Raw genomic sequence first — 55003 nt, 5'->3', positions numbered from 1 at the left:
ACCTCTTCGACATGTACGAGCGGATCACCGCGGAGAACCCGTACGAGGTGCCGATGCGGATCTACCCCGCCGTGCACTACACGATGGGCGGGCTGTGGGTGGACTACGACCTCCAGACCACGGTGCCGGGCCTGTTCGCCATCGGCGAGGCCAACTTCTCCGACCACGGCGCCAACCGGCTGGGCGCCTCCGCGCTGATGCAGGGCCTGGCCGACGGCTACTTCGTGCTGCCGTCCACCATCAACGACTACCTCGCCCGCGCCCCGCGCACGGAGCCCGTCACGGACGCGCATCCGGCGGTACGGGAGGCGGTCGCCGAGACCGAGGACCGGCTCGCCCGGCTTCTGGCGGTCGACGGGGACCGCACGCCCGACTCCTTCCACCGCGAGGTGGGTGAGCTGATGTGGGAGTTCTGCGGCATGGCCCGCACGGCGGAGGGGTTGCGCAAGGCCCTCGACCGGATCCCGCGGATCCGCGAGGAGTTCTGGCGCCGGATCAAGGTGCCGGGCACGGGGGAGGAGTTCAACCAGTCGCTGGAGAAGGCCAACCGCGTCGTCGACTATCTGGAGCTGGCCGAGCTGATGTGCCTCGACGCCCTGCACCGCTCCGAGTCGTGCGGCGGCCACTTCCGCGAGGAGTCCCAGACCCCGGACGGCGAGGCGGCCCGGCGGGACGAGGAGTTCTCGTACGCGGCCGCCTGGGAGTTCACCGGTCAGGCGCCCGTCCTGCACAAGGAAGACCTCGTCTTCGAGTACGTCCACCCCACCCAGCGGAGCTACGCATGAGGCTCACCCTGCGCGTCTGGCGCCAGAAGAACGCCGACGCCCCCGGCGCCATGGCCACCTACGAGGTGGACGGCATATCCCGGGACATGTCCTTCCTCGAGATGCTCGACACCCTCAACGAGGAGCTCATCCTCCGGGGCGAGGACCCGGTCGCCTTCGACCACGACTGCCGTGAGGGCATCTGTGGCGCCTGCTCGCTCGTCATCAACGGCGACGCCCACGGCCCGGAGCGCACCACGAGCTGCCAACTGCACATGCGGGCGTTCGAGGACGGCGACACCATCGACATCGAGCCCTGGCGCGCGGCCGCCTTCCCGGTGGTCAAGGACCTGGTCGTGGACCGGTCGGCGTTCGACCGGATCATCCAGGCCGGCGGCTACGTCAGCGTCCCCACCGGCTCCGCGCCGGAGGCGCACGCCACGCCCGTACCGAAGGCGGACGCCGACTTCGCCTTCGAGCACGCCGAGTGCATCGGCTGCGGCGCGTGCGTGGCGGCCTGCCCGAACGGTTCGGCGATGCTGTTCACCTCGGCGAAGGTCAACCACCTCAACGTCCTTCCGCAGGGCGCGCCGGAACGCGAGACGCGGGTCCTGGACATGGTCCGGGCGATGGACGAGGAGGGCTTCGGCGGCTGCACGCTGACCGGTGAGTGCGCCACCGCCTGCCCCAAGGGGATCCCGCTGCCGTCGATCGCGGCCATGAACAAGGAATGGCTGCGGGCCCAGCGCAAGGCGCCGCGCCGCGGCTGATTCCGGCCAGTCTCCGTGCGTGAGCCCCACCACTCCCCGGGCCCCGGAACGAAAGAATGTTCATGAGATTGTCATCATCTCCGCAATTCTTTCGGTCCGGGGCTGTCCGGTATCCACGGACAGCAAGATCAACTTGGTTAAATTCTGCACTATAGGTGGTGAGTTGTCCGTATCGCGGCCAACCGACCCCCGCGGAATTCCGCAGTCCGAAAACCCCCGATAGGCATGGACGTTGCCGGGGGCACATGACCACACCCCCGGCGGTACCGACCACCGCACCACACCAGGGGGTAACCCATGTCCACCATCACGCGCCGCCGCGCCCTCGGCGTCGCGGCCTCGGCCGCCACCGGCCTCGTCGCCGCCCGCGCCCTCACCACACCCGCCCAGGCAGCCCCCGCCCGCCGGGCCTCCGGACCGGAGACGTTCGACGAGATCTACCAGGGCCGGCGCATACAGGGAGGGCCCACCGGTGGTGGCCACCACGGCGGCGGCCACCACGGGGGACACGGCGACGGCTACGCCGTACACATCGACGGCCAGGAGCTGCACGTCATGCGGAACGCCGACGGCACCTGGATCAGCGTGATCAACCACTACGAGCCGCTCGCCACGCCCCGCGCCGTGGCCCGCGCCGCCGTCCGGGAACTCCAGGGCGCCCCGCTCGTCCCGCTCACCCTCGTCTGATCACACTCCGGAGCCGCACCACCATGACCGTTCGCAAGAACCAGGCCCAGCTCACCGCCGCCGAGAAGCGGAGCTTCGTCAACGCCGTGCTGGAGCTCAAGCGCACCGGCCGTTACGACACCTTCGTCACCACGCACAACGCCTTCATCATGAGCGACACCGACAACGGCGACCGCGTCGGCCACCGCTCCCCGTCCTTCCTGCCCTGGCACCGGCGGTTCCTCCTCCAGTTCGAGCAGGCGCTCCAGGCCGTCGACCCGTCCGTCGCCCTGCCCTACTGGGACTGGACCGTGGACCGCACCCCCCGCGCCTCCCTGTGGGCCCCCGACTTCCTCGGCGGCACCGGCCGTGCCCGCGACGGCCAGGTCATGGACGGCCCCTTCGCCCGCTCCACCAACCGCTGGACCGTGTCCGTACGCGTCGACGGCCGTGACTTCCTGCGCCGCGACCTCGGCGCGGGCGGCCGCCAACTGCCCACCCGGGCCGAGGTCGACGCCGTCCTCGCCATGGAGACGTACGACATGCCGCCCTGGAACAGCGCGTCCGACGGCTTCCGCAACCACCTAGAGGGCTGGCGCGGCGTCAACCTCCACAATCGCGTCCACGTGTGGGTCGGCGGCCAGATGGGCACCGGTGTGTCCCCCAACGACCCGGTCTTCTGGCTCCACCACGCCTTCATCGACAAGCTCTGGGCCGACTGGCAGGCCCGCCACCCGGGCTCCACCTACCTCCCGGCCGCCGGCACCCCCAACGTGGTCGACCTCAACGACACCATGCGCCCGTGGAACGACGTCACCCCGGCCGACATGCTCGACCACACCCGCCACTACACCTTCGACACGGCCGCCTAGCGGCACCGCCCCACCGGACGGGACGCCCCACCGGACCGGACGCGGCACCGGACCGGGCAGCCGATGTCCGGCGGCCCGGCCCCGGTCCGGTGGGGCACCGGCGCCTACCCCCGCCCCCGCAGGGCCGCCGCGAGGTACGGGGCGGTACGGCCGGCCGACGAGGCGGCCACCTCGGCGGGCGTACCGGCGGCGACGATCCGGCCGCCCTCGTCCCCGCCGCCCGGGCCGAGGTCGACCACCCAGTCCGCGCCCGCCACCACGTCCATGTCGTGCTCGACCACCACGACCGAGTGGCCGGCCTCCACCAGGCCGTGCAACTGCCGCATCAACACCTCCACATCCGCCGGGTGCAGACCGGTCGTCGGCTCGTCCAGCACGTAGAGGGTGTGCCCCCGGCGCGGCCTCTGGAGCTCGGCGGCCAGCTTGACGCGCTGCGCCTCACCGCCCGACAGCTCCGTGGCGGGCTGCCCCAGCCGCAGGTACCCCAGCCCCACGTCCAGCAGGGCGCCCAGGCTGCGCACGGCGGCGGGGACGTCCGCGAGGAACTCCGCGGCCGCCTCCACCGTCAGGTCCAGCACCTCGGCGACGTTCCGGCCCCGGTACCGCACCTCCAGCGTCTCCGGCTCGTACCGGGCGCCACCGCAGTCCGGGCACGGGGTGTACGTGCTGGGCAGGAACAGCAGCTCCACCGAGACGAAGCCCTCGCCCTGGCACGTCCCGCACCGGCCGCCCGCCACGTTGAACGAGAACCGCCCCGCCCGGTAGCCCCGCGCCCGCGCCTCCTCCGTCCCGGCGAACAGCTTGCGGACCACGTCGAACAGACCCGTGTACGTCGCCAGGTTGGAACGTGGGGTACGACCGATCGGCCGCTGGTCCACCGTCACCAGCCGCCGCGCCCCCGGCATGTCCGCCGACAGCTCGCCCACCAGCGTCGACTTGCCCGAACCGGACACCCCCGTCACCGCCGTGAGGGCGCCCAGCGGCAGCTCCGCCTCCAGCGCCCGCAGGTTGTGCCGGGTGACCGGACCGACCCGCAGCCACCCCGACGGCTCCCGCACCGCCCTCGCCGGCGGCGCGCCCCGGTCGAACAGGAACCGCCGCGTCGCCGACCCGGCGACCTCGCGCAGCCCCTCGGGCGGGCCGCTGTGCAGCACCCTGCCGCCGTGCACACCCGCGTGCGGCCCCACGTCCACCAGCCAGTCGGCGTGCCGCACCACATCCAGGTGGTGCTCCACCACGAACACCGAGTTGCCGGCCGCCTTCAGCCGGTCCAGCACCACCAGCAGCGCCTCCGTGTCGGCCGGGTGCAGCCCCGCGGACGGCTCGTCCAGCACGTACACGACCCCGAACAGCCCGGCACGCAACTGCGTCGCCAGCCGCAGCCGTTGCAGCTCGCCGCCGGACAGCGTCGGGGTGGCACGGTCCAGGCTCAGATAGCCCAGACCCAGCTCCGTCACGGTCGCGATCCGCTCCCGCAGACCGGCGGTGAGCACCCGCGCGGTCTCCCCGCCCGCGGCCCCGTCCCCGCCCGCCTCCCGGGCCAGGACCCCGGCCAGCTCGGTCAGCGGCAGCGCCGCCAGCTCCGCGATGGTCCGCCCCGCGAACGTCACCGCCAGCGCCTCCGGCCGCAGCCGGCCCCCGCCGCACACCCGGCAGGGCGCGCTCGTCAGGAAACGTTCCGCCTTCGCCCGCAGCGCCGGGCTCTTCGAGTCCGCGAAGGTGTGCAGCACGTACCGCCGCGCACTCATGTACGTGCCCTGGTACGGGCGCTGGATACGGTCCGCCTCCCGCACCGGGTGCACCGTGACCACCGGCTGCTCGTCGGTGAACAGGATCCACTCCCGGTCCGCCGGCGCCAGCTCCCGCCACGGCCGGTCGACGTCGTACCCCAGGGCGTCCAGGATGTCCCGCAGGTTCTTGCCCTGCCACGCCCCCGGCCAGGCCGCGATCGCCCCCTCGCGGACGGACAGGCCCGGGTCGGGGACCAGCAGCTCCTCGCTGGTGTCGTGCACCCTCCCCATGCCCTGGCAGCCCGGGCACGCCCCGGCTGCCGTGTTCGGCGAGAAGGCGTCCGAGTCCAGCCGCTCCGCCCCCGCCGGGTAGACGCCCGCCCGCGAGAACAGCATCCGCAGCGAGTTCGACAGTGTCGTCACCGTACCGACGGAGGACCGCGACCCGGGCGAGGACCGGCGCTGCTCCAGCGACACCGCGGGCGGCAGACCGGTGATCTCGCCCACCCGGGGCGCACCCACCTGGTGGATCAGCCGGCGCGCGTACGGCGCCACCGACTCGAAGTACCGCCGCTGCGCCTCCGCGTAGACCGTCCCGAACGCCAGCGACGACTTGCCCGAACCGGAGACGCCGGTGAACACGACGAGCGCGTCCCTGGGGAGGTCCACGTCCACGGAACGCAGGTTGTGCTCCCGGGCGCCTCGGACACGGATGTACGGATCGTGCTGCGCAGGGCCTGACATGACCGCCAGTCTAGGTGTTTACGCTGGTCAGGCCCGCGAGACGGGCGAGCCTCCGATACGAGTCCAGCAGCGCCGCCCGGTCGTGCGTACTGGTCGTGACCAGGATCTCGTCGGCCGCCGTCTCCTTCAGCACCCTCTCCAGCGCGTCCCACACCTGCTCCTCCGTGCCGTACACGTGGCCGCGCAGGCCGGACTCGTAGAACTCCCGCTGCCGGGCCGTCATGGGCAGGCCCTCCACCCGCTCCGGCGGCACCAGCGGCGGGAACACGCCCTCGGTGCGCGAGTACGCCAGCGCCCAGGCCTCCGGCACCAGCAGCCGGGCCGCCTCCTCCTCCGTCCCCGCGACCACCACGGTGCCGGCCACGACGACGTACGGCTCCTCCGACCACTCCGAGGGGCGGAAGTCCGCGCGATAGCGCTCGATCGCCGCCACCACCTTCGCCCGGCCCTTCAGGTCGCCGATCACCAGTGGCAGCCCCGCCGCGGCGGCGATCGCCGCGCCCCCTCCGGTGGCCAGCAGGTACGGGGGCACCCGCAGCCCCTCGGCGGGGTACGCGCGCACCCCGGGGTGCGCGGACCGGACACCGGTGAACCAGCCCAGCAGCTCGTCGAGCCGCCCGGCGAAGTCGTCGGCGTCCTTCTTGTCACGGCCCAGCGCCCGCCGGACCCCGTCGGTGAAGCCCACCGAGCGGCCGAGACCCATGTCGATCCGCCCCGGGAACAGGGACTCCAGCACCCCGAACTGCTCGGCCACCACCAGCGGCTGGTGGTTCGGCAGCATCACCCCGCCCGTGCCCACCCTGATGGTGCGCGTCGCGGCGGCGACGGCGGCCGCCAGGACGGTCGGCGCGGAACCGGCGACGCCCGGCACGCCGTGATGCTCCGAGACCCAGAAGCGGTGGTAACCCAGCCGCTCCACCTCCGCGGCGAGGGCCACGGTGCCCATGAGGGCCTCCCGGGCGTCCTCCCCCTCACGGGTGCGGGACCGGTCCAGTACCGACAGACGCGTCGCGGCGATCGAAGAACTCACGCCCTGCTACAACGCCCCTGCCCGGCGGAGATTCCCCGACGGAGGCTCCCCGAGGGCGTACGCCTCCCGTACGCGTCGCGTACGCGTTCCCCACGCGCTTGCGTCGCGTTCCCCACGCGCTTGCGTCGCGTTCCCCACGCGCTTGCGTACGCGTTCCCGCGCGACGTGTACGCGTTCCCTACGCTGGGGGCCGTGACACGGAACCGCAGGCCACTGGCCGTATTCGACCTGGACAACACCCTCTCCGACACCGCCCACCGGCAGCGTTTCCTGGAGCGCAAGCCGCGCGACTGGGACGCCTTCTTCGCGGCCGCCCCCCAGGACCCGCCGCTCGCCGAGGGCGTGCGGCTGTGCCGGGAGGCGGCCGGGGACTGCGACGTGGTGTACCTCACCGGGCGTCCCGAACGCTGCCGCGAGGACACCCGCGCCTGGCTGGCGGCACACGGCCTGCCCGAGGGCCCGGTCCACATGCGCCGCGACCATGACCGCCGCCCGGCGCGGGTCACGAAGCTGGAGGTCCTCCGCCGGCTCTCCGCCGCGCGCGAGGTCCGCATGCTCGTCGATGACGACGAACTCGTCTGCGACGCCGCCGAACGGGCCGGCTACCGGGTCCTACGCGCCCGCTGGGCGACGGACTCCACCGCGCTGGAGGAGGCCCAGGAGAAGGAGGGCCGCACCTGAGCGGGCCCGCCCGCCGGGCGGACCGTAGGAGGGGGTGCCGCCCGCGGCGGAAGGGCGGGGGAGGACGTGCGAGGGGGCGTCAGCCCGCGGTCTCGCCGTCCTCCAGCCGGAAGCCGACCTTGAGCCCGACCTGGTAGTGGGCGATGCGCCCGTCCTCGATGTGACCCCTGACCTGCGTCACCTCGAACCAGTCCAGGTTCCGCAGCGTCTCGGAGGCGCGCGCGATGCCGTTGCGCATCGCGTCGTCCACGCCCTCGTGCGAGGTGCCGACGATCTCGGTGACGCGGTAGGTGTGGTGCGACATGGAGGTCTCCTCGTTCGCCCGGTCGTCATGGTCCGGTTCCGGGGGGTCGTCGTCCGGCGGTCGTCGTCCGGCGCGTCCTTCCACGGTGCACCACCGCGCCCGGCTCCGCGCGGCGATGACCGGCCGGCGGGTGGCGGAGCGGTCGCCCGGCCCCCCTTGACCCACCACTTGGTCCATACCAAAATCCAGCCATCCGCCCGTGGCGAACCCGCTTCGTCTCCCCCCACGTCGGGTCCTCCGTTCCGCACACGCAAAAGGTGACCTACGTGAAGAAGCGCTTCCTGGCCCGCGCCTGCGCGCTCGTGTCCGCGGCCCTGCCCGTCCTGACCGGGTGCGGTGTCCTGCCCGGCGACGACGGGGCGGCCGGCTCCCGCACGGTGACGGTCTGGCTGATGAAGGGCAGCGTGTCCGACGACTTCCTGGAGCGGTTCACCACCGCGTACGAGAACGACCACCCCGGCATCGAGCTGGAGGTCACCTTCCAGGAGTGGACCGGCATAGGCCCCAAGGTCACCGCCGCGCTGGAGGGCGAGGACGCCCCCGACGTCATCGAGGTCGGCAACACCCAGGTCGCCCAGTACGCCGAGACCGAGCTGCTGCACGACCTGACCCTCGAATCGGTGCGGGACCTCGGCTACGAGGACTGGCTCCCCGGCCTCGCCGAACCAGGCAAGGTCCACGGCGCCCAGTACGGCATCCCGTGGTACGCCGCCAACCGGGTCGTCATCTACAACAAGGACCTGTTCGAACGGGCCGGGATCACGGCACCACCCAGGACCCGCGAGGAGTGGCTGGAGGACACCGAGAAGCTCGACGCCGGCCCGGGCGGCACCCAGGGCATCTACCTGGCCGGGCAGGACTGGTACACCCTGGCCGGGTTCGTGTGGGACGAGGGCGGCGAGCTGGCGGTGGAGACGAACGGCAAGTGGGCCGGCGCCCTGGACAGGCCCGCCGCCCTGCGCGGCATGGAGGTCTACAAGGAGCTCCAGGAGCTGGGCGACGGGCCCAAGGACGCCGACGAGGAGACCCCGCCCCAGGCGCAGGTCTTCGCCGGGGGCGACGTCGCCCAGATCATCGCGCCGCCGAGCGTCGCGGCCGCCATCGAGGAACGGAACCCCGCGCTCAGCGGCAAGCTGGGCTTCTTCCCGATCCCCGGGAAGACGGCGGGGAAGCCGTGCGCCGTCTTCACCGGCGGCTCCGACCTGATCATCCCGCTGCACTCGCGCGACCGGGGCGCGGCCATGGACGTCGTCGCCGCGCTGGCCGGCGAGAAGTGGCAGACCGACCTGGCCCGCACCATGAACTACGTCCCCAACAAGTCGTCCCTCGCCTCCGCCGTCGACGGCCAGGAAGCCACCGCGGCGATGGCCGTCGGCGCCACGCGCGGCCGGGCGACCCCCAACTCGCCCGAATGGGCGGCCGTCGAGGCGGCGAACCCGATCAAGCCCTACATGACGGCGGTTCTTCAGGGCGCCGCCCCCGAGCGCGCCGCCAGGACCGCCTCCACCAGGATCACCGCCCTGCTCACCACCGACCGCTGACGTCCCGGACGTCCCCGGACGTCCGGGACGCGGCCCGGGCCCGGGGCGGGCTGCCGGGCGGGGGCGGGCGCGGTGGGTTCCGCCTTGGGGGTGGCTGCCCGGGCGGGGGCGGGCGCGCTGGGTCCCGCCCCTGGGGTGGCCGTCGGGTGCCCGGGGGCGTACCGGGCATTCAGCCGTCGCACATCCGGGCTCCGCCGGGCGGTCACGCCGAATCCAGCCGGCCACGGGAGAAGTAGGGGGCCGGGCCGCCGCGGCCCGCCGTCCGGGTCCTCACCTCCGGCACAGGAGACCACCATGCCCGCACCCGTCCTGCCCCACACCGAGCTCGCCGCCCCGCACCCGCACCCCGCCCCGCACCCCCGGCCGGCCGCGCCGCAGCCGCGCTACACCGTCTCGCTCGCCCGGGAACAGCATGAGGTCCGGGCCGCCCAGCGGCTGCGCCACCAGGTGTTCGCCGGGGAGCTCGGCGCGCGCCTCGACGGCCCCGAACCCGGCCTGGACAGCGACGAGTTCGACGCCTACTGCGACCACCTCCTGGTACGGGAGGAGACCACCGGCGACATCGTCGGTACGTACCGGCTGCTGCCCCCCGACCGGGCCCGGATCGCCGGCCGCCTCTACTCCGAGGGCGAGTTCGACCTCACCCGGCTCGCCCCGATCCGCGACGACCTGGTCGAGGTGGGCCGTTCCTGTGTCCACCCCGCGCACCGCAGCGGCGCCGTCATCTCCCTCATCTGGGCCGGCATCGCCCACTACATGACCCGCACCGGTCACACCTGGCTCGCCGGCTGCTGCTCCGTCCCGCTCGCCGACGGCGGTGCCCTCGCCGCCGCCACCTGGGACACGGTCCGGGCCAAGCACCTGGCGCCCGAGGAGCACTGGGTCACCCCGCGCAGGCTGTGGTCCGCCGACGGCGTCGCCCGGCCCGGCGACCGCCGCGACCGCCCCGCGCTGCCGCCGCTGCTGCGCGGCTACCTGCGCCTGGGCGCCCGGGTCTGCGGGGCGCCCGCGCACGACACCGACTTCGGCGTCGCCGACCTGTTCGTCCTGCTGTCGCTGCGCCGCACCGACCCCCGCTACCTGCGGCACTTCCTGTCCCTCGCCCCGATCCGGTGAGCGCCTGGCTGCCCACCTCCCCCTGCACGCCCCGCCACTGCGCCCGTACGCCGGGACCGGCCGCGCCCCGCCTCCGGGGCGCGGCGCGGCTGGCGGCCGGTGTCCTGGCCGTGCTCGCCGGCGTGCTTTTGGCGCCCCTCACCGCGCCCCTGGGCCGCGCCGCCCGCGAACGGGCCACCAGGCTCTGGTGCCGGGCGGTGCTCCGCGCCTTCGGGGTACGCGTGCGCATCACGGGCCGCCCGGACGACGCCGGGCCGGTGCTCGTCGTCGCCAACCACGTCTCCTGGCTCGACGTACCGCTCGTCGCCGCCGTCCTGCCCGGCCGGATGCTCGCCAAGAGCGAGGTGCGGACCTGGCCGGTGCTCGGCCCGCTCGCCGCCCGGGGCGGCACGCTCTTCCTGGCACGCGACCGGCTGCGTGCCCTGCCGGGCACGGTCCGGGACATCACCGGGGCGCTCCGGAGCGGCTCCCGCGTCGTCGTCTTCCCCGAGGGCTCCACGTGGTGCGGCCGGTCCGGGGGAAGGTTCCGGCCCGCCGCCTTCCAGGCCGCGCTGGACGCGGGCGTCCCCGTACAGCCCGTACGCATCGCCTACCACCCGGCCGGCCCGGCGGCCTTCGTCGGGGACGACCCGCTCACCACCTCGCTGTGGCGGGTCGCGACGGCCCGCGCGCTGACCGCCGAGATCCGGATCCCGCCCCCGATCCCCGCCGGCCGCCACGCGGACCGCCGCGCCCTGGCCCGAGCGGCTCAGACCGCCGTCGCCAGCGACAGCGCGAACCGTCCCTCCTCGTCCGTCCACCAGTGCGCCAGCTCCAGTCCGGCGGCCGCCAGCTCGCCGCGCACGCCCTCCTGACGGAACTTCGCCGACACCTCCGTACGCATCTCCTCCCCGGCCTCGAAGGTGACCGCCAGGTCCAGCTCGGGGATCTTCACGGTCAGCGCCTCCCGTGCCCGCAGCCGCATCTCGATCCACTCCTTCTCGCGGTCCCACACCGCGACGTGGTCGAAGTCGGCCGGATCGGCGTCCGCGCCCAGCTCGCGCGCCAGCACCGACAGCACGTTCTTGTTGAACGCTGCCGTCACGCCCGCCGCGTCGTCGTACGCGGCGACCAGCGTCTCCTCGTCCTTCACCAGGTCGGTGCCCATCAGCAGCGCGTCCCCGGGCGCCAGCAGCGAACGCACCGACCGCAGGAACACCTTCCGCTCCTCGGGGAGCAGATTGCCGATCGTGCCGCCCAGGAAGGCGACCAGCCGCGGCCCCGGCGTGCCCGGCAGGGCCAGGCCACGGGTGAAGTCGGCGATCAGCGCGTGCACCTGGAGCCCGGGGTGCTCGGCGGTCAGCGACTCGGCCGCGCCGCGCAGCGCGCTCTCGCTGACGTCCACGGGCACGTAGCTCTCCAGCTCCGGCAGCAGCGCCCCGATCAGGTGCCGGGTCTTCTCCGAGGAGCCCGAACCGAGCTCCACCAGGGTGCGGGCCCCGGTGGCCGCGGCGATCTCCGCCGCCCGGGCGACCAGGATCTCCCGCTCCGCCCGCGTCGGGTAGTACTCGGGCAGCCGGGTGATCTCCTCGAACAGTTCACTGCCCCGCGCGTCGTAGAACCACTTGGGCGGCAGTTCCTTCGGCGTACGGGTCAGGCCGTGCAGGACGTCGGCGCGCAGGTCGGCGCCCGTGGCGTCCTCGGGCAGGGTGCGGGTCAGCAGGAACGGGCTCACGCGGACGGCTCCTTGAGCGGGGTGAGAAGGACATCGGTGGGGGTCGCGGCGAGCACGGTGCGGTCGGGGACCTCGCGCCAGCCCGGATCGTCGTCGTACGGCTCCGAGGCGACGACCGTGCGGGGACGGCCGGGCTCGGCCAGGTACCACAGGGTGTCGCCCCAGGCGGTGGCGCAGATCGTCTCGCCATCGGTGAGCAGCAGGTTCAGCCGCGAACCGGGGGCCGCGGCGGCGACCTCCAGCACGGTGTCGGCCAGCGCCCGGCCGGGCTCGTCGCCGTCCCGCAGCCGGTGCAGGACCAGCGCCCACACCAGGGCGGAGTCGTTGCGGGCCTCCAGGGACAGCAGCTCGTCGGCCGGCAGCCGCGCGGCGAGCGGCGCGAGGGAGCCGGGCCAGCCCTTGACCGCCCCGTTGTGGCTGAACAGCCACGGCCCGGCGGCGTACGGGGCGGCGGCGGCCTCCGCGTCGGCCCCGGACAGCGTGGCGTCCCGGACGGCGGCCAGCAGGCCCCCGGTGCGCACCACCCGGGCGAGGTCGGCGAAGGACAGGTCGGCCCAGATCGGCCCGGCGCGCCGGTAGCGGGCCGGGACGGGGTCGCCGTCCGCGTACCAGCCGACGCCGAACCCGTCCGCGTTCACCGTCCCGTACCGCTGCCTGCGGGGCTCCCAGGACTGCCGGTACAGGGCGTGCGCCGGCTCCACCAGCACCTCGCCGAGCGGCACCGGCGTTCCGAGACAGGCGATATGACGGCACATCAGCCGGCCTCCGCGTCCCGTGCGGTGCGGAACCCGGAGAAGATCTGGCGCCGCACCGGCAGGTCCCAGTTGCGGAACGTGCCCCGGCAGGCCACCGCGTCCACGGCGAACGAGCCGCCGCGCAGCACCTTGTGGCCCGGACCGAAGAAGACCTCGGAGTACTCCCGGTACGGGAAGGCGACGAAGCCCGGGTACGGCAGGAAGTCGCTGGACGTCCACTCCCACACGTCGCCGATCAGCTGCCGCACCCCGAGCGGCGACCGCCCGGCCGGATAGCTCCCCACGGGCGCGGGCCGCAGGTGGCGCTGGCCCAGGTTGGCGTGCCCGGGCGTGGGGTCGTCGTCGCCCCACGGGTAGCGCAGTGAGCGCCCCGACACCGGGTCGTGGCGGGCGGCCTTCTCCCACTCCTCCTCGGTCGGCAGCCGGCGGCCCGCCCAGCGGGCGTAGGCGTCGGCCTCGTACCAGCTCACGTGCAGCACCGGCTCGTCCTCGGGGACCGGTTCGACGACACCGAACCGGCGGCGCAGCCACTGTCCGCCGTCACGGCGCCAGAACAGCGGCGCGCCGATGCCGTGCTGCCGGATCTGCGCCCAGCCCTCCGGCGTCCACCAGCGCTCGTCCCGGTAGCCGCCGTCCTCGATGAACGCCAGGTACGCGCCGTTGCTCACGGGCACCGTGTCGATGAAGAACTCCGGCACCACGCGCGCGTGCGCCGGCCGTTCGTTGTCCAGCGCCCACGGCTCGGCCGAGGTGCCCATGGTGAACGGCCCGCCCGGCACCCGCACTTCGGTGGGCAGCCCGTCGCCGGAGCCGTCCCGGGGCGGTTCGGGGGCGTGCAGCGCGGCCGGGCCCCGTCGGAGCTGATGGGTAATCAGCATGGTCTCGTCGTGCTGCTGTTCGTGCTGGGCCACCATCCCGAACGCGAACGCCGCGTCGACCAGCGGCGGGCCGCCCTCCAGCGGGGTGCGTTCCAGGACGTCGAGGACCCGGCCGCGTACGTCCGAGGCGTACGCGCGGGCCTCGGCGGGCGCCAGCAGCGGCAGTGCGGGCCGGGTGGCCCGGGGATGCTCGAAGGCGTCGTAGAGGGAGTCGATCTCCGGGCGCAGCGCCTCCCGTCCCGCCACGGCCCGCCACAGCCACTGCTCCTCCTGGTTGGAGATGTGCGCGAGGTCCCACACCAGGGGCGACATCAGCGGTGAGTGCTGGGCGGTGAGGTCACCGTCGTCGACGCAGTCCGTGAGCAGGGCGGTGCGGGCCCGGGCGGTGGTCAGCGCCTCCAGCGCCCGCCGCCTGAGCTGCTCGGGGTCGGTCATGTGCGGACGTCCTTCCGGGGTGCCCGGGCCGTGGTCACGGGGGTCAACTGGTCGTCGGCGGGACATCGGCCCCGTAGGACATGGCGCTCGTGGAACGCGGCGACGGCGTCCAGGACGGCGGGGGAGGCGCCCCTCCGGGGCAGGGCCTCCAGCGCGAGCGCGAACAGGGCCACGGCGGCCCCGTGCAGCGCGGGCGCCGCCAGGCCGTCCCGCGCGGCACCGCGCCACAGCGGGTCACGCGGCGGCGGGGCACCGGCCGGCGCCGGTCCCGCGAGGGGCTCGACCACGCGGTACGCGGCCTCGGCCGCCTCCGGGTCGTCGAACAGGGCGGCCGTCACGGCGAGGGGCACGATCCAGCCGTCCTCGCCGGGCTGCGCGTCGATCATGCGCAGTTCCAGATGCCCGCGCGGCCGGACGGGCGGGAACAGGGTGGTGACGTGGTAGTCGAGGTCCGCGCGGGTGGCCGGTCTCGGCTCCCCGGAGCGCAGCCACTCCCGTAACGTCAGCGCCTCGGGCACCTCCCAGGGCCCCGCCCCGCCTCCGTCCCCGTCCTTGTCCCGGACGCACATCACGGGCGCGTCCAGTACGTGCGCCGCCCACGCGTCGCGCGGGTTCCGCCAGGTGTCGGGGGCCGTGCCCCGCACCGGGTCGAGATCGGCCCACAGGCCCTGCCGGGCGGACCGCGCACCGGCCGGCCTGCCGTGCAGGACGGGGGAGTTGGCGAACGCGGCCACCAGGACCGGGCCCAGCAGGTGGGCCAGCCGCCAGCGCCGCTCGAAGCCCAGCGGCCCGGGCTCCTCGTGACCGGCGTCGAGGCAGACCTGCACGGAGGCGGAGTCACGCATCATGGCGCGGCCGGCCGGACCCGTACGGTCCAGGTAGCTCTCCATGGCGTCGTAGCGCGGCGCGCGCAGCAGCCGCTCCCGGGGCGGGCACCAGGGATCGGTGCCGGAGCCCGTGAGGACGAGGCCGAAGGCGTCCAGGGCGGTCCGCACGGCCGCCAGATCGGCCGAAACGGTGGTGACGCACTCCATCAGGGACGCGGCGGGCGGCGAGCTGAGCTCAAGCTGCCCGCCGGGTTCGAAGGTCAGGGCCGATTCCAGCGGCAGGGTCCGCAGGGCCTCGAAGGCGGTACCGAGCCGGCCGGCGGCGACGGGGAGCCACGGGGTGTGCCGGTCGTGGACGAACCACTCCAGCTCCACCCCGACCGCGCGGGGCGGCCCGGTCTTGAAACAGATGCAGCGCAGCAGGTCCTCGGCCTCGTCCTCGGCGAGCGGACCGCCGCTGTCCGGCACGTCGCTCAGTGGCATGGGTTCCTCCTGGAGAAGGGGTTCCGTCCCACCTAAGCCACCGGCCGGTGATCGCACAAGAGTGCCCTCGGGGGCGGAAAACCAGTTGCCTGAAGCTTGATTGATTATCGAGCATGCCGGGTATGAGTGCACGTCTGCGAGAGATCGCCAAGCGGACCGAGGAGATTGTCGCGGAGGGCCGTTACCGGGCCCCCGACGGCCGGCCGGTCACCATCGGCCCCCAGGTCACCGCCGCCCTCGCCGGCACCGCGATGTACGGCCCCGACCCGGTCCCGGTGACCCCCGACACCGGCCGCGACACTCGCGTCGAGGTCACCGGGGAGTCCAGCCTGGAGGCGGCGCGGCGGCTGACCGGCACGGCACCCGGACCCGTCGCCGTCCTCAACTTCGCCTCCGCCCGCAACCCCGGCGGCGGCTACCTCAACGGGGCCCAGGCGCAGGAGGAGGCCCTGTGCCGCTCCTCCGCCCTGTACGCGACCCTGCTGCGGGTCCCGGAGTTCTACGACCACCACCGCGCCGACCGCAGCCCCTTCTACACCGACCGGGTCATCCACTCGCCGGGCGTGCCGGTGTTCCGCGACGACCGGGGCGGACTCCTCAACTCCCCTTTCAGCGTGGGATTTCTCACGTCGCCCGCGCCCAACGCCGGTGTGATCAGCAGCCGTTCGCCCCGCGAGGCCGGACGCATCCCGGCGGCGCTGGCGTCGCGGGCGGAGCGGGTGCTGGAGACGGCGGCGGAGTGCGGTTACCGGCGGCTCGTGCTGGGCGCCTGGGGGTGCGGTGTGTTCCGCAACGACCCGGTGCGGGTGGCGACCGCCTTCCGGACGCCGCTGACCGGGGAGGGCCGGTTCGCCGGCCACTTCGACGAGGTCGTCTTCGCCGTGCTGGACCGTACGCGCGGGGCCACCACCCTGGGCGCGTTCCGCGACGTGTTCGCGGCCGTCGCGCGGGGGTGACGACGCGAGCCGGTCCGCCCCGGGGCACCACCCCGGGCCCACCGTGCACGGCGCCGGCGCTCGCGAGCGGTCCGGGCGGCCCACCGCGCCTCCACCTGACGTGCGCGGCGGGCGGAACGTCTCTAGCGTCGCCTGCATGGACACACATCCGGAGCGCTTCGAGATCCTGCTGGTGCCCGAGCACGTGGAGGGGCGCGACGCGTCGGACCTCGCGGGCGACGCGGTCCGCTCGGCCGTCGTCGAGGCCACCGGCGAGACCGGTGCGTCCGGCTTCCCCCGGTACGCGGGCGACGGCGTCGAGGCCGACATCGACCCGGAGACCCGGGCCGTGGAGGCCCTCCTGGTGGACGGCGCGGAACTGGCCTACGGGCTCACGGCACGGGTGCGCTGAGCCCCCCGCCCGCGCGGCCCGAGGAGGCCGTTGACAGGCGGCGGACACGGACGGAGACTCGGGCGCGAGGCCGGGGACGAAGATTGCTTCGCCCGCCGAACGGACGAGGTCACCTGGGAGCACGCCCGATGAGCATCCGCGACGTCTACATCGTCGACGCCGTACGCACACCGATCGGCAAGTTCGGGGGAGCCCTCTCCGCCGTACGCCCCGACGACCTGGCCGCACACGTCGTCAAGGCGCTCCTGGACCGCACGCCCGCCCTCGACCCCGCCCGCCTCGACGACGTCTACTTCGGCGACGCCAACGGGGCCGGCGAGGACAACCGCGACGTGGCCCGCATGGCCGTGCTGCTCGCCGGGCTCCCCGTCTCCGTACCGGGCGTCACGGTGAACCGGCTGTGCGGTTCGGGCCTGGAGGCCGTCATCCAGGCCGCCCGCGCCATCGCGGTGGGGGACGCCTCGGTGGTCCTGGCGGGCGGCGTCGAGTCGATGTCCCGGGCGCCCTGGGTGCTCCAGAAGCCCGAACGGGCCTTCCCCGCCGGCCACCAGCAGCTCCACTCGACGACGCTCGGCTGGCGCATGACCAACCCGAGGATGCCCGCCGAGTGGACCGTCCCGCTCGGCGAGGGCGCCGAACTGGTCGCCGACAAGCACGCCATCACCCGTGAGCAGCAGGACGCCTTCGCCCTGGCGAGCCACCGCAAGGCCGCGGCCGCGTGGGCCGCGGGACTGTACGACGGCGAGGTCGTGCCGTACGGCGACACCGGCCTCACCCGCGACGAGTGCGTCCGGGACAACACGTCCATGGAGGCGCTGGCCAAGCTGAAGCCGTCCTTCCGTACCGATGGCACGGGGACCGTGACGGCCGGCAACGCCTCGCCCCTCAACGACGGTGCCGCCGCGCTGCTGCTGGTCGACGAGGAGGGCCTGAAGGCCTGCGGACGCGAGCCGCTCGCCCGGATCCGCGCGTCGGCCGTCACCGGCATCGAGCCGCAGCTGTTCGGCCTCGGACCGGTGGAAGCCGTCCAGCGCGCCCTCGCCAGGGCGGGCCGTACCTTCGCGGACCTCACCGCCTTCGAGCTCAACGAGGCCTTCGCCGCCCAGTCGCTGGGCTGCCTCGCCGAGTGGCCCGAGCTGGACCCGGCCGTGGTCAACCCGCGGGGCGGCGCCATCGCCATCGGCCACCCGCTGGGCGCCTCGGGGGCCCGCCTCGCCGGCTCCGTGGCCCACCAGCTCGCGGCCGCGGGCTCGGGCACGGGCCTCGCGGCCCTGTGCATCGGCGTCGGGCAGGGGCTGGCGCTCGTCCTGGAACGCTGAGCGACCGGCCGGCCGGGCGGGGTTCCCGGGCCCGCCCGGCGGACTCGTCAGGCCTCGGTCCCGCCCTGCTCGATGGCCTCGTCAGGCTTGTGTCCCGCCTGCTCGATGGACTTGCGCACCTCGTCCATGTCGAGCTTGCGGGCCTGTCCGATCAGGTCCTCCAGAGCCGCCTCGGGCAGGGCCCCGGGCTGGGCGAACACGGCGACGTTGTCCCGGACGATCATCAGCGTGGGGATCGACCGGATCTCGAAGGCCGCGGCCAGCTCCTGCTGCGCCTCCGTGTCCACCTTGGCGAACACCAGGTCCGGGTGGCGCTCGGACGCACTCTCGAACACCGGGGCGAACTGGCGGCACGGCCCGCACCAGGCAGCCCAGAAGTCGATCAGGATGAAGTCGTTCTCCGTGACCACCTGATCGAAGTTGTCCTTGGTGAGCTCTAGGGTGCTCATGCTGCCTACCTCTTCCCGGTATGTGGGGGACCGCCCCGGACAACGGTGCCCGGCACCGCGCTATTCCGGCTGCCCCTGTGGCCAGGGTGCACACGTACCACCAGACTGACCCCATGAGCGAAACGGTGGAGTACGACGTCGTCGTGGTGGGTGCCGGGCCCGTCGGCGAGAACGTGGCGGACCGGGCGGCCGCGGCCGGGCTGAGTGTCGCGGTGGTGGAGAGCGAACTGGTGGGCGGCGAGTGCTCCTACTGGGCCTGCATGCCCAGCAAGGCACTGCTGCGGCCGGCGATCGCCCGCGCCGACGCCCGCAAGGTCCCCGGGCTGCGCCGGGCCGTGCAGGGCCCCCTGGAGGCCTCGGAGGTGCTCGCCCACCGGGACGCCACGGTCACGCACTGGAAGGACGACGGGCAGGCCGGCTGGCTGGACTCGATCGGCGCCGTGCTCCACCGCGGCAGGGGCCGGGTCGACGGCACCCGGCGGGTCACCGTCGAGGGCCCCGGCGGGGAACGGCAGGTCCTGACCGCCCGGCACGCCGTCGCCCTCTGCACCGGGAGCCGCGCCGTCCTGCCCGACCTGCCGGGCCTCGCCGGCGCCCGCCCCTGGACCAGCCGCGAGGCGACCGGCTCCCCGCGCGTGCCGGACCGGCTCGTCGTGGTCGGCGGGGGAGTGGTCGGCACCGAGATGGCCACCGCCTGGCAGGCGCTCGGCTCCCGCGTCACGGTGCTGGTACGGGGCGGCGGCCTGCTCCCGCGCATGGAGCCGTTCGTCGGCGAGCACGTGGCGGACGCGCTCACCGGGGCCGGTGCGGACATCCGTACCGGAGTGTCCGTCACCGCCGTCGAACGCCCGGACCCCACCGGGCCGGTCACGGTGGTCCTGGACGACGGCGGGCGGATCGAGGCGGACGAGGTCCTCTTCGCCACCGGCCGCGCCCCGCGCACGGACGACCTCGGCCTGGAGACGGTCGGGCTGGAGCCCGGATCCTGGCTGTCCGTCGACGACACCTGCCTCGTCGAGGGCACCGACTGGCTGTACGCGGTCGGCGACGTCAACCACCGGGCCCTCCTCACCCACCAGGGCAAGTACCAGGCCCGGATCGCCGGGGCCGCCATCGGTGTCCGCGCCGACGGCGGGTCCCCGCTGGACACCGGCGCCTGGGGCGCGCACGCCGCCACCGCCGACCACGCGGCCGTGCCCCAGGTCGTCTTCTGCGACCCGGAAGCCGCCTCGGTCGGCCTCACCCTGGCCGAGGCCGAGGCGGCGGGCCACCGGGTACGCGCGGTCGACCAGGACCTGGCCGGGGTGGCCGGCTCGGGCCTGTACGCGGACGGCTACCGGGGCCGCGCCCGGATGGTGGTCGACCTCGAACGCGAGATCCTCCTCGGGGTGACCTTCGTGGGCCCCGGGGTGGGCGAACTGCTCCACTCGGCCACCATCGCCGTCACCGCCGAGGTCCCCGTCGCCCGCCTGTGGCACGCGGTCCCCGCGTACCCCACCATCAGCGAGGTCTGGCTCCGGCTGCTGGAGGGCTACCGCGGCTGACCCCCCGTCACCCCGCCGTCCCCGGCCCCCGCCGGCCCGGATCACGCACGGACCGGGCCGGCGGGGCCGCCACCGCCCGTGCCGTCCCGGTCCGCCGGCCGCCCGCCCGCGCCGTCCGCGTCCCCCGGCTGCCCGCCCGCGTCGTCGTCGCGGTGCTCCACCAGCCGCGCCGTGAGATAGCCGATCACCGCGCAGACCACGATGAGCGGCGTCTGGTCGCTGCCGTCCCGTCCGAGCAGCAGGACCGCCAGGACGGCACTCGCCAGCGGCAGCCGTGTCACCACCGCCGTGGCCGTCGCCACCCCGGCCGCCAGCGCCGGAGCCGTACCGAGCCCCGGCAGCCCGGCGCACGCCAGCCCGCCCGCCGCGCCGATGAGCACGGCGGGGAAGATGGGCCCGCCCCGCATGCTGCCCAGACACACGCTCCAGGCCAGGGTCTTGCAGAGCACGAGCACCAGGAGGGCGCGGACGGACCAGGCGTGCGGGTCCGCCGCCAGGGTGCCGAGCGTCGCCTGGCCCGACAGCGCCGCCTCCTCCGGCGAGCGCCCGGTGAGCAGCGCGTACGCCGTGAGGCAGCCGCCCACCGCCACGGCACACGCCACCGTCCGCACCGCGGTGTGCCGGGCGGTCCAGTCCGCGGTGCGGCGCCCGAGCCGATGTCCCGCCGAGAGGACCACGGTGATCACCAGCGCCAGGGGAACGCCCCACAGGAAGTCGCCCGCGTCCGGGTTCGCGGCCGGCGGCACTTCCGGCAGCGACAGGCCCCCTGTGCCGAGCCCCGTCCATCGGCCGAAACCGGTGAAGACCAGGGCCCCGGCGGCACTGGCCAGCAGGCACGGCAGCAGCAGGGCGACGAGCCGCGGCCCGGCGAGGGCCGCGGCTTCGACGACGAGGACGGCCGCCACCAGCGGGCCGCCCAGGATCGTGGAGATCGCGGCGGTCGAGCCGGCCGTGCCCAGCACCATCGCGGTCCTCGGGTCCGCCTTCCGCCGCGCGGGTCGCAGTGCCAGCAGCGCGAGCCCGCTGCCGAGCGCCATCAACGGGGCCTCCGGACCCAGGACCACCCCGAGGGGCAGTGTCGCCAGGGTCGCGAACACCACCCCCGGCACCGCAGCCGGTCCGCTGGGGCTCCTGGCCAGGCCCCGGACCGCCAGGTGCCCACCGCGCCCCGGGACGCGGGTGACGACCGGGACCAGCAGCAGCCCGGCCAGCAGCAGCGCCGGCAGCGGCCACCACCAGGGCGGCTCGGCGAACCCGGCCGCCCGGGGCAGGTCCTGCCACACGGCCTGCTGGAGCCGGTGCTGGAGGGCCGTGAAGAAGAAACAGGCCAGCGCGACCGGCACGCCCATGAGGACCGAGAGCAGCAGCAGCCGGGCGTAGGCCCGGCCGGCCGGTGCCTCCTCGGCCGGCCCGGGCACCCCCGGTGTCGTACCGGGCCGGTCCGCGCTCGACGGGCTCACAGCCCTTCCCCCACGGCCGGCACCGTGGGCCGCACCACGGCCGGTGGCGCGGCCGCCGCCGCGAGGGGCACCACGGCCGCCTCCGCGGTCAGCACTTCACGGACGCCTGCGAGGCGGCGACGGCCCGGTCCAGCGCCTCCAGGTGCGGCCGGATCCGCGCGGCGGCCTGGGCGCCCGTGGCCCCGCCGGGCACGTCGTCGACGGCCCGGCTGACCCGGTCGTACGCGGCCGAGACCGGCCCCGCCCGCGCCCTGCGCACGTTCCGCGCGCTCTGCGCCACCAGGTCCAGGTCGTGGGCCACGTCCTCCCGGAGGTCGCGCAACTCGTCGCGGCCCCGCGACCTGGCGCCGAGCCCGGCCATCTTCCCCGCGTCCATCCGCAACGCCCCCAGGTCCTCGCAGAACGTGTCGATCGCGGCCCTCGTCCTCTCCCTCGGCGACGGGGCTCCGGCGGAGCACCCGGCCAGGCAGAGCGGAGCCACCACCAGGACAACGGCCATCCGGCAGGTGAGGTCTCCCATGGCCCCATGCAATGCCGGGCGCGGCCGGTGTGCCCGTGGGTGGCGCCGAACGGGTGAACCGCACCTCGCCACCCGCCTCAGGCGCTGTGCAGACCGGGCGCGCCGGTACCGGTGGTGAAGGACGCGGCCGTACTGAGCGTCCCGCCCGTCCGCGAGATGGTGGAGACCGTCCTGAAGGCGATGTCGGCGGCCGTCTGGCCGAGCTTGACGACGGTGTAGCCCCGGCGCCCGTCGTAGAACTTCATGTGCGGGTTGGCCTGGGTGAGGCTGAGCCAGTTGCCGGGCTTGGCCGCGCCGTCCCGGCCGCTGGTGACGGAGGTCGTGGCGATCTCGGTGCCGACCACGCGGGACGCCGGGTTGTCGAAGTCCGCCTTGAGGTCGAACCCGTAGGCGACGTGCGCGTCGCCGGACAGGACCATCAGGTTGTCCAGCCCGGCGGCGGTCGCACCGTCCAGGAGGCGCTTGCGGGAGGCCGGGTAGCCGTCCCAGGCGTCCATGGACACCTTGTAGTCCGCCGTGTTCGTGCTGCGCCGCCGGGCGAACGTGACCTGCTGGGGGACGACGTTCCACACCACGTCGGACGCCTTCCACCCGTCCAGCAGCCAGCGCTCCTGCTCCGCGCCGGTCATGGTGCGCGCGGGATCCTGCGATTCGGGCCCCGGGGCCTGCCAGCCGTCGCCCTGGGCCTGGTTGGAGCGGTACTGGCGGGTGTCGAGGATATCGAACTGCGCCAGGCGCCCGAACGACAGCCGCCGGTACAGCTTCATGTCGGGGCCGCTCGGCTGCTGCGGGGTGCGCAGCGGCTGGTTCTCCCAGTAGGCGCGGTACGCGGCGGCCCGGCGCAGCAGGAACTCCTCGGGGGGCACGCCGTTCTCGGGGGTCGCCCCGGCGTAGTTGTTCTCCGTCTCGTGGTCGTCCCAGGTGACGACGAACGGGTGGGCGGCGTGCGCGGCCTGGAGGTCGGCGTCGCTCTTGTAGAGGGCGTAGCGCAGCCGGTAGTCCTGGAGGGTGACGGTCTCCTGGTTGAAGTGGGCCGGGAGCTTCCGGTCGGTGTAGCCGCGGTGGCCGCCCGCCTGGTCGACCCCGTACTCGTAGATGTAGTCGCCCAGGTGCACCACCATGTCCACGTCCTCGCGGGCCACATGGCGGTACGCCGTGTAGTAGCCGTCGAAGTAGGCGGCGCACGCGACCGCGGCGAAGGTCAGGGAGGACACCCAGAAGGCGGTCGGCGACGGGGCGGTACGGGCCCGGCCCACCGGGCTGATCCAGGTGCCCGCCCGGAAGCGGTAGTAGTAGGGACGGTCCGCGTCGAGCCCCGGCACCTCGACGTGGACGCTGTGGGCGTACTCCGGGTGGGCCGTGGCGGTCCCCCGCTTGATGACGGCGTAGAACTGCTCGTCGTACGCGATCTCCCACTGCACCTCCACCCGCTGCGCCGGCAGACCGCCGTCGGCCTCGAAGGGGCTCGGCGCCAGCCGTGTCCACAGCGTGACCGAGTCCGGCAGCGGGTCGCCGGAGGCCACCCCCAGGGTGAACGGGTACGTGCTGATCTTCCGGGCGTCCAGCGCGGCCGGGGCCGCCGCACCGGCGGTGGGGAGGTGCGTGGTGAACGCCAGGGCGGCCGCGGCACCGGCCACGGTGAGGAAGCGACGGCGCCCCAGGCGCCGGGCGGCGGCGCGGAGCTCGGGCATGTGAGTGTCCATATGGCACGTCATATGCCCGCTTTATGTCGCTTGTTGCCCCGGCATACGGGTGGTGTGCCGCACCAGGGACCGGGTCTGACGAACCCTCACACCGCTCGCCCGGTCACCGCTACGTTGTGCGGTATGAGCAACCTTGATCGTCAGGCCGTGCCCTCCGTGTGCGGCGGCCGGGGGTTCGTCGTCGCGGAGCCGGTGCGCGAGCTCCTCGCCCCCCGGCGCGTACAGCTCGGTGAATCCACCGAGGTGCGCCGCCTGCTGCCCAACCTGGGCCGCCGCATGATCGGCGCCTGGGCCTTCGTCGACCACTACGGGCCCGACGACATCGCGGACGAGCCCGGCATGCAGGTGCCGCCCCACCCGCACATGGGCCTCCAGACCGTGAGCTGGCTCCACCAGGGCGAGGTCCTGCACCGGGACAGCACCGGAAGCCTCCAGACGGTACGCCCGCGCGAGCTGGGCCTGATGACCTCCGGCCGGGCCATCTCCCACTCCGAGGAGAGCCCCCGCCCGCACTCCCGCCACCTCCACGGCGCCCAGCTCTGGGTGGCCCTGCCCGACGCCCACCGCCACGTGGAGCCCCACTTCCAGCACCACGCCGACCTCCCGCGGGTCACCGCCCCGGGCCTGACGGCCACCGTCATCCTCGGCGAACTCGACGGCGCGCTCTCCCCGGGCACCACCTACACCCCCCTGATCGGTGCCGACCTCGCCCTGACCGGCGGCACGGAAACGAGCCTGCCGCTCGACCCGGACTTCGAGTACGCGGTCCTGTCCATGTCCGGCGAGGCCCACGTCGACGGCGTCCCGGTCCTCCCCGGCTCCATGCTCTACCTCGGCTGCGGCCGCACCTCCCTCCCCCTCCGCGCCGTGTCGGACGCGGGCCTGATGCTCCTGGGCGGCGAGCCGTTCGAAGAGGAGATCGTCATGTGGTGGAACTTCGTGGGCCGCTCCCACGAGGAGATCGAACAGGCCCGCGAGGACTGGATGACCACCACCCGCTTCGGCGAGGTCCACGGCTACGCGGGCGGCCGCCTGCCCGCCCCCGAACTTCCGCCGGTGGCGCTGAAGCCTCGGGGAAGGGTGCGCTGACCTGGGGTGATGCGTTACAGCTGGACCCGATGCCGACTTCGCTGATGGGTCGTCAGGGCGGTGAGCGGCATGGTCTCGCTGTTCCCGGCGGAGTCGCGGCCGTAGTCGGTGAGGCGTCAGTTCGCGAGCCGTACGTTCCAGCGCCCGCCGTGGGCGGTGAGCGAGACCATCACGTGATCGTGCGGACCTTGCTGGTGCGTGGAATGATCGCCGGCGTACTGGCCGGACGGCTCGCGTTCGGCCTCGCCTCCGTCATCGGTGAACCGCCGGTGGATGCCGCCATCGCCGTGGGGCAACTGGAACGCCGCGGTGGCGGCGAGTGCCGCCTTCGCGGCGGTCGTCGGGCTCGCCCTGGCGCTGCTGCCCGCCCCGGGTGCCAAGGCAAGGGCGGTGCCGTGTCCGAAGCGGCGGCGGCGGTCCACTGATCCGGTTCCGGTCCGTCGGGGGCGCGCCCGACGGACCGGAAGCCACTGCCCGGGGGCGGCGGCGCGGGCGGCGCGGTCAATGTGCGGGAGCGTGGAGTGGGTCGGCGACGAGGTCGTGGCTGTGCCTCCAGCCGCCCGGTACGGGCACCGCATCCGTCACATGGGGATGGCCGGCATCCAGCCCGGTGTGCACATGGACGGCCCGCTCCATGTCGTGTGCGGGCCACACGCGCATCGCCACCGCCCCGGCCGCACCCGCGGTCACTCCCAGTGCGATGACGGCCGACTGGAGCCCGGCCGTCGCGCCGAGCCAGCCCGCGAGCGGATACGCCAGCAGCCAGCAGGCGTGCGACAGGGAGAACTGCGCGGCGAACAGCTCGGTGCGGTCGGCGGGCCGGGACGAGCGGCGGAGCAGCCGGCCGGCCGGGGTGAGCACCATCGAGGACGCCGCACCGAACGACGCCCAGGCCACCAGCAGTGCGGGCCAGCGCCAGTCACCTGTCCTCGCGGCGGTGAGCGCGGCGAGACCGGCGAAGACCAGAGCGATCAGCAGTGCGCCGCGCAGCATGACGGCACGGTCGGAGACCCGGTCGAGCACCCGTGGCAATACCAGGGCGACGGCCATGGAACCGGCGCCGTAAGCGCCGAGCGCCAGGGCGACGTCTCCGGCGGAGCGGCCCAGGTGATCGCGTACGTACACGACAGTGTTGACGAGGACGACCGCGCCGGCCGCCGCCACCGCCAAGTCCAGCGCCAGCAGGGCGCGCAGTCGCCGGACGGCGAAGAACAGCCGGGCGCCGGCGGTCGCCCTCGTACAGAGCCCGCCCTCACGCGGCGATACGGCGGCCTGCGGCAGCACGGCGGAGACCACCAGCGCGGCGGAACCAAGGAAACCGATCACGGTGCCGGTGAACAGCCAGTTGTACGTCATCACCGACAGCAGAGCGGCGGCGAGAGCGGGGCTGGCCAGGCTCTCCAGGTCGTAGGCGAGCCGGGACAGGGACAACGCCCGGGTGTAGTCGCGCTCATCGGGCAGCACGTCGGGGATGGCCGCCTGGAAGACGGGCATGAAGGCGGCGGATGCGGCCTGGAGGACGAGGATGAGGACGTATACCTGCCACACCTGATCGATGAACGGCAGCATGAGAGCGGCACCGGCTCTGATCAGGTCGGCGCCCACCAGCAAGGCGCGTCGGGGGAGCCGGCCGGCCACCGCGCCGACGGCCGGGGCGATCAGGACGTACGCCACCATCTTGATCGCGAGGGCGGTGCCCAGCACCGAGCCGGCGTCCGCGCCCGCGATGTCGTACGCGAGCAGCCCCAGGGCGACGGTGGTCAGCCCCGTGCCCACGAGGGCGATGGCCTGTGCCGCGAAGAGGCGGCGGTATGTGCGGTGGCGCAGTACCAGAAGCATGCGGCGGTCCCCCTTGCCACGACGGCTCGGCCGACGACCTCGATTGTAGGTTCATGTGCGCATCTGCGCACATGACGATTCGGCCACGCCCGTAGCGGCGGAAAACCGGCGATCGGGCTCTACGCTGTGTGCATGGCCGTCCGCGAATCCCTCCCAACTGCGCCCGGTGCGCATCTGCGCGCGCCGGACGGCGCCCGTCTCGCCGAGGCGACCGAGGTGTTCGCCATGCTGGCCGATCCGACGCGGCTGCATCTGCTGTGGCTCCTCGCGCAGGAGGAGGAGTCGGATGTCACCTCGCTCGCCGAGCGCTGCGCGGCATCGCGAACGGCGGTGAGCCAGCACCTGGCCAAGCTTCGCCTTGCGGGGCTCGTCGAGACGCGCCGGGAAGGGCGGCACGTGTTCTACAGCCTGCGTGACGGACATCTGCGCCGTCTCGTCCTGGAGGCCCTCAGCCACGCCGACCACCGCGTCAGCGGCGCGGCGCCGCACGACTGAGTACGCGCTGAGACCGCATCACGGCGCCGGACCATGGTGCGGCCGCGGTGCGCCGGTTGCACGGGTCGGGCCGACTGTGCTCCGGCCGCGGACACCTGGGTCACCGTGACAGGTGTATGGCGCCCGATGGGCCCTCCGGGATCGGAGGAGGCCAGGCCGGCCCTCGACGCGACGGCCCTCACCGAGATCCCGCCGCCGACCGATCCCTACGACGACACGCCCCCTGCCGCCGCTGACGGGCCACTCGCCTCCGCCCCCGGAAACCGACGCTGCTGGGACATGCCGTACCGCTGCCGGGCCCGTCTGCCGGCGGTCCATGATGGCCCGCTCCGACTGGATGACCACCACCCGATTCGGCGAGGTCCACGGCTACGCGGGCGGCCGTCCGCCCGCCCCCGGACTCGCGCCGGTGGCGCTGAAGCCTCGGGGGCGGGTGCGCCGAGCCTGGGTCAGGCGCTGCCGTGGACCTCCAGGGCGGCCCGGACGGCCGACTCCAGCGCCCCCTCGATCCAGGCGGGCTTGAGGGAGGTGTGGCAGCCGGCGAAGTGCAACGGGCCCTCGGGCGTGCCCATGTGGGGGAAGAGCTCGGTGTGCTGACCGGGCAGGAGGACGGACGCCTCTCCGTACGCGTACGGGTCGCGCTGCCAGCTCTGGGTGCGGCCCACTCCGGTGAAGAACACCTCGAGCCGCTGCCCGTACACCTCCTGCATGCCGCGCAGGGCGAGCGCGTACCGGGCCTCGTCGTCGAAGGCGTCCCAGCGCCGGGCGTCGTCCGCCCAGCTGTACGAGGCGAGGACGACGCCCCCCTCGCAGCCCGGCACGGGGTGGGAGGGGTTGAACATGAAGCGGTTCGGGTTGTCGGTCACGCACCCGCCGCCCGTGACCCGCGCCGCCTCGGGCTGATCGCGGGAGGACCACACGTGCGCCGCGTAAGTGGCGCGCTGGTTCTCGGACAGGTGACCGCGCGGCACCGAGGGGTGGGCGCCGAGCAGCCGGCCGTCCGCCGGGACGCGGCCCCGGCGGTAGGCGTCGTACAGGCCCGGTTCGACGGCGTCCAGTTCGCGCCGCCAGTCGTCCTCGCCGTACTCCCACCAGCGGCGGCTGAATTCGAGCAGCACCTTGGTGGCGCTGTCGTAGTGGGTCTCGGTGATCGCCCTGCGCTTCTCGTACGAGAGGGAGGGCGTGAACCGTACGTGCCGCAGACCGGAGAACGGGATGGTGACGACGGCCGTGTCGCCCGTGAAGCGCTCGTTGACGACCTTGCCGTCGCGGCCCTCGGAGACGGTGTCGACGCTGACGCCCGAGCGCCGGCCGCCGGTCTCGACGCGGGTCACGCGCCGGTCGAAGCGGACCTCGTCCCGCACCTGCTCCAGCAGTGCGTCCGCGAGTACGGCGGTGCCTCCGGCGAGCTCGTAGAAGGCGGTGCCGGGGCTGATGAGGGACGCGCCCATGAAACTGTGCATGAACGACAGCGGCAGCCGGGACGTCATGTTCTCCAGCGTGCCGATCAGGTCGATGGTGCGCGTGTCCAGCCGGGCGTGCTCCGTCAGGAAGCGGTACATCGACCAGTCGCCGAAGCGCCGCACCACGCGGGCCCAGCCCTCGAGGCGCTCCGGCAGCGGCTTGTCGGCCCGGGTCCCGTCGGGGCGGCGCACGCTGAACTCGTCGCGGACGGGGTCCAGGGCCCGCCGGACGATCTCCGCCGCGGGAACGTTCTCGTACGCCGCCGGAACACCGAAGGAGCGGTTGACCGCCCGGGGGTCCCTGGCGTAGTCGGCGCGACGGACGCTGATGCCGTTGACCCGGATCCAGGTGCGGTACGCGGGCTTGCCGTCCGCGCCGACGTCGACGTAGTGGAAGGGCCGCCGTTCGATCCCCAGCCGGTCGATCAGCCCGATGACCAGGGGGTGGCTGCCCGGAATGCGCATGGCACCCGCCTCGGCGTACTGCTGGGGGTCGGCGAACGCCTGGCGCGCCTTCTCGTGGCCGCCGGTGCGGAAGGTCTTGATGCGGCCACCCGCCCGGTTGCCGTTGGCCTCGATCACGGTGACGCGGTGGCCGGCCCGCTTGAGCAGGGCGGCGGCGACCATCCCGGCCGGTCCGGCACCGAGGACCAGAACGTCCTTGGCGGCCCCGCGGCCCCTGGGCAGTCCGCCGCCGAGGAGGATCCGCTCGTAGCGCGGGACCAGGGGCCGGCCCTTGTCGTCGAGGACGAGCAGCGCCCGGGCGACGGCGAGGCAGGTGTCCCGGTCCGCCGTGGAGTAGGGCGCGGCGGGGAGCGGCGCGGCGGTGGCCGGTCGCGAGGCCGCGTACGACACGGGCACGGCGGCGGCGACAGCGGCGGAGCCCGAGAGCGAAGCCATCTGACGTCTGGTCAGTCCTGAGTTGTCCATGATCGCAAGAACGGGCCCGCCGTCCTTCCGGACACCGCCCCGTTCCTCCCATCATCCGAAGGGGTGCTCCGGACCGCCGCGCCGTGTCCCGGCGGCCCCGGGCGGAGGGCGCCGGGTTCAGCCTTCCGCCACCACGATCACGCGGTCCCCGGCCGTGAACCGCACCGAATCGCGTTTGTCGGGGTTGATCCGCACGCCGTGGCGGGGGGACGTCGCGGCCTCGGCGTGCAGGCGGTAGCCGATGGCGCATTCATGACGGCGGCGGGCGGATTCGACGACGGTGGCGAAGCTGACCTCGCGGTCGGCCAGGACGTAGTCCGTGGCGGGCTTGAGGTGGATCTCACTGCCGTCGGCGGTGAACAGCTCGTCGAAGAGGGCGGCCAGGTGCCGGTTCTCCGAGATCTGCGCCATCAGCAGGCTGATCAGGCGGCCGCTGACGATGAAGTCGGCGCCCCGCCGCACGGGGGCCAGCAGCCGGTTGCGGTCGTCGGTCAGCTCGGTGATGACGGACAGTTCCCTCCCGGCGGACTCCTCGACGGCCCGCAGGTGGAGCAGGGTGACCAGCGTCCGGTCGTCCGGCTCCGTGTCCCCGTCCGAAGGGTGGCTCTCGTCCCCGATGACCATCACGCTGTCGTACACGGGCAGGTCCAGCTTGGCCAGGGTCCGCCGCTCGGTGGTGTCGCCGCCGTGGAACCCCACCACCAGACGGCGGGGCCCCTCGCCGGGGATGCCCGTCGCGCGCAGCTCCTCGGTGTCGCCCTGGGCCACGACGTCGAGGGTGGAGTCCGGCCCGGCGTACTGGTCGAGTTGCTCGATGATCAGAGGGGCGCGCCGGTTCCAGCCGAGGAGCAGCAGGCGCTCGGCGGCCGGCACGGAGGGCCGTGCGGTGACGATCGCCTCCTCGTCGACCGGTACCGGGGCGTCGACCGGTACGGCGGTGTCGTCGTCCTCGGTGATGACGACGAGCCGGTCGCCCTCGCCGATCCGGGTGCCGGGGTGCGGGTTGACGGCCATGGCGCCGTCGGCACGGACGACGCCCACCACGGAGGAGGTGGCGAAGGCGCCCACTGCCTCGCCGAACGTGCGGCCGGCCGGCGGGGGCGCCGGCACGACGTAGAACTCGTCTCCCGCGAAGTCCAGCAGTTCCTCGTAGACCAGGGACAGGCCCGGCTGGCGCGAGGTCTGCACCAGCAGCCGGGCGACGATGTCGTCGATGCTGAGGACGTGTCCGCTCGGGCCCGCCGCCAGCACGGCCGCCGGATGGTGCCGGCGGTCCCGTACGGCCGCGACCACGACGCGGTCGCCCGTGGGGGCGCCGGCGGCGTCGAGGGCGAGGAGCGTCTTCACGACGCGGGAGTCGCCGTGCCGCCCCTCCGGCGGCAGCACCAGCACGGCCTTCGCCGTTCCGGGGCTCACCCGCGCCAGGGCCGTCGGATCGGTGGGGGAACCGCTGCGGCAGACGACCCGGGTGGTCAGGGTGTCGCCGACCCGGCCGGCGATCTCGGCGTCCATGCCGACCTTGTCCTCCTCGGCCAGGACGGCGACGGCCGCCCGGCGCCGGTTGGCGTTGGCCGCCACCAGCTCGCCGACGACCGGGAAGACCTGGTCCGACCAGCCGAGCAGCACGGTGTGCCGCTCCTCCACGACGACCGACCGTCCCAGGCGTAACGCCAGAAGGCGCTCGCCGAGGCCCGTGGTGATCAGGCTGACCAGCGCGGAGACGAACAGCAGGGCCACCAGCGCCAGGAGGACGGACATCAGCACGTACAGCGGCGGCCCGACCTCACCGCCCACCTTCAGCGTGCGGCCCACGCTCGACCACACCGCCGCCACGCGCCCGGACGCGGTCGTCGGTGCGTGGCCGTCCGCCCAGACGAGCACCACGCTCGCCGGGACGACGACCGCGAGGCACACCAGCGTGAGCCAGCCGATGAGCACCGGGGTGCCCCGGGCCATGAGGTTGTCGAACCCGTACCGGAGCCGGGACCGGGAACCGAACCAGGAACCGAACGACCGCCGTGCCATACGAGACCCCCATCAGCTTGCCGGCACAGCAGTGTGGCGGCAGGCGCGTCCGGGGCGCCGGGCGTTCGCCACGCCCTTCACCCGTAGGTGGCAGCGTGGGCCCCGTCGCGGTGAGGCGGTGAGGCGGTGCGCGGGCGCGGTGCCGCCCGGCAGTGCCCGGCCGTTATGCCCGGGCGCCGTGCCCGGCCACCATGCCCGGGCCCGGGCGCGCGGGTGCCACGACGCGCCGGGGACGGCCCGTCAGCCGTTCCCGCCCTTCCCGACCTCCCGGACCTCCCGGAGCGACGCGCGCATGATGTCGGTCGCGCGGGTGAGCCAGTCGGACAGCACCGCGATCTCCTCGGGGGAGTAGTCGGCGAACAGCTCGGCGATCCGGCGGTGGTTGCCCTCGTAGACCTCGTACACCCGCGCCGCCGCGGACACGTCGGCGACGACCCGCACCCGCCGGCGGTCGCCGGGGTCGTGCCGGCGATGGGCGTAGCCGGCGCGTTCCAGCCGGTTGATGACGCCGGTGATCGCCCCGGTCGTCAGGTTGGCCCGCTGGGCCAGGTCACCGGCGCTGATCGGTTCCCCCGCACCCTCCGCCTCCAGCACGAACCCCAGGCAGGTGAGGTCGGTGACGTTCAGCCCGAGCCGCTGCGCGACGTCGTGCTGGGCGACGATGCCCAGCGCGACCAGGTGATCCATCTGGGCGTGCGCCTGCTGCGCCGTGGCAGGGGGGCGTCGCTTGCCATCCACCGGAAATTTCCCTTAGTCTCTAAGTAACTTAGCTCGCGAGATAAATATCTCTCGTGGAGAGCGTATCGCCGGGGATCGGTCCGGCCGTCGGGAAGGCAAGGTCATGAGCGCACACGGAGACGTCGATCTCGGTCACACCCTGGCCGGCTGGACCGGCACCCTGATCGGCCTCGCCGGTCTCTGCGTGACGGGGTCGGCCGTCGTCGCCGTGTCGCTCCCGCTCGCCCTGACGGGCCTCGGCGTCCTCGGCGCCGCCGCCGTGGTGACCTGGGTGCTGCACCTCGCCGGGTGGGGCAAGCCGAGCGGGCCGCGCCCCGAGGGCGAGTGGCCTTGGCGGGTGCGGGACGCCGCCGCACGGCACGGCCACGCCGACTGCCTCGGGTGCCGCATGGCGGGCCGGCGCCCCGAGCGCGCCGGCATCCGCGTCCGGACGGACGGCCCGGAGCCCGCGACGACCCCGGCTCCCCAGGGCCCGGTGACCCCGGCTCCCCGGACTCCGGTGAGCCCGGCGGCCCCCATCCCGGCGTCCGCGACCCCGGCCCCGGCTGCCGCCTCCCGCTGACGGGCGGGGGGCGTCCGGTCAGAGGGGTACGACCGTCACCTCGGTGGCCTTGACGCTGGTCCACACGGACGCCCCCTCGGCGAGGCCGAGTTCGGCGGCCGCCCGGGGGGTGATCTCGGCGACGAGGTCGGGCGCCGTCGCGGAGGTGATCAGCATCCGCAGCCGGCTGCCGCTGCCGGTGATCTCGCGTACGGTGCCGGGCCAGACGTTACGCGGGCTGCCGGCGGGCTTGTCGCGGTGGACGGCCACCGCCTCCGGCGCGACGATCGCGAGCGCCGGGGTGCCGGCGGGCGGCGGTTCGGCCGCGATCAGGGTGCCGCCGCCGGCGAGCGCGAGGCCGTCCGGGGTGGCGGTGCCGGGCCAGGCGTTGCGGCCGAGCATCCGGGCCACCCAGGGGGACCGGGGGTGGCGGGTGACCTCGGCGGGCGCGGCGTCCTGGACGGCGCGCCCTTCGTCCAGCACGAGCACGCGGTCGGCGAGGGAGACGGCCTCGACCGGGTCATGGGTGACGATGAGGCACACGCCGCCGAAACCGGAGAGGTGGGTGCGCAGGGTGTGCCGGACGTGGGCGCGAGTGGTCTGGTCGAGCGCGGCGAGCGGTTCGTCGAGGACGAGGAGCCGGGGCCGGGCGGCCAGGGCACGGGCCAGGGCGACCCGGCCGGCCTGCCCGCCGGACAACTGGCCGGGCCTGCGGTGTGCGAGGTGGCCGACCCCCAGGCGGTCGAGCCAGCCCTGGGCCTCGCGCCGGGCCTCGGCCCGCGGCACGCCCTGGGCCCGCAGCCCGTACGCGGTGTTGGCGAGTGCGCTCATGTGCGGGAAGAGCGCGCCGTCCTGGGGTACCCAGGAGACCCGCCTCCGGTGCGGGGGCAGCGCGGTGACGTCGGTGTCCCCGAGGGTGAGGTCGGCGTGGGCCCGTTGGGTGAGCCCGAGGAGGGCGCGGAGCAGGGTGGTCTTGCCGGCGCCGTTGGGTCCGACGACGGCGATCGTGGTGCCGGGGCCGGCGTCGAGGGTGAGCCGGGTGAAGCCGGTGACCCGGGCGCGCATCGACCAGCGCCCGCCGGGCGCGGCCGGCGGCGAGGCGGCGTCGGGTGCCGGCTCGGGTGCCACGGGTTCCGCGCCGGACGCCGGCGCGGCGCGGCGCACCCGGTCGGCGGGGGCGCCCGACCACCGGCCGCGCAGGGCGACCAGTACGGCCAGCGCGACGGCCACCAGCAGGAGCGAGACCGAGGTGGCGGCCTCCGGCGCGTCCTGGAGCAGCAGGTACACCTGGAGCGGCAGGGTCTGGGTGGCGCCCGGCAGGTTGCCCGCGAAGGTGATGGTGGCGCCGAACTCGCCGAGCGCGCGCGCCCACGTGAGGGCCGCCCCGGCGACGACCCCGGGAGCCACCATGGGCAGCGTGACGGTGCGGAACACCCGTACCGGTGAGGCGCCGAGGGAGGCCGCCGTCTCCTCGTAGCGGGGGCGCAGGCCGCCGAGCGCGCCCTCCAGGCTGATGACGAGGAACGGCATGGCGACGAAGGTCGCGGCGAGGACGGCGCCGGAGGTGTGGAAGGGCAGCGTGATCCCGAAGGTGCCCTCCAGCCAGGGCCCGAGCAGTCCGCGCCGGCCGAAGGCGAGGAGCAGGGCGACCCCGCCCACCGTCGGCGGCAGCACCATGGGCAGCAGCACCAGCGAGCGGACGAACGCCTTGCCGGGGAACTCCACCCGGGCGAGCAGCCAGGCCAGCGGGACCCCGAGCAGCAGCGACAGCCCGAGCGCCCAGAAGGAGACCACGAGCGACAGCTTCAGCGCCTCGACGGTGCCGGGCGAGCCGAGGTGGCCGGCGAGCCCGCCCCACCGGGTGCGGGCGAGGATGCCCACCAGAGGGAGGGCCAGGAACGCCACGGCCAGCAGCGCGGGCAGCGCCAGCGCGAGGGGTGGACGGAGGCCGGGCGTGCGTACGCCTGCTCGTTTCATGAGGGTTCCCGCATACGTGAGGCGTGAGGGGGGGAGCGTGAGGGGTGGAGCGCGTGGGGGTGGGGCGCGTGAGGGGTGGGGCGTGAGGCGGAGGGGCTGTCCGTTCCCCCCTCGGTACGGACAGCCCCCCGGCGGTCCGGCGATCCGCAGCCGTTACGGCTTCTGGAAGCCGGCGTCCTGGAGGATCTTCCGGCCTTCCGGCGAGGACAGCCAGGTCACGAACGCCGCGGCCGCCCCGGCGTTCCTGGAGCCCTTCAGGGTGGCGGCCGGGTACCGGGCCACCGCGTTCTGCGCGTCGGGGATCTCGACGGCGTCGACCTTGTCCGCGGCGCTCGCCGCGTCGGTCCGGTAGACCAGGCCCGCGTCGGCCTCGCCGAGTTCGACCTTGCTCAGTACGGCGCGCACGCTGGGTTCCTGGGAGACCGGCTTCACCGGGATCCCCTGTGCGTCGAGGATTTTCCGGCTGTACTTGCCGGCCGGGACCTCGGGCGCGGCGAGCACCACCTTCAGCCGGGTGCCGGCGAGGTCCTTCAGTTCGTCGACCTTGTGCGGGTTGCCTTCCCCGGTGGCGATGACGAGCCGGTTCGTCGCGATGACCGTCGGGGTGCCGGTGTCGGCCTTCACCTTGTCCATGCTCGTGGTGTCGGCGGTGACCAGGGCGTCGGCGGGGGAGCCCTGGGAGACCTGGGCGACCAGCTCCTGGGAGCCGGCGAACGAGAAGGTGATCTCCGTGCCGGGGTGGGCCTTCTCGTAGACGGCGCCCGCGGTCGTGAACACGTCGGTGAGGGACGCGGCGGCCAGCACGGTGAGGTGCGCCGCGGGGGCGCCGCCCGCGGAGCCGGGAGCCGTCGGCCCACCGGTGTCCTCGGTGCCGTCGGCGCCGCAGGCGGCCAGCGGGACGAGGAGAGCCGCGGTGAGGGCGGCAGCGGCGGTACGACGCCCGGTGAACGCGGGGGACATGGGGTTTGTGCTCCTTGGGACGAACGGAAGGTGCGGAGGAGCGGCCGGTCGCGCCGACGGCCGAGGTGATTCCCGGTACCGCTGAGGCTCAGGTGCGGTCGATGTGCACGCTGGTCGACTTCACGCGGGCGGTGGCCCGCATGCCGACTTCCAGTCCCAGTTCCTCCACGGCCTCGCGGGTGAGGAGGGACACCAGCCGGTGCGGTCCGGCCTGGATGGTGACCTGGGCCGCGACGTCGCCGAGCTTGATGGCCGTGACGATCCCCGGGAACGAGTTGCGCGCCGAGGTGTACGACACGTCCTCGTCGTCGCCCTGCGCGATCTCCACGGAGAACTCGGCCAGCGACTTCCCGTCGATGACCCGCCGACCGCTCTCGTCGCGGTGGGTCGCCATCCGGCCGGCGTCGGCCCAGCGCCGCGCGGTGTCGGGGCTGACGCCCAGCAGACGCGCGGCCTGTCCGATGGTGTAGGACTGCATGTGCGACACCGTAGGGCGGATCGGCTCTCATCTGCAAGAAAATCGTGGGACCCTCCATCGCGGATGAGGGGTGCTGATAGGAACGGACGACGGCGGCCGTCGCTCTCCTCGCCCGGTGCGGCTCTCCCGGAGGGACGACGCGGGCCCATGTCCGCGACAATGGAGACAGAGGGCCCGAGCCGCGTGCGCGGTATGCCGCCAGCGCGGGTCGGACCGCCGTGCCGGGTGCGGAAGGGGCCGGTGGTGGCGTCGGATGGGTCGGGGCATGAGCAGGCTCCCGGTTCGCTCTGGTCCGAGCCCGGGACGCTGCTGGAACACGTACGGGTGGCCGTCTTCGGCATAGACGAGGACGACCGGATCTGTTTCTGGGGACCCGGCGCGCGGGACCTCTTCGGCCACGATCCGCAAGGGGCGCTGACCCGGCCGGCCGGCATCCTCCTCGCCGAGCCGGGCCCTGCCACGACCGGCCCCGCCGCGACCGGTCCCGCCGCCGGCGCCCCGGTGTCGCTGGCGGATCGGGGCCGTGCGCACGGGTACTGGCGCGGGCGGCTGCGGGCCCGCCACCGGGACGGCACGCACTTCGACTGCGGGTTCCGGGTCTTCCCCGTGACCGGCACCGGAGGGTCGACCGTCGTCATGGCGCTCGCCAGCCGCAGCGACCAGCTCGACCGGGTGAAGACCAACCTGGCCTTCCTGGACTCCCTGTTCGAGACCTGCCCCATCGGCCTGGTCATGCTCGACGAGGACCTGCGCTACGTCCACCTCAACCAGGCGCTGGCCGACATGGACGCGATGCCCATCGAGGAGCACCTGGGCCGGCGGATCGGCGACATCATGATCACGTCCGACGACGGCGCCTACCTGCGGATGCTGCGGGAGGTCGAGCGGGAGGGCCGCCCGGTCGTCGGGGCACTGGTGGGGGTGCGCACACCGGGCCGTCCGGACCAAGACCAGGTCCGTTCGGTGAGCTTCTTCCCGCTGAGCGGGACCGCGGGCAGCCGCACCGGCCTGGGCGGGCTGCTGGTCGACGTGACCGACCGGGAGCGGGCGATCGGGGAGGCCGCCGCCGGCCGGCAGCGGCTGGCCCTGCTGAACCGCGCCGCCGCCACCATCGGCACCACCCTCGACGTGCACGTCACCGCCGGGGAGCTCGTCCGGGCCGCGGTACCCGGCTTCGCCGACGCCTCCGTCGTGGAGATCGTGGAGTGGAGGGACGAGCAGGAGGTGTTCGACCCGCGCCGCCCGCTGCGCACCCGCCGCATCGCCTCCGGAACGAGCCTCCCCCCGCCCGCCACCGAACTCGTGGGCGGACTGGAGCACGTGACCTACCCGCCAGGTTCCTCGGTCCACCACATGCTGGAGACGGGCGGCGTCGTCTCCGTACCGGTGAACGACGACTTCGTCACCCGGACCGTCATCCACCAGGACCGGGCCCGGTTGCTGCGGGACAGCGGGCTCACCTGCCTCCTCATCGCCCCGCTCGTCGCCCGGGACACGGTCCAGGGCCTCGCCATGTTCGGCCGGTCGGCGGCCCGCCCCGCCTTCACCGACCAGGACCTCGGCCTGGCCGCGGAGCTCGCCTCCCGGGCCGCGCTCTGCCTGGACAACGCCCGCCTCTACAGCCGGGTCCAGCACATCGCACTCACCCTCCAGCGCGCCCTGCTGCCCAGCGCCCTGGCCGTGAACCCCTGCGCGGAGGTCGCCCACCGCTACGTACCCGGCAGCCACCTCACCGAGGTCGGCGGCGACTGGTACGACGTGATCGGCCTGCCCGGCGGCCGGATCGCCCTGGTGGTCGGGGACGTCATGGGACACGGTGTGCCGGCGGCCGCCGCGATGGGCCGACTGCGCATCACGGCCAAGGCGCTCGCCCGGCACAACCAGGAGCCGGGCGAGCTGCTCGCCGAACTGGACGCCTGCGCCCAGGAAGCCGGCATCGAGCTGGCCACCTGCCTCTACCTCCAGTACGACCCCGCCACCGGGCGCGCCCGCATCGCCAGCGCCGGGCACCCCCCGCCCCTGGTGCGCGACCCCCGGGGCACGGTCGAGACCATCGACGACGTCCTGGGTGTCCCGCTCGGGGTGGGCGGCCGGCCCTTCGCGACGACCGAGACCGAACTCCCCGACGGCGCCGTCGTCGCCCTGTACACCGACGGCCTCATCGAGGCCCGGGGCCGGGACATCGACGAGGGCCTGGAGGCGGTGCGCGCCGAACTGCGCGGTGACTGCTCCGACTTGGAGGCGACGGCGGACCGCATGCTCGCCGGGCTGCTGCCCGGCCCGCCCGACGACGACACCGTGCTCGTCCTCGCCCGCGTCCACCGCCGCCACGACACCGCCCGCGAGCCGGGCAGCGGTCGCGGCGCCGTCACCGGCTGCTCGGACCGCGCGGGAGAGGGTCCGCGTTAAATTCGCTGGTGTGCCGTCCGGCGGCCCTTGTACGGTGGCGTCGCGACCCCGCGCCTGCCGATGCGCCCGGCCGCGGCTACTTCCTTCCGATGACAAAGTGACGCCGCCGCCTCTTCCGATCTCGGTGGGCGCGGGCGTCCTCGCCCCGTGCGCCGTGGCGCCCGGGGCCGTCCGTTCCTTCGGATCCGGGGGGATTCACTGCCTCGTCACACCCGACGTGTCTCCAAGATGTGGTCCGAGATGCTCGTGGCCCCGCACGTCCTTGCGTCGGCCCGCTCCATGGCCCCGCCACCACTGCCCCACCCTGCTCCCGCGGGCCCTCCCGCGCCCTTCCGCACCCTCGCGGGCGGCCCGGCCTTCGTCCGGGAGCCCCGCGAGGAGCTGTTCCTTCTCGCGGTCGGCAACTTCGTCACCCAGCGGACCTTCTACGAGAGCGGCGAGGAGCGCGACGACCGGTACGCCCGTCTCGTCGGTGACCTCGCCGTCCAGGACCCCGAGTGGACCGCCGGCCTGTTGCGCTGGCTCCGCGGTGAAGGCAACATGCGCACGGCGTCGCTGGTGGGCGCCGCCGTGTACGTGCGGGCCCGGCTCGCCGCTGGGGTGTCCGAGGGCCCGTCCAACCGGTCCGTGATCGACTCGGTGCTCCAGCGCGCCGACGAACCCGGCGAGTTGCTCGCGTACTGGATCACGGCGTACGGGCGCAATGTGCCGCAGCCCGTGAAGCGGGGCATCGCCGACGCCGTGCGCCGGCTGTACACGTCCCGGTCCCTGCTCAAGTACGACACCGCCTCCAAGGCCTTCCGCTTCGGCGACGTCCTCAACCTGGTGCATGCCTCGCCCGACCCCGGCAAGCCCTGGCAGGGCGCGCTCTTCCGGTACGCGCTGGACCGGCGCCACCACCCGGAGCGGGCGCTGCCGCCCGTCTCCGACCACATGCTGACCGCCCACCGGACGCTGATGGAGTCGCCCCCCGGCGAGCGGCGCGCGGTGGTGACCGGTCCGGGTGGTTCCGCGCGGCTCGCCGCGGCCGGCATGACGTGGGAAGCACTGGCCGGCTGGCTGCACGGCCCGCTGGACGCCGCCGTCTGGGAGGCCGTGATCCCCACGATGGGGCCGATGGCGCTGCTGCGGAACCTGCGGAACTTCGACGAGGTCGGCGTCGCGGACGACGTCGCGGCGCGGGTGGCCGCCCGGCTCGCGGACCCCGCCGAGGTCGCGCGCGCCCGCCAGTTCCCCTTCCGCTACCTGGCGGCCCACCGGCACGCTCCGTCGCCGCGCTGGGCGGCCGCGCTGGAACAAGCCCTGGGCCACTCCCTGGCCAACGTGCCGTCCCTGCCCGGCCGGACCCTGATCCTGGTGGACCGGTCCGACTCCATGTTCTGGGACACCGTGTCGGAACGGTCCACGCTGACCCGGGCGGACGCGGCGGCCGTCTTCGGCACCGCGCTGGCCATGCGGGCCGAGGAGGCGGACCTGGTGGAGTTCGGCTGGCACAGCAAGGTGGTGCGGTTCGAGCCGGGCGAGCCGGTGCTCGGGGTGCTGGAACGGTTCCACGCCCTCGGGGGCACGTACACCGCCAACGCGGTACGGGCCCACTACCGGCAGCACGACCGCGTCCTGATCGTCACCGACGAACAGGCCGCCTCCTACGGCCCCGGGGGGCCGCCGAATCGGTCCCGGCCACCGTCCCGGTGTACACCTGGAACCTGGCGGGCTACGAGCCCGCGCACGGGCCCCCGGGCCCCCACCGGCACACCTTTGGCGGCCTCACGGACGCCGCGTTCCGGATGGTCGGCCTCATCGAGGCGGGCCGGGAGGCCGCCTGGCCGTGGACCGCCCCCCGCCCGGGCGACTAGGACGGCGCCCGTACACCGCACGTCAGCCGTATACGACGCGTACCGTCAGCCGTACACGACGCGTACCGTCCGGAAGCCCAGCGAGCGCAGCAGGCCCTCCAGCATGGAGGTCGTGTTCTTCTCGGCCCGCGCGACCAGTCCGCTGCTCTTGGCCGCCTCCGCGATGCGCTGGGAGGCCAGGCGGTGCACCGCGCGCTCATCGGCCGGGTTGTCGGAGAACAGGTCGCCGAGCCGGTCCAGCAGTCCGCGCTGCTTCGACACCGCGTACGACCGCTCGGGATCCAGAGCGGGCGCGCCGAGCCTGGCGTGCGGGAGGCGCAGCGTGACGGAGGTGCGCTCCTCGTTCACGACGACGCTTCCCGGACCCGTGCGGCCCAGGTCGACGTAGGCGCCCACCGTGCCGGCGCCGACGTAGAGCGTCCGGGTGCCGCGCACGGCGTCCGGGAGGTACTTGGCGTCCTTCTCCAGGTCGACGACGATCTGGAAGTCGCCCATCGCGCCCTCGTAACGGCTCATGTCCTGGATCGACTTCAGCAGCGCGGGGCCCGAGCGGTCCCGCGTCTCCTCGCCGAAGAGGTCGCCGAGACCGGGCACCAGGCTGAGGCGCCCGGCCAGCACCAACAGCGCCACCAGCGGGACCAGGACGACCAGTACCGTCAGCGGCCACCGTGCCCGGCCACGGCGGAGCACCCGCGCGCGGGGGGTCTCGTCGGAAGTCTCCACGAACCCCTGGTGCCCGGGCCCCTCATGAACACTCCCGCCCGGTCCGCCGGAAGGACGGCATCAGCCGGGGCCCGGGCGCCGGCCGGGCGGGTGTGCCGGCCGGGAGGACGGGCACATGGACATGGCCATCCGTTCAGAGAGGACGCCCCTGCCATGTCCGATCCGCGTCACCTGAGAGCCGTACTCGCGCGCTTCGCCGATGTGCGGATCACGCTCCTGCGCCACGAGGACCCGGTGCTCCGGCGCGAGCTCGACGAGATCAGCCGGACCCTGTGCGCCCTGACCGGCACCCGGACCGTCGAGGACGCGCTCGCCGCCGCCGACGCCGCGCTCGCCCGGTCGGCGCGGCGGCGGCCGGAGGAGACGGCCGGAGCCCCCGCCGCCGCCTGACGCCCCGGGCCCCGCCCGGTCGCGGGGTTCAGGGCCCGTCGGAGGTGCGGGCGTGGGCGGCCTCGGCGGTCACCGCCCGCTCCACCGGCTCCCGGCCCGCCGGCACGCCGGTGAAGTAGTCGGCGTCCTTCGGCCGGGTGACCGAGGCCCGTGGACGGGGCGCCGGTTCCAGGTGCGGGATGTGCTTCGAGCAGTGGACGTACGCCTCGTCGACGGTCACGTGGACCCACAGCTCCGGCCGGCGCCCCGGAGCGGACTCCCGCGGCAGGTCCGGATGGCGCCGCCGCTGCTCCACGTCGCTGTACAGCCGGGCCGTCCCGTTGACGTGCAGTCCGATGTGGTGGTGGGTGAAGTCCATGAACAGCATCCCGAGACGGGGGTTCTCCAGGATGTTCCCGGCGCTGGCCAGGACGCCGTTGCCACGGTACTCGGGATAGGTGAGCGTGCGGTGGTCCAGGTCGACGACGAACCCCGGCGGCCCCGCGCGGAAGCTCGCGTCACAGGCTCCGTCGGCACCCGAGGTCGACAGGAAGAGCATGGACTGGCGGCGTATGAACTCCCGCATCGAGGCCGTGAGGTGCGGGGTGACCTGCCGGTCGTAGAAGTCCGAGGCCCGCTCGGCGGTGCCGAGCTGCTGCTGGAGCAGGTGTTCGCCCGGCGTTCCGGAGGGGTGGTGCGTCGTCACGTGGGATCGGTTCTTCCTGTTCGGGCATGGGGGATCCACAGGGCACTGGACGGGAACGGCCGTCTGTCCCAGGGACCGTACTGTGCGACGACCCCCCTGAGCGACCTCTTCGCGCGATCGGTCCATGACAGGTGTGAGCATGCTGTGGTCCACGTGAATGTTCGAGGCGTAACGCCGGATCTTCAGGGCAACCGGGAGGTCAGAGATGCGGTGACACCGCACAATGACCCTTCGGAGGAGTCCCCGTGACGGTTCGTATCGGGGTGGAAGAGGAATTCCACGTACTCGATGTGGAGACCGGAGAGCTCGTCCCGCGTGCGGGTACGGTCCTCCACGACCTGCCGGAAAAGCGCTTCACCACGGAACTCCTCCAGTCCGCCGTGGAGACCAACAGCGACGTCCACACCACGCTCGACGGCCTGCTGGCCGACCTGAGCCGCTCGCGGAGCGACCTGCGGGACGCCGCGAGCCGCCACGGCCTGGCGGTCGCGGCCGCCGGCACGGTGCCGTTCCTCCCCGGAGGCGCGCCGCGGGTGACCGCGGACGCCCGCTACCTCCGCATGGTCGGGGAGTACGGCCGTGTGGCGCAGGAGCAGCTCATCTGCGGTCTCCACGTGCACGCCGAGGTACCGGACCGCGACGCGGCCGTCCGCATGATGTGCCTCATCGCCCCCTGGATACCGGCCCTGCTGGCCCTCTCGGCGAGTTCCCCGTTCTGGGACGGCGCGGACACCGGGTACGCCAGCTGGCGCACCATGGTGTGGCAGCGCTGGCCCACCGCCGGCCCCATCGGCTGCTACCCGGACGCCGCGGCCTACGACGCGGCGGTGGCGGAGCTGATCGACTCCGGCGTGGTCGGCGACCCCGGGATGATCTACTACGACCTGCGGCCCTCGGACCACCACCCCACGCTGGAACTGCGGGTCTGCGACGCCTCGCCGAGGGTCGAGACGTCCGTCCTGATCGCCGCGCTCTTCCGGGCCCTCGTCATGCGCGCGGGCACGCGACTGGCCGACGGCCCCGTGCCCCGCTGCCGCGGGCGGCACGAGTGGCTGCGCGCCGCCACCTGGCGGGCCGCGCGGTCCGGCCTGGAGGGCGATCTGATCGACCCGGTCTCCCGCCGGCCGGCCCCCGCGGCACGCGTGATCCGGACGATGCTGACGCGTCTGCGCGCCGAACTGGAGGCGTGCGGCGACTGGGAAACGGTACGGGAGCTCGCGGACAAGGCGCTCGCCGACGGAAGCGCCGCCCACCGCATCCGGCAGGTCACCGCCCGGGAGGACCTCCTGGCGGGTGTCGACGAGCTCGTCGCGCTGACCGCCGGCACCCAGCGCCACCGACGGCGCCCGCCCGCCCGCGTACTGTCCATGGTGCCGGGCGGACTGCACCGCGGACACGTGGAAGCCGTCGGCGGCTGACCGGCACCCGAAGGACCGGTATGGAGGCCGGCGCCCTGGGTACTCACCCGCCAGGCGGGCCGGCCGGCCCCCCGGGGCCACCGACCCACCCCGTACGGCGCGCCCGGACACCGTCGAGACACGGGAGTGAGCCTCATGACCGACCGAACGCACACCGGTCCGGCGCCGTCCGGTCCGCAGGCCCGGGGCGACCTGGGCAGACGGGTCGCGGCCCGCCGCGAGGCGCTCGGCCTGTCCCCCGCGGACCTCGCCGTGCGCACCGGAGCGGCGCCCGAGTACATCCACTACCTGGAGACGCACCCCGCCACGCTCGGCACCGGCTTCCTGCTCCGCCTGGCGGACGCCCTGGAGACCAGCGCCGAGGACCTCACCGGCGGCAACACCGACATCCCGCCCGGCACCGGCCTGGCCGCCCGCCACCCCGAACTGGTGGACCTCGCCCCGCCGGAGTGCTGGGAACTGCTCGGCGGCAACGGCGTGGGACGCGTCGCCGTGACCACCGAGGACGGGCCGGCCGTCCTCCCGGTCAACTACCTGGCCCTGGACGGCCGGATCGCCTACCGCACGGCACCGGACGCCGCACCCGCGAAGGCCGCCGGACACGAGGCCGCCTTCGAGGTGGACCGCATCGACGACGCGTTCAGCCGCGGATGGAGCGTCCTGCTCGTCGGCCCGGCGCGCACGGTCACCGAACCCGCGGCCGTACGGCGGCTGGAGAGGTACAGCCGCACCACCCCGTGGGCGGGTGGTGAGCGGGACCTGTGGATCACGGTGACGCCCGGCCGGGTGACCGGGCGCCGCATCGTGGTACCGGACCGGTGACCCGCCCCCGGCCCCCCGGCCGGGCATGACCCGCGCGGGTCCCGACCCCCCGCCCGGGGGTGCGAACCGTCAGGCGGCGACGAACACGCAGAACGGATGACCGCTGGGGTCGGCGAGCACGAACAGCGGTTCCTCGGGGTCGTCGTGGCGGTCCAGGAGGAGCGACGCCCCCAGCGCCTCCGCCCGCTCGCGGTGCCGGTGCAGGCCCGGCAGATCGGGGACGGTGAGGTCCAGGTGGAGTTGCATCGGTACGTCGTGCCGGGGCCAGGTGGTACGCGGCAGGTGCTCGACCCGCTGGAAGGCGAGCCTGTTCGCGCCCGCGCCGTCGCGGAGGACGAGCCAGTCGGGGTCGTCGGCGGATCCGTCCGCCGGGGGCTCGTCACCGGGCCGGTACACCAGCCCCAGCAACGCCCGGTAGAACTCGGCGAGTTCCCGGGGCCGGGGGGTGTCGAGCACGGTCTGCAACAGGTGCGGGTGGTCAGTCATGGGCCCTTCCTCCGGTGGGACGCGGGGCGCGGGAGTCGCGCCGCCATGCTGCTTCCCGGCCGGCCCGCCGACGAACCCGGCCCCGCCCCGGTCCGCGCCGGAATGAGTACGCGCGCTGAGTACGCCGACCGATGCCGCCCCGCGAGCGCGCTGCTGGAATGACTCCCATGATCCCTGAGGCACCCCGTCGCGCGAGGCTGCGCCACGTCACCAGCACCGGAACGGCCGTCGCCGCGGCCCTGCTGCCGCTCGCGGTCGGCGTGCTGCTGGCCAGGACGACGGCGGGCGACCCGCTGGCCCCGGTGAACGCGCTGATCACCACCGGCGGCCGGCGCGCGGGCGTCTCGCCGGCGGTCTGGAAGAGGTGCGGCAGGGCCGCGCTGTCCGACGCCGGTACGCGCATCAACGGTGCCGCGCTGCGCCTCAGGGCCGGGCGGAGCCCGTCCCTCCGGCCCGGCGCCCGGCGACGGCGCGGTACGGCGCGGCGGCCCGTCCGGCCGGCAGGCCCGGAACGGTGACGGCACCGCCGGTCTCCTCCGACGGTCAGTCCGGCGCGCCCCAGGCCGTGGTGAGCCCGTCCAGCCACGCCGGCGGCAGCTCGGCCGCGTCCCACTCCTCCCGCAGCGCCGACGGCGTCACGCTCAGGCGCTCCAGTACGGCGACACTGGTGGGGGAGTGGACGAGCGAGTAGCGGCCGTGCACGGCGATGGTGCTCCCGGGGCCGTACTCCCCGTACAGCCGCTCCAGGCGGGCCCGGTTCGCCGAGGCGAACTGCGCCAGCCGGCCCGCGTACCCGGCCCGCTGCCGGGAGTTCATCGTGCCGAGCACGGCGGTCAGCACCTGCTCGGTGACCTCGGGGTCGAGGTCGGACTCGGTGGTGAAGGACAGGTACAGCGGCGTGATCGCCACCTTCGCCCGCTCCACCTGGGTCTTCCGGACGGGAGAACGGATGCCCAGGTCCCGGTCGGCCGGGTCGGAGGCGACGGCGTGCCGCAGGACCCGCTCGGCGAGCCCGGCGAGTTCCTCGGTGAGCGCCCGCGTGCCGTCGAGCCACCCGGACTCGTAGAGCTCGCCCTTCCCGCCCGGCGCGTTCTCCGCCAGGGCACCGATCTCCTCGTGGGCGAGGGCCAGGGCGCCGGCCTCGACGAGCCCGATCAGCTCCTCGGCGTCACCGGAGTAGACCCCCGCCCTGGCGAGGAGCTGGACGAGCGTCCTCTTCGCGTTGCCGACGCTGACCGTGTCCAACTGCTGCCGTCCCTCTTCGGCGGCGTTCATGGGATCCCTCCTCGGGGCATGGGCCGTGCGGTGCGCGTACGCGGGGCGCCGTCCGAGCGGTCCCCGCTCGACGGGCGTGCTGACATCCTGTGCGGGTATGGCGTGCGTACGTCCCCACTCCTCCGGTCGGCCGGACCACCAGGTTACGTGGCCGCGATCTTCGCGGGGGTACGGTCCGCCCCGGTGGCGCGCGCGGTACCGCCCCCGGTGAACCGCCACGGTACGGAACGTACGCCACCGGGTCGTCACCGCGGCGGCGCGGCGGCCTCCGGCGCGGCGGCCTCCCGTCTCGTACCGTGGAGGGGACACCACAGACACCGGAGCAGGCATGCCCACCCCCCGGCCGTTCGGCCCCGCGGACGATGACCCCGACGCACTGTTCGGCCTCGACGAGGTGCTGCCCGGGCCGCCCGGCGGGATCCCGGCCGGCGGACAGGCCTTCCGGGACTCGCCGGAGGGGCGCCGCATGCTGGCGGTCCGGGAGATCCACGCCGAACCGGGAGCGGCGGCGTCCCCCCGCGGCAGGCAGATCATCGCCGCCTTCCCCGACGCCGAGGTCGTCCCCGTGGACTCCCACTGGCGCATCCCCGAGCTGCACGGCAACAGGGGCAACGCGGAGCGCTGGGTCAGGATCAAGCGCACCGTACTGGTCCTGGGCGAGAAGAAGACCCTCACCGTACGGCCCAACGGACGGTCCGCCGACTGGATCGCCCCCGGGGCCGCCAACGGCTGCGCCATGGCGTGCGCGTACTGCTACGTGCCCCGGCGCAAGGGGTACGCCAACCCCATCACCGTCTTCACCAACATCGACCGCATCATCGCGCGGCTGCGGCGCCACATCACCGGGCAGGGCCCCAAGACGGAACCGAACCAGTGCGACCCGGCCGCCTGGGTCTACGACATCGGTGAGAACAACGACTGCTCGGTCGACGCCCTGATCAGCGACAACACCGCCGACCTGGTGCACGCCTTCACCCGCTGGCCCACCGCCAAGGCTTCCTTCGCCACCAAGTTCGTCAACCCCGACCTGCTGCGGCTGGACCCCCGGGGCAGGACGCGGATCCGGTTCTCCGTCATGCCCCCCGAGGACTCCGGACTGCTGGACATCCGCACCAGCCCCGTCGAGCGGCGGATCGCCGCGGCCGGGGACTTCCTGGAGGCGGGCTACGAGGTGCACTTCAACCTGTCCCCCGTCGTCATCCGGCCCGGCTGGGAAGGGGCCTGGGCGGCACTGCTCCGGCACATGGACGACGTGCTGCCCCGCGCGGTGAAGGATCAGGCGGCCGCCGAGGTCATCATGCTGACGCACAACCGGGACCTCCACGACGTCAACATGGAGTGGCACCCGCGGGCCGAGGACGCCATCTGGCGCCCCGACATCCAGCAGGCCAAACGCTCCGAGAACGGCAGCGTGAACGTGCGCTACCGCAACGCCCCCAAGGCGGCGGCGGTGGAGACCGTACGCCGGCTGGTCGCGGACCACGCCCCGTGGCTGACGGTCCGCTACGCCTTCTGACCGCCCAGGGACGCCTCGCCACCGGTCCGGTACCGCTCAGGATGCCGGCGCCGCCCCCGTGACGGTGACGACGTCCCCCGGGTCGAGGTTCCCGTACAGCCATGCCGCGTCCGCCGGCCGCAGACCGATCCAGCCGGGGGTGACGTCCAGGGTGCCGGGCGCCTGCTCATGGTGCGGGATGGCGGCGATCCGGGTCACCGCACCCCCGGCCGACCGCAGCTCGATCACGTACGGCAGCACCGTCGTGTACGCGCCGGACATGCCGACCTCGGTACCGGACACGCGCTTCGAGGCGTGCTTGGCCGAGACGGTGAAGGACCCCACCGGAGTGCGGTGACCCGCCTTGCCGGAGGTCACCGGAAGGTCCCGCCCCGCCGCGCTCAGCACCCGCCGGGACAGATCGACCCTGGCCACCTCCGGGGGCGTGGGCGCGGCGGTGGCCGGCCGCTCGGGCCGCCCGCCCGTCTCCGGTGCCGGATCGCCCCCGAGCGTCAGGGGCACCACGACCGCCACGACCGCCGCGACCAGACCGGACGTGACGGCGGCGTGCCTGCGGCGCCGCCGCCGGACGGCGAGCCGGCGGATCGCGGCGCCCGGTACGGGCGGGGCCGGCCGGCGCCCCTCGGCCAGCGCGCGTAGCGCGTCACCGAGTTCATCGGACATGACTGTCCTCCCTCGTTCCCGGGTCCTCCAGGACCGCCGTGCCGGCCAGCCGCCGGGCCAGCGCGGCCCGGCCCCGCGACAGGCGGGCCTTCACCGTCCCCTGCGGGGAGCCGGTCTCCTTGGCGATCTCCTCCACGGACAGGTCGCACAGATGGTGCAGGACGACGGCGGTCCGCTGGGCCTCCGGGAGCCCGCGCAGCGCCTCGACCAGCGCGGTGTGGTCCGGCGACGGACCGGGCACCGGCTCGGGCGGCGGGCTGTGGCGCATCAGTTCCAGCCAGCGGCGGGCCCGCCGCCACCGGCTCACCGCCAGCCGCATGGCCACCGTACGGACCCACGCCTCGGGGGCCCCGTCCGCCATCAGGGCCCGCCGCTTGTCCCAGGCCCGTACGAAGGCTTCCTGGACGACGTCCTGGGCCTCCGCCAGGTCCCCGGTCACGGCGTACAACTGGCCGACGAGCCGGGGGAAGGCGCCGGCGTAGAAGGCGTCGAACTCGTCCTCCGTCATGGTGCTCCGCGCGGTCCGTGTGGTCGTACGGCGCCGGTGGCGGAACGCCGCGAAAGATTGTTCGGTACGCGTGCAACCCGGCTGCCCCGGCGTGCGTACAAGTGGCGTACATGGAAGCACAGCGAAAGGGATGACATGACCACGGGGGGCAGGAACGGCCTGGTACGGCGCGCATGGGCCGTCTGGGCATCGGGGGCGCTGTGCGTCCTGGCGTCGGCGGGCTGTTCACAGCCGGGGACCGGCGCCGACGCGGGGGGTGACAACGCGCCGGGCGGGGCGGTGACGAGCCCGGCGGCGGCGCCCGGTACGGGGAAGCCCGGCACCGGGAAGCCGTCCGGTGCGGCGGCCGGCACGGAAGACGGGGCCGGGGCCGCGGACCACCCCGCACTCGCCACCGCCCGGATCAACGTGGCCGACGGCCAGACCATCGGCGTGGGCATGCCCGTGTCGATCACGTTCGCGCGCCCGGTCCCGGCCGCCCAACGGGCCGATGTCGAGCGGGCCCTGGCCGTGACGACGAGCCCGCGGACGACGGGCGGCTGGAGCTGGATCAAGGACCGCAACCTGCACGACGGGCAACGCGTCGACTACCGGCCCCCCGCCTTCTGGAAGCCCGCGACGAAGATCTCCGTGCGCGCGGGCGGGCACCTCAACCGCCAGGTCACCGTGGGGCGTTCCCTGGTGGCCACCGTCGACGTCCGGACCCACACCATGACGGTGGCCGAGGACGGCCGCGAACGCCGCGTCCCCATCACCGCCGGAGCCCCGGGCATGGACACCTGGAACGGCACCATGGTGGTCTCGGACAAGCAGCGCCGCGTCTGGATGGACTCGCGCACGGTCGACTACGGCGACGCCTACCGGGGCTACTACAACTACGCCGTGCACCTGACCGCTTCGGGGACCTACCTGCACGAGAACCCGAAGGCCGGGGCCAACGCCGGCCGGCGCAACATCACGCACGGCTGCATCGGGCTGGCCGCCGACGGAACCGCGCGGCGTTTCTTCGACTCAGTCATACCCGGGGACGTGATTCGCGTGGTCGGCTCCAAGGAGACCGTCGACGCCGGCAACGGTTACGGGGACTGGAACCTCGGCTGGGACCAGTGGACCGCGGGCAGCGCCCTCGCATGACGACGAACGAGACGGAGACACGGCAGTGACCAACGCCGCGCCCGCGCGTGCCGGGAACCCGGCGCGGGGCGACGACCCGGAGCCCACCACGCGGCAGGCCGCCGCACCGGCGGTGGATGCCGAACCCGCCGGGGACCAGGCGCCTCCGGACGCCCCGCCCGCACCGGAGAGGGTCGACGACCAGGACGAGGGCGAGGACGAGGCCCACCCGGACGCGGCCCCGGAGCCGGAGCCCGCGCCCGAGCCGGAGCCCGAGCCGGAGCCCGAGCCGGAGCCCGCGCCCGATCGCGAGCCGGAGCCCGATCCGGCCCGCGATCCCGATCCCGATCCCGATCCGGGGCCGGTCGAGGACGCCGCCGGTAAGGACGGCGAGCGGGCCGGGGCCGGGGACGGCGCCGGCGGTGACCCCGCCGGGGGGCCCGCGCCGGACCGCCGGCCGACCGACGGACCAGCCCGTTCGGAGGGCCCGGTTCCGGCCGAGGCGCCGGGCGGGGGTCCTGGGGCGTCCGTCGCGGGACGGACACGGACATGGGCCGGGACCGGGGTGGCGCGGTGGGTGCCGCTCGTCGTCCTGCTCGCCCTGGCGTGCGTGACCGTACAGCTCGTGCGGCCGCTGCCCGAACCCGTCCTGCGCCCCGCCGCCTCACCGGCGTACACCTTCCGCGGCGGGCCGCCGGCGATGCCGTGGCCTCGGGAGGGCCAGGGGGCCGTCGAGGTGGACGGGGTCGGGGTGATCGGCACGTACGGAAGTGGCGAGCCCGCTCCGATAGCCAGCGTCGCCAAGGTGATGACCGCGTACGTGATCCTCCGGGAGCATCCCGTCACCGGTGCGGGCACCGGGCCGGACATCACGGTCGACGCCGCGGCGGAGCGCGAGGGACGGAACCCGGACGAGTCGAGGGTGCCCGTCAGGAAGGGCGAGCGGTACAGCGAGAAGGAGATGCTCCAGATGCTGCTGCTGCCCTCGGCGAACAACATCGCCCGCCTGCTGGCCCGCTGGGACTCCGGCACCCAGGACCGGTTCGTCCGCAAGATGAACGACACGGCCAGGGAACTGGGCATGACGGACACCACGTACACGGATCCCAGCGGTCTGGACGCCACCACCGTCTCCACGGCGGTCGACCAGGTGAAGCTGGCGAAGGCGGCCATGCGCGACGCGGTGTTCCGGGAGATCGTGGGAACCCGGCACGTCACGCTGCCGGGTTCGGCGGGGCGGATCGGCAACAGCAACAGCCTCCTGTCGCGGCCGGGCGTGACCGGGGTCAAGACCGGTTCCTCGACACCGGCCGGGGGCAACCTGCTGTGGGCCGCCGACGCCGTCGTGGACGGAACGGCGCACCGGATCGTCGGCATGGTGATGGGCGTGCGCGGGGCGCCCACGCTGCCGGAGAAGCTGAAGCTGGCGATCGGGACGCACAGCCGGGGCCTCGTCGAGGCGGCGCGCGCGGGCGTCACGTCCGCCACGGCCGTCGAGAAGGGGGACGTGGTCGGTTACGTCGACCGTCCCCTGGGGGGCCGGACCCCGGTGGTCGCCACCGAGGACCTGGAGGTGGTCGGCTGGCCCGGCCTGAAGGTGGCCCTGCGGCTCGGCGGCGGGGGCGAGCCCCTCCCGAGGTCCGCCGGTGCGGGCACGGTGGTGGGGGAGCTGTCGGCCGGCGAGGGAGCGGGCCGGGTCCGGGTCCCCGTGGCACTGCGCGACGACCTCGACGAGCCGGGTGTCCTGGAGAGGCTGGTACGCCTCGGCTGACGGCCCAGGGCGCCGTGCGCGTCCCGCTCACGGGACCGCACGGCCGCTCCCGGACCCCCGCCCCGCTCAGCGGCCGCCCCGGCGGCGCCTGGTCACCAGCCAGGCGGCACCGAGGCAGGCCGCGGCCGCCGCGAGCGTCCCGCCGCGCACCGCCCGGCCACCCGCCGGCAGGAGGTCCCTCGCCCGGTCGAACGCGCTCAGGGGGACACCGAGCAGGGCGTTGGCGGGCGGCCGGCGGGGCACGCCCGGATGGGGACGGGTGGGCGCCGTGCGGCGCACGGTCTCCCACGTGGAGCCCAGCCGACGCAGGCGGGCGGTGTCGAGGGACGCCTGCAACCGGGGCAGCAGCAGGTCCTCCTCGTCCCGGATGTCCTGCCTGATCAGGGCGAACGCCTCGGTGGCGAGTTCGTCGTGCCGGGGATCGTCCGGCCCGATCCGCTCCATCTCGGTGACCAGGTCGTTGATCCGCTGGTGCTCGCTCTCGACCCGCGCGGTGAGTTCCTCGCCGTCGGGGGCCAGGCGCCGCAGCGCCGGCCACAGGACCGTCTCCTCGGCGAAGGCATGGCTGAAGGTGAGGCGCACGATGTCCTCGAGGGTCCGCCGCCGGTCCTCGGGGGACCCGTGGCCCGACTCGTACAGCGTCATCATGCGGTCGAGCTCGGCGTGGTCCCGGCGCTGCCGGGCCAGGACGCTCGCCTGGCCGCCGAGTTCCTCGACGCTCTGCTCGGAGATGGAGTGGGTCATGGTCACCCTCCCGGGTCGGCGTGTGGCGGGCCCTCGGTCACCAGGCCGGTTACCCCGTGCGGGGCGCCCCTAGCACGGTTCCGGCGGCCGATCGGAGGTGGTCCGGTTTCCTGGTGACGGGAAGGGCTATTCGTCCGGCATGGATGTTTCTCTCACACGCCGTCCCGCCGCCAGGGCCCTGCGGCGGCTGCTGCCCTCCTCCGACGGCCCGGGCCGCGTCCTTCGGGGCATGGACCGGATCGAGCGCTGGCCGGGCGCCGACCGGCTGATCGACGTCGTGCGCGCGGCGGTCCACGCGGTTCCCCTCGGCTCCGGGCGGGACGTCCTGCACGGGCGCTGGCTCGGCCACCCGGTGCACCCCCTGATGGTGCAGGTGCCGATCGGGACCTGGTTCTCGGCGGCGCTGCTCGACGCGCTGCCCGGGCACCGCCGGGCCGCCCGGACGCTGATCGGCGCCGGGCTGGTCGCGGCCGGCCCGGCGGCGGTGGCCGGGTGGACCGACTGGGCCGAGATGCCCAGGGAACAGCAGCGGGTGGGTCTGGTCCACGCGGCGGCCAACATCACCGCCGTCGCGCTGTACACCGCCTCCTACACCGCCCGGTGGCGCGGGCAGGCGGCCCGGGGCAAGGCGCTGGGACTGGCGGGGCTGTCCGCCGTGGCCCTCGGCGGGGCGCTCGGCGGCCACCTCGCCTACCGGCAGGCGGCGGGCGCCAACCACGCCGAGCAGGTGCCGCACCTGGTGGAACCGGGCTGGCACGCGGTGGGCGACGTCGCGGACCTGCCGGTCGGCCGGGCGGTACGGCGCCAGGTGGACGACGTGGCCGTCATGGTGGTCCGCGAGGCGGACGGCACCGTCCACGTGCTGGCCGACCGGTGCAGCCACATGGCCGGGCCGCTGTCCGAGGGCGAGATCGCCGACGGCTGCGTACGGTGCCCCTGGCACGGGAGTGTGTTCCGGCTGGCGGACGGCTGGAACGTCCGGGGCCCGGCGACGGCTCCCCAGCCGTCCTTCGACACCCGGGTCTCCGACGGCCGGCTGGAGGTACGGCTCCGCGACCAGGCCGGCGCCTCCGCCTCCAGCGACGCCGCCTGACCCCACGCCCCGCCACCCTGAAGCCGTGCGGCATGAGCGGTGGGCCCTGCTCGCGGTCCACCAGGTCGTCCGCCGGTTCAATGCGGTGGCCGATCCGGAGAACCCGGAGCGGCCCGCAGCAGGGTGGCAACGGGGCGATGGGCACACACCCAGACCACCGAACGGCGCAAACACCGGGGCGCCGGCAGACCCGTGCCTCGCGCTCAACCGCCTTGACCTCCCTACAGCTGTTCCCCCCTGCTGGGTGGTTCCGGAGGATGCCTCCCGCCCCCGTCCTTGGCGTCCTCTTCACAGGTGCGTCGGTCGTAGGACTGGTCATTGGGGATCAACAACACTCCGGCAACCTGCGCAGGGTGCTCGACGGTGAGCCAGTCGTCGCCCGTGAGGGGATCGTCGGCCGGCCCGAACGCCTGGGACGAGCGGACCGTCTGACACCCCAACGTCACCCGCTCCTTGTCGACCGCGCAGGCGTCCACCGCGGGGTCGGAGTATTCGTCGGCGCCGTCGAAGCGGAAGTGGAAGTGGACCCGGTCTCCTTCGGAGGACACCTGCGGGTGGGGTTCAAGGCGCCAGTCAACGACCGCGGCGGTGACGCCCAGAGGCTGCCCGTCCGTGTCCACGACCCGCACCCTGACACCGGCCTTACCGCGCTCCGCCGTCGTGTCGGTGCAGCCCCAGGAGGAGCAGCCGGACAGGACGAGAATCGCCAGAGCCAGCGGGGCAACGGCGAATACCCGTGCAGGTAACACTGGGATGACCTCCGGTCGGGGTGGGGCGGGGCAGTCTATCCCGGGACTACGGTGCGGGAAGGACGCCGAACTGGCCCAGGACGCCGGCGAGGTCCCAGTACAGCGACTCGCGCCGGATGCGGCCGTCGGGGGAGAACGTGTAGACCGTCGCGCCCCGCATGGAGAACGTCTTGCCGTGGGCGAGGGCGGCGATCTCCGGGGGGAGGCCGTCGATGCTGCCGCGGAGGGTGCCGGTCATCGTCCACTCGCACGCGCCGACGTGGTCGCCGGCGTGCACGGACCGGATCTCCATCCGTGTGTCGGGGATGGCCTCCAGCCAGGAGCGGACGCCCTCGTCCAGGCCGGCCGTGCCCTTCCAGACGGACTGGAGGGGGACGTCCTCCGACTCGGCGTCCGGGGTGTAGCAGGACAGCCAGGTGTCCGCGTCGCCCGAGCTGATGGCGGTGAGACAGGTGCGTACGAGTGCTTCATGGGGATGCATCGGGGCTCCGCAGGATCGAGGTGAGTGTGCGGTCGAGGACGTCGGGGACGTCCCCGGCCTTCAGACGACGCGTGTCGGCTTCCGCCGCGGCGGCGTGGAGGAGGCTGTAGAAGG

Annotated in this window: 53 protein-coding genes and 2 pseudogenes (2 of these 55 cut by a window edge); 27 read left to right on the top strand and 28 right to left on the bottom strand. The window is 74.2% G+C overall.

Going from position 1 to position 55003, the window contains the following annotated elements; translation table 11 throughout:
* The 4 genes from ACZ7LK_RS13930 to melC2 form a co-directional block, all read left to right on the top strand.
* A protein-coding gene (locus ACZ7LK_RS13930) for a fumarate reductase/succinate dehydrogenase flavoprotein subunit (protein ID WP_392277372.1) crosses the window boundary here: on the top strand, positions 1-785 show its final stretch. It extends 1156 nt beyond the left edge of the window; only the last 785 of its 1941 coding nucleotides appear in the window; the start codon falls outside the window, past its left edge; its stop codon occupies positions 783-785.
* Positions 782-1534, top strand: a complete 753-nt coding sequence (locus ACZ7LK_RS13925) for a succinate dehydrogenase/fumarate reductase iron-sulfur subunit (protein ID WP_469461823.1) — start codon at positions 782-784, stop codon at positions 1532-1534. The genes ACZ7LK_RS13930 and ACZ7LK_RS13925 overlap by 4 nt, the downstream gene beginning before the upstream one ends.
* Before the next feature lie 297 nt (positions 1535-1831).
* The gene (melC1, locus tag ACZ7LK_RS13920; RefSeq protein ID WP_392277374.1) at positions 1832-2221 is read left to right on the top strand and encodes an apotyrosinase chaperone MelC1; all 390 of its coding nucleotides are present in this window, start codon (positions 1832-1834) and stop codon (positions 2219-2221) included.
* A 23-nt stretch (positions 2222-2244) separates the two neighbouring features.
* The gene (melC2, locus tag ACZ7LK_RS13915; protein ID WP_392277375.1) at positions 2245-3072 is read left to right on the top strand and encodes a tyrosinase MelC2; all 828 of its coding nucleotides are present in this window, start codon (positions 2245-2247) and stop codon (positions 3070-3072) included.
* 104 nt (positions 3073-3176) lie between these two features.
* Here melC2 and ACZ7LK_RS13910 read toward each other — a convergent pair whose 3' ends face one another.
* Both ACZ7LK_RS13910 and ACZ7LK_RS13905 read right to left on the bottom strand, forming a co-directional pair.
* Positions 3177-5546, bottom strand: coding sequence for an ATP-binding cassette domain-containing protein (locus tag ACZ7LK_RS13910; protein WP_471140525.1), 2370 nt, complete (start codon positions 5544-5546; stop codon positions 3177-3179).
* 10 nt (positions 5547-5556) lie between these two features.
* Positions 5557-6576, bottom strand: coding sequence for an MsnO8 family LLM class oxidoreductase (locus tag ACZ7LK_RS13905; RefSeq protein ID WP_471140522.1), 1020 nt, complete (start codon positions 6574-6576; stop codon positions 5557-5559).
* A gap of 192 nt (positions 6577-6768) precedes the next feature.
* Here ACZ7LK_RS13905 and ACZ7LK_RS13900 point away from each other — a divergent pair, with 192 nt between their 5' ends.
* Entirely contained in the window at positions 6769-7257 is a 489-nt protein-coding gene (locus tag ACZ7LK_RS13900) for a phosphatase domain-containing protein (RefSeq protein WP_392277378.1), read from the top strand.
* Positions 7258-7336: 79 nt separating this feature from the next.
* On the opposite strand, the gene ACZ7LK_RS13895 is transcribed toward ACZ7LK_RS13900, so the two are convergent.
* Positions 7337-7561 carry a dodecin gene (locus tag ACZ7LK_RS13895; protein ID WP_392277379.1) on the bottom strand — a complete coding sequence of 75 codons (225 nt, stop codon included), beginning with the start codon at positions 7559-7561 and terminating at the stop codon, positions 7337-7339.
* A 266-nt stretch (positions 7562-7827) separates the two neighbouring features.
* Between ACZ7LK_RS13895 and ACZ7LK_RS13890 the strand changes: the two genes are divergently transcribed.
* From ACZ7LK_RS13890 to ACZ7LK_RS13880, 3 genes are all read left to right on the top strand, one after another.
* The gene (locus tag ACZ7LK_RS13890) at positions 7828-9102 is read left to right on the top strand and encodes an extracellular solute-binding protein (protein WP_471140518.1); all 1275 of its coding nucleotides are present in this window, start codon (positions 7828-7830) and stop codon (positions 9100-9102) included.
* A gap of 294 nt (positions 9103-9396) precedes the next feature.
* A complete protein-coding gene (locus ACZ7LK_RS13885; protein WP_392277381.1) occupies positions 9397-10218 on the top strand; it encodes a GNAT family N-acetyltransferase in 822 nt (273 codons plus the stop codon).
* Entirely contained in the window at positions 10215-11072 is an 858-nt protein-coding gene (locus ACZ7LK_RS13880) for a lysophospholipid acyltransferase family protein (protein WP_471140515.1), read from the top strand. Before ACZ7LK_RS13885 ends, ACZ7LK_RS13880 begins: the two co-directional genes overlap by 4 nt.
* Here ACZ7LK_RS13880 and egtD read toward each other — a convergent pair.
* The 4 genes from egtD to egtA are packed head-to-tail and all read right to left on the bottom strand — an operon-like array spanning position 10967 to position 15310.
* Positions 10967-11932, bottom strand: coding sequence for an L-histidine N(alpha)-methyltransferase (gene egtD / locus ACZ7LK_RS13875; protein ID WP_392277383.1), 966 nt, complete (start codon positions 11930-11932; stop codon positions 10967-10969). The two genes, ACZ7LK_RS13880 and egtD, sit on opposite strands and share 106 nt — an antisense overlap.
* Positions 11929-12687, bottom strand: coding sequence for an ergothioneine biosynthesis protein EgtC (egtC, locus tag ACZ7LK_RS13870; RefSeq protein WP_392277384.1), 759 nt, complete (start codon positions 12685-12687; stop codon positions 11929-11931). Before egtC ends, egtD begins: the two co-directional genes overlap by 4 nt.
* On the bottom strand, positions 12687-14000 hold the full coding sequence (gene egtB / locus ACZ7LK_RS13865) for an ergothioneine biosynthesis protein EgtB (RefSeq protein ID WP_471140511.1): 1314 nt from the start codon (positions 13998-14000) through the stop codon (positions 12687-12689). The genes egtC and egtB overlap by 1 nt, the downstream gene beginning before the upstream one ends.
* A complete protein-coding gene (egtA, locus tag ACZ7LK_RS13860) occupies positions 13997-15310 on the bottom strand; it encodes an ergothioneine biosynthesis glutamate--cysteine ligase EgtA (RefSeq protein WP_471140508.1) in 1314 nt (437 codons plus the stop codon). Before egtA ends, egtB begins: the two co-directional genes overlap by 4 nt.
* A 122-nt stretch (positions 15311-15432) precedes the next feature.
* On the opposite strand from egtA, the gene ACZ7LK_RS13855 reads away from it, so the two are divergent.
* From ACZ7LK_RS13855 to ACZ7LK_RS13845, 3 genes are all read left to right on the top strand, one after another.
* The gene (locus tag ACZ7LK_RS13855) at positions 15433-16266 is read left to right on the top strand and encodes a TIGR02452 family protein (protein WP_392277387.1); all 834 of its coding nucleotides are present in this window, start codon (positions 15433-15435) and stop codon (positions 16264-16266) included.
* A 136-nt stretch (positions 16267-16402) separates the two neighbouring features.
* The gene (locus ACZ7LK_RS13850; protein ID WP_392277388.1) at positions 16403-16657 is read left to right on the top strand and encodes a hypothetical protein; all 255 of its coding nucleotides are present in this window, start codon (positions 16403-16405) and stop codon (positions 16655-16657) included.
* 128 nt (positions 16658-16785) lie between these two features.
* On the top strand, positions 16786-17976 hold the full coding sequence (locus ACZ7LK_RS13845) for a thiolase family protein (protein ID WP_392277389.1): 1191 nt from the start codon (positions 16786-16788) through the stop codon (positions 17974-17976).
* Positions 17977-18023: 47 nt separating this feature from the next.
* Here the strand turns inward: ACZ7LK_RS13845 and trxA are convergent, their stop codons facing one another.
* Positions 18024-18425: a thioredoxin gene (gene trxA, locus ACZ7LK_RS13840; RefSeq protein WP_392277390.1), complete on the bottom strand. Its 402-nt coding sequence runs from the start codon at positions 18423-18425 to the stop codon at positions 18024-18026.
* Between the two features lie 113 nt (positions 18426-18538).
* On the opposite strand from trxA, the gene ACZ7LK_RS13835 reads away from it, so the two are divergent.
* Complete coding sequence (locus ACZ7LK_RS13835; RefSeq protein WP_471140503.1) at positions 18539-19969, top strand: dihydrolipoyl dehydrogenase family protein; 1431 nt, start codon at positions 18539-18541, stop codon at positions 19967-19969.
* 41 nt (positions 19970-20010) lie between these two features.
* On the opposite strand, the gene ACZ7LK_RS13830 is transcribed toward ACZ7LK_RS13835, so the two are convergent.
* The 3 genes from ACZ7LK_RS13830 to ACZ7LK_RS13820 form a co-directional block, all read right to left on the bottom strand.
* Complete coding sequence (locus tag ACZ7LK_RS13830) at positions 20011-21429, bottom strand: chloride channel protein (RefSeq protein WP_471140501.1); 1419 nt, start codon at positions 21427-21429, stop codon at positions 20011-20013.
* Positions 21430-21517: 88 nt separating this feature from the next.
* Positions 21518-21949, bottom strand: coding sequence for a hypothetical protein (locus tag ACZ7LK_RS13825; RefSeq protein ID WP_392277393.1), 432 nt, complete (start codon positions 21947-21949; stop codon positions 21518-21520).
* A 77-nt stretch (positions 21950-22026) separates the two neighbouring features.
* Positions 22027-23652 (bottom strand): alkaline phosphatase D family protein, encoded by a 1626-nt coding sequence (locus ACZ7LK_RS13820; protein ID WP_471140497.1) that lies wholly within the window; start codon positions 23650-23652, stop codon positions 22027-22029.
* A 123-nt stretch (positions 23653-23775) separates the two neighbouring features.
* Here ACZ7LK_RS13820 and ACZ7LK_RS13815 point away from each other — a divergent pair, with 123 nt between their 5' ends.
* Both ACZ7LK_RS13815 and ACZ7LK_RS13810 read left to right on the top strand, forming a co-directional pair.
* A complete protein-coding gene (locus ACZ7LK_RS13815; protein ID WP_392277395.1) occupies positions 23776-24741 on the top strand; it encodes a pirin family protein in 966 nt (321 codons plus the stop codon).
* A gap of 29 nt (positions 24742-24770) precedes the next feature.
* Positions 24771-25166: a CbtA family protein gene (locus ACZ7LK_RS13810; protein ID WP_471140495.1), complete on the top strand. Its 396-nt coding sequence runs from the start codon at positions 24771-24773 to the stop codon at positions 25164-25166.
* Between the two features lie 76 nt (positions 25167-25242).
* Here the strand turns inward: ACZ7LK_RS13810 and ACZ7LK_RS13805 are convergent, their stop codons facing one another.
* Positions 25243-26580: an MFS transporter gene (locus ACZ7LK_RS13805; protein WP_392277396.1), complete on the bottom strand. Its 1338-nt coding sequence runs from the start codon at positions 26578-26580 to the stop codon at positions 25243-25245.
* Positions 26581-26712: 132 nt separating this feature from the next.
* Here ACZ7LK_RS13805 and ACZ7LK_RS13800 point away from each other — a divergent pair, with 132 nt between their 5' ends.
* Positions 26713-27075 carry an ArsR/SmtB family transcription factor gene (locus ACZ7LK_RS13800; RefSeq protein WP_392277397.1) on the top strand — a complete coding sequence of 121 codons (363 nt, stop codon included), beginning with the start codon at positions 26713-26715 and terminating at the stop codon, positions 27073-27075.
* Between the two features lie 322 nt (positions 27076-27397).
* Positions 27398-27514 (top strand): annotated as a pseudogene (locus ACZ7LK_RS13795) (pirin family protein); the annotation flags it as partial.
* 10 nt (positions 27515-27524) lie between these two features.
* Here the strand turns inward: ACZ7LK_RS13795 and ACZ7LK_RS13790 are convergent.
* From ACZ7LK_RS13790 to ACZ7LK_RS13780, 3 genes are all read right to left on the bottom strand, one after another.
* A complete protein-coding gene (locus tag ACZ7LK_RS13790; protein WP_392277398.1) occupies positions 27525-29438 on the bottom strand; it encodes a flavin monoamine oxidase family protein in 1914 nt (637 codons plus the stop codon).
* A 147-nt stretch (positions 29439-29585) separates the two neighbouring features.
* Positions 29586-31493 (bottom strand): CASTOR/POLLUX-related putative ion channel, encoded by a 1908-nt coding sequence (locus ACZ7LK_RS13785; RefSeq protein ID WP_471140491.1) that lies wholly within the window; start codon positions 31491-31493, stop codon positions 29586-29588.
* A 240-nt stretch (positions 31494-31733) separates the two neighbouring features.
* On the bottom strand, positions 31734-32231 hold the full coding sequence (locus ACZ7LK_RS13780; protein ID WP_469461855.1) for a MarR family transcriptional regulator: 498 nt from the start codon (positions 32229-32231) through the stop codon (positions 31734-31736).
* A gap of 103 nt (positions 32232-32334) precedes the next feature.
* Between ACZ7LK_RS13780 and ACZ7LK_RS13775 the strand changes: the two genes are divergently transcribed.
* Positions 32335-32793, top strand: coding sequence for an HGxxPAAW family protein (locus tag ACZ7LK_RS13775; protein WP_469461857.1), 459 nt, complete (start codon positions 32335-32337; stop codon positions 32791-32793).
* 18 nt (positions 32794-32811) lie between these two features.
* Here ACZ7LK_RS13775 and ACZ7LK_RS13770 read toward each other — a convergent pair whose 3' ends face one another.
* From ACZ7LK_RS13770 to ACZ7LK_RS13760, 3 genes are all read right to left on the bottom strand, one after another.
* Entirely contained in the window at positions 32812-34749 is a 1938-nt protein-coding gene (locus tag ACZ7LK_RS13770; protein ID WP_471140487.1) for an ABC transporter permease, read from the bottom strand.
* A gap of 153 nt (positions 34750-34902) precedes the next feature.
* Positions 34903-35709, bottom strand: coding sequence for a molybdate ABC transporter substrate-binding protein (gene modA / locus ACZ7LK_RS13765; protein ID WP_471140484.1), 807 nt, complete (start codon positions 35707-35709; stop codon positions 34903-34905).
* A gap of 88 nt (positions 35710-35797) precedes the next feature.
* Positions 35798-36187, bottom strand: a complete 390-nt coding sequence (locus ACZ7LK_RS13760) for a TOBE domain-containing protein (protein WP_392277404.1) — start codon at positions 36185-36187, stop codon at positions 35798-35800.
* A 243-nt stretch (positions 36188-36430) separates the two neighbouring features.
* On the opposite strand from ACZ7LK_RS13760, the gene ACZ7LK_RS13755 reads away from it, so the two are divergent.
* Together ACZ7LK_RS13755 and ACZ7LK_RS13750 are read left to right on the top strand one after the other, a co-directional pair.
* Entirely contained in the window at positions 36431-38596 is a 2166-nt protein-coding gene (locus ACZ7LK_RS13755; protein ID WP_469461861.1) for a SpoIIE family protein phosphatase, read from the top strand.
* Between the two features lie 279 nt (positions 38597-38875).
* A pseudogene (locus tag ACZ7LK_RS13750) lies at positions 38876-40452 on the top strand (TROVE domain-containing protein).
* Between the two features lie 45 nt (positions 40453-40497).
* On the opposite strand, the gene ACZ7LK_RS13745 reads toward ACZ7LK_RS13750, so the two are convergent.
* Positions 40498-41175 (bottom strand): DUF4230 domain-containing protein, encoded by a 678-nt coding sequence (locus ACZ7LK_RS13745; RefSeq protein WP_392277406.1) that lies wholly within the window; start codon positions 41173-41175, stop codon positions 40498-40500.
* A gap of 153 nt (positions 41176-41328) precedes the next feature.
* Between ACZ7LK_RS13745 and ACZ7LK_RS13740 the strand changes: the two genes are divergently transcribed.
* Positions 41329-41565, top strand: coding sequence for a DUF5133 domain-containing protein (locus ACZ7LK_RS13740; protein WP_392277407.1), 237 nt, complete (start codon positions 41329-41331; stop codon positions 41563-41565).
* Between the two features lie 28 nt (positions 41566-41593).
* Here the strand turns inward: ACZ7LK_RS13740 and ACZ7LK_RS13735 are convergent, their stop codons facing one another.
* Positions 41594-42250, bottom strand: coding sequence for a pyridoxamine 5'-phosphate oxidase family protein (locus tag ACZ7LK_RS13735; RefSeq protein ID WP_469461865.1), 657 nt, complete (start codon positions 42248-42250; stop codon positions 41594-41596).
* A 245-nt stretch (positions 42251-42495) separates the two neighbouring features.
* Here ACZ7LK_RS13735 and ACZ7LK_RS13730 point away from each other — a divergent pair, with 245 nt between their 5' ends.
* Together ACZ7LK_RS13730 and ACZ7LK_RS13725 are read left to right on the top strand one after the other, a co-directional pair.
* On the top strand, positions 42496-43668 hold the full coding sequence (locus ACZ7LK_RS13730; protein ID WP_471140478.1) for a carboxylate-amine ligase: 1173 nt from the start codon (positions 42496-42498) through the stop codon (positions 43666-43668).
* A gap of 135 nt (positions 43669-43803) precedes the next feature.
* On the top strand, positions 43804-44490 hold the full coding sequence (locus tag ACZ7LK_RS13725; RefSeq protein ID WP_392277410.1) for a helix-turn-helix domain-containing protein: 687 nt from the start codon (positions 43804-43806) through the stop codon (positions 44488-44490).
* Between the two features lie 69 nt (positions 44491-44559).
* Here ACZ7LK_RS13725 and ACZ7LK_RS13720 read toward each other — a convergent pair whose 3' ends face one another.
* A complete protein-coding gene (locus tag ACZ7LK_RS13720) occupies positions 44560-44976 on the bottom strand; it encodes a VOC family protein (RefSeq protein WP_392277411.1) in 417 nt (138 codons plus the stop codon).
* Positions 44977-45143: 167 nt separating this feature from the next.
* Here ACZ7LK_RS13720 and ACZ7LK_RS13715 point away from each other — a divergent pair, with 167 nt between their 5' ends.
* Complete coding sequence (locus tag ACZ7LK_RS13715) at positions 45144-45494, top strand: hypothetical protein (protein ID WP_392277412.1); 351 nt, start codon at positions 45144-45146, stop codon at positions 45492-45494.
* Between the two features lie 25 nt (positions 45495-45519).
* Here the strand turns inward: ACZ7LK_RS13715 and ACZ7LK_RS13710 are convergent, their stop codons facing one another.
* Positions 45520-46251 carry a hypothetical protein gene (locus tag ACZ7LK_RS13710; RefSeq protein WP_392277413.1) on the bottom strand — a complete coding sequence of 244 codons (732 nt, stop codon included), beginning with the start codon at positions 46249-46251 and terminating at the stop codon, positions 45520-45522.
* 328 nt (positions 46252-46579) lie between these two features.
* Between ACZ7LK_RS13710 and ACZ7LK_RS13705 the strand changes: the two genes are divergently transcribed.
* Positions 46580-47767: a spore photoproduct lyase family protein gene (locus ACZ7LK_RS13705; RefSeq protein ID WP_392277414.1), complete on the top strand. Its 1188-nt coding sequence runs from the start codon at positions 46580-46582 to the stop codon at positions 47765-47767.
* A 36-nt stretch (positions 47768-47803) separates the two neighbouring features.
* Here ACZ7LK_RS13705 and ACZ7LK_RS13700 read toward each other — a convergent pair whose 3' ends face one another.
* Together ACZ7LK_RS13700 and ACZ7LK_RS13695 are read right to left on the bottom strand one after the other, a co-directional pair.
* Positions 47804-48430 (bottom strand): L,D-transpeptidase, encoded by a 627-nt coding sequence (locus ACZ7LK_RS13700; RefSeq protein WP_469461874.1) that lies wholly within the window; start codon positions 48428-48430, stop codon positions 47804-47806.
* Entirely contained in the window at positions 48420-48938 is a 519-nt protein-coding gene (locus ACZ7LK_RS13695) for a SigE family RNA polymerase sigma factor (RefSeq protein ID WP_392277416.1), read from the bottom strand. Before ACZ7LK_RS13695 ends, ACZ7LK_RS13700 begins: the two co-directional genes overlap by 11 nt.
* A 135-nt stretch (positions 48939-49073) precedes the next feature.
* On the opposite strand from ACZ7LK_RS13695, the gene ACZ7LK_RS13690 reads away from it, so the two are divergent.
* Both ACZ7LK_RS13690 and ACZ7LK_RS13685 read left to right on the top strand, forming a co-directional pair.
* Entirely contained in the window at positions 49074-50072 is a 999-nt protein-coding gene (locus ACZ7LK_RS13690) for a L,D-transpeptidase (RefSeq protein WP_471140472.1), read from the top strand.
* Positions 50073-50097: 25 nt separating this feature from the next.
* Positions 50098-51822, top strand: coding sequence for a D-alanyl-D-alanine carboxypeptidase family protein (locus ACZ7LK_RS13685; protein ID WP_471140469.1), 1725 nt, complete (start codon positions 50098-50100; stop codon positions 51820-51822).
* A gap of 66 nt (positions 51823-51888) precedes the next feature.
* On the opposite strand, the gene ACZ7LK_RS13680 is transcribed toward ACZ7LK_RS13685, so the two are convergent.
* Entirely contained in the window at positions 51889-52566 is a 678-nt protein-coding gene (locus ACZ7LK_RS13680) for a hemerythrin domain-containing protein (RefSeq protein WP_392277419.1), read from the bottom strand.
* 139 nt (positions 52567-52705) lie between these two features.
* On the opposite strand from ACZ7LK_RS13680, the gene ACZ7LK_RS13675 reads away from it, so the two are divergent.
* Positions 52706-53659: a Rieske (2Fe-2S) protein gene (locus tag ACZ7LK_RS13675; protein WP_392277420.1), complete on the top strand. Its 954-nt coding sequence runs from the start codon at positions 52706-52708 to the stop codon at positions 53657-53659.
* 221 nt (positions 53660-53880) lie between these two features.
* Here the strand turns inward: ACZ7LK_RS13675 and ACZ7LK_RS13670 are convergent, their stop codons facing one another.
* The 3 genes in view from ACZ7LK_RS13670 to ACZ7LK_RS13660 are tightly spaced (at most 46 nt apart) and all read right to left on the bottom strand, a layout consistent with a single transcriptional unit that may run on beyond the window.
* Entirely contained in the window at positions 53881-54408 is a 528-nt protein-coding gene (locus ACZ7LK_RS13670) for a hypothetical protein (RefSeq protein WP_469461881.1), read from the bottom strand.
* Positions 54409-54454: 46 nt separating this feature from the next.
* A complete protein-coding gene (locus ACZ7LK_RS13665) occupies positions 54455-54889 on the bottom strand; it encodes a nuclear transport factor 2 family protein (protein ID WP_392277422.1) in 435 nt (144 codons plus the stop codon).
* Positions 54876-55003, bottom strand: partial view of a TetR/AcrR family transcriptional regulator gene (locus ACZ7LK_RS13660; RefSeq protein ID WP_469461883.1) — the 3' portion only. It continues 466 nt past the right edge of the window; 128 of the gene's 594 nt are visible here — the last part of the coding sequence; its start codon lies off the right edge, out of view; the stop codon is at positions 54876-54878. Before ACZ7LK_RS13660 ends, ACZ7LK_RS13665 begins: the two co-directional genes overlap by 14 nt.

This window comes from Streptomyces sp. NPDC039423 (assembly GCF_055598725.1).
This window is presented reverse-complemented; position numbering and strand designations above follow the sequence as displayed.

Bases quoted from the DNA above. Each gene is read 5' to 3' on its own strand.
- ACZ7LK_RS13775 (WP_469461857.1), top strand. From the start codon at position 32,335: ATGAGCGCACACGGAGACGTCGATCTCGGTCACACCCTGGCCGGCTGG.
- ACZ7LK_RS13925 (WP_469461823.1), top strand. From the start codon at position 782: ATGAGGCTCACCCTGCGCGTCTGGCGCCAGAAGAACGCCGACGCCCCC.
- ACZ7LK_RS13790 (WP_392277398.1), bottom strand. From the start codon at position 29,438: ATGGCTTCGCTCTCGGGCTCCGCCGCTGTCGCCGCCGCCGTGCCCGTG.
- egtB (WP_471140511.1), bottom strand. From the start codon at position 14,000: ATGACCGACCCCGAGCAGCTCAGGCGGCGGGCGCTGGAGGCGCTGACC.
- melC2 (WP_392277375.1), top strand. From the start codon at position 2,245: ATGACCGTTCGCAAGAACCAGGCCCAGCTCACCGCCGCCGAGAAGCGG.
- ACZ7LK_RS13825 (WP_392277393.1), bottom strand. From the start codon at position 21,949: ATGGGAGACCTCACCTGCCGGATGGCCGTTGTCCTGGTGGTGGCTCCG.
- egtC (WP_392277384.1), bottom strand. From the start codon at position 12,687: ATGTGCCGTCATATCGCCTGTCTCGGAACGCCGGTGCCGCTCGGCGAG.
- ACZ7LK_RS13805 (WP_392277396.1), bottom strand. From the start codon at position 26,580: ATGCTTCTGGTACTGCGCCACCGCACATACCGCCGCCTCTTCGCGGCA.
- ACZ7LK_RS13680 (WP_392277419.1), bottom strand. From the start codon at position 52,566: ATGACCCACTCCATCTCCGAGCAGAGCGTCGAGGAACTCGGCGGCCAG.
- ACZ7LK_RS13910 (WP_471140525.1), bottom strand. From the start codon at position 5,546: ATGTCAGGCCCTGCGCAGCACGATCCGTACATCCGTGTCCGAGGCGCC.
- melC1 (WP_392277374.1), top strand. From the start codon at position 1,832: ATGTCCACCATCACGCGCCGCCGCGCCCTCGGCGTCGCGGCCTCGGCC.
- ACZ7LK_RS13710 (WP_392277413.1), bottom strand. From the start codon at position 46,251: ATGAACGCCGCCGAAGAGGGACGGCAGCAGTTGGACACGGTCAGCGTC.
- ACZ7LK_RS13715 (WP_392277412.1), top strand. From the start codon at position 45,144: ATGATCCCTGAGGCACCCCGTCGCGCGAGGCTGCGCCACGTCACCAGC.
- ACZ7LK_RS13695 (WP_392277416.1), bottom strand. From the start codon at position 48,938: ATGACGGAGGACGAGTTCGACGCCTTCTACGCCGGCGCCTTCCCCCGG.
- ACZ7LK_RS13725 (WP_392277410.1), top strand. From the start codon at position 43,804: ATGACCGACCGAACGCACACCGGTCCGGCGCCGTCCGGTCCGCAGGCC.
- ACZ7LK_RS13815 (WP_392277395.1), top strand. From the start codon at position 23,776: ATGAGCAACCTTGATCGTCAGGCCGTGCCCTCCGTGTGCGGCGGCCGG.
- ACZ7LK_RS13820 (WP_471140497.1), bottom strand. From the start codon at position 23,652: ATGGACACTCACATGCCCGAGCTCCGCGCCGCCGCCCGGCGCCTGGGG.
- ACZ7LK_RS13675 (WP_392277420.1), top strand. From the start codon at position 52,706: ATGGATGTTTCTCTCACACGCCGTCCCGCCGCCAGGGCCCTGCGGCGG.
- ACZ7LK_RS13700 (WP_469461874.1), bottom strand. From the start codon at position 48,430: ATGTCCGATGAACTCGGTGACGCGCTACGCGCGCTGGCCGAGGGGCGC.
- ACZ7LK_RS13720 (WP_392277411.1), bottom strand. From the start codon at position 44,976: ATGACTGACCACCCGCACCTGTTGCAGACCGTGCTCGACACCCCCCGG.
- ACZ7LK_RS13845 (WP_392277389.1), top strand. From the start codon at position 16,786: ATGAGCATCCGCGACGTCTACATCGTCGACGCCGTACGCACACCGATC.
- ACZ7LK_RS13785 (WP_471140491.1), bottom strand. From the start codon at position 31,493: ATGGCACGGCGGTCGTTCGGTTCCTGGTTCGGTTCCCGGTCCCGGCTC.
- trxA (WP_392277390.1), bottom strand. From the start codon at position 18,425: ATGAGCACCCTAGAGCTCACCAAGGACAACTTCGATCAGGTGGTCACG.
- ACZ7LK_RS13770 (WP_471140487.1), bottom strand. From the start codon at position 34,749: ATGAAACGAGCAGGCGTACGCACGCCCGGCCTCCGTCCACCCCTCGCG.
- ACZ7LK_RS13740 (WP_392277407.1), top strand. From the start codon at position 41,329: ATGTCCGATCCGCGTCACCTGAGAGCCGTACTCGCGCGCTTCGCCGAT.
- ACZ7LK_RS13690 (WP_471140472.1), top strand. From the start codon at position 49,074: ATGACCACGGGGGGCAGGAACGGCCTGGTACGGCGCGCATGGGCCGTC.
- ACZ7LK_RS13855 (WP_392277387.1), top strand. From the start codon at position 15,433: ATGAGTGCACGTCTGCGAGAGATCGCCAAGCGGACCGAGGAGATTGTC.
- ACZ7LK_RS13665 (WP_392277422.1), bottom strand. From the start codon at position 54,889: ATGCATCCCCATGAAGCACTCGTACGCACCTGTCTCACCGCCATCAGC.
- ACZ7LK_RS13850 (WP_392277388.1), top strand. From the start codon at position 16,403: ATGGACACACATCCGGAGCGCTTCGAGATCCTGCTGGTGCCCGAGCAC.
- ACZ7LK_RS13895 (WP_392277379.1), bottom strand. From the start codon at position 7,561: ATGTCGCACCACACCTACCGCGTCACCGAGATCGTCGGCACCTCGCAC.
- ACZ7LK_RS13760 (WP_392277404.1), bottom strand. From the start codon at position 36,187: ATGCAGTCCTACACCATCGGACAGGCCGCGCGTCTGCTGGGCGTCAGC.
- ACZ7LK_RS13885 (WP_392277381.1), top strand. From the start codon at position 9,397: ATGCCCGCACCCGTCCTGCCCCACACCGAGCTCGCCGCCCCGCACCCG.
- egtA (WP_471140508.1), bottom strand. From the start codon at position 15,310: ATGCCACTGAGCGACGTGCCGGACAGCGGCGGTCCGCTCGCCGAGGAC.
- ACZ7LK_RS13810 (WP_471140495.1), top strand. From the start codon at position 24,771: ATGCCGACTTCGCTGATGGGTCGTCAGGGCGGTGAGCGGCATGGTCTC.
- ACZ7LK_RS13800 (WP_392277397.1), top strand. From the start codon at position 26,713: ATGGCCGTCCGCGAATCCCTCCCAACTGCGCCCGGTGCGCATCTGCGC.
- ACZ7LK_RS13705 (WP_392277414.1), top strand. From the start codon at position 46,580: ATGCCCACCCCCCGGCCGTTCGGCCCCGCGGACGATGACCCCGACGCA.
- modA (WP_471140484.1), bottom strand. From the start codon at position 35,709: ATGTCCCCCGCGTTCACCGGGCGTCGTACCGCCGCTGCCGCCCTCACC.
- ACZ7LK_RS13835 (WP_471140503.1), top strand. From the start codon at position 18,539: ATGAGCGAAACGGTGGAGTACGACGTCGTCGTGGTGGGTGCCGGGCCC.